53 protein-coding genes, 4 tRNA genes and 1 pseudogene (1 of these 58 cut by a window edge) are annotated in these 55,505 nt (G+C 72.4%); 14 read left to right on the top strand and 44 right to left on the bottom strand.

Annotation, left to right across the window (positions count from 1 at the left end):
• From KV557_RS04540 to KV557_RS04505, 8 genes are all read right to left on the bottom strand, one after another.
• Positions 1–803, bottom strand: the 5' portion of a protein-coding gene (locus tag KV557_RS04540; protein WP_218198323.1) for a hypothetical protein. The gene continues 136 nt to the left of window position 1, outside the view; only the first 803 of its 939 coding nucleotides appear in the window; its start codon is at positions 801–803; the stop codon falls past the left edge of the window.
• A 101-nt stretch (positions 804–904) separates the two neighbouring features.
• A complete protein-coding gene (locus tag KV557_RS04535) occupies positions 905–1,744 on the bottom strand; it encodes a hypothetical protein (RefSeq protein ID WP_218198321.1) in 840 nt (279 codons plus the stop codon).
• Positions 1,745–1,858: 114 nt separating this feature from the next.
• On the bottom strand, positions 1,859–2,641 hold the full coding sequence (locus KV557_RS04530; protein WP_218198319.1) for a hypothetical protein: 783 nt from the start codon (positions 2,639–2,641) through the stop codon (positions 1,859–1,861).
• A 227-nt stretch (positions 2,642–2,868) separates the two neighbouring features.
• Positions 2,869–3,591 carry a 50S ribosomal protein L1 gene (rplA, locus tag KV557_RS04525; protein WP_218198318.1) on the bottom strand — a complete coding sequence of 241 codons (723 nt, stop codon included), beginning with the start codon at positions 3,589–3,591 and terminating at the stop codon, positions 2,869–2,871.
• 77 nt (positions 3,592–3,668) lie between these two features.
• Positions 3,669–4,103 (bottom strand): 50S ribosomal protein L11, encoded by a 435-nt coding sequence (gene rplK, locus KV557_RS04520; protein ID WP_218198317.1) that lies wholly within the window; start codon positions 4,101–4,103, stop codon positions 3,669–3,671.
• Positions 4,104–4,268: 165 nt separating this feature from the next.
• Positions 4,269–5,177, bottom strand: coding sequence for a transcription termination/antitermination protein NusG (gene nusG / locus KV557_RS04515; protein ID WP_218198316.1), 909 nt, complete (start codon positions 5,175–5,177; stop codon positions 4,269–4,271).
• A 207-nt stretch (positions 5,178–5,384) separates the two neighbouring features.
• Positions 5,385–5,738, bottom strand: a complete 354-nt coding sequence (gene secE / locus KV557_RS44375; RefSeq protein ID WP_308129766.1) for a preprotein translocase subunit SecE — start codon at positions 5,736–5,738, stop codon at positions 5,385–5,387.
• Positions 5,739–5,888: 150 nt separating this feature from the next.
• Positions 5,889–5,961: transfer RNA gene (locus tag KV557_RS04505), tRNA-Trp, on the bottom strand.
• Between the two features lie 285 nt (positions 5,962–6,246).
• On the opposite strand from KV557_RS04505, the gene KV557_RS04500 reads away from it, so the two are divergent.
• Positions 6,247–7,494 (top strand): pyridoxal phosphate-dependent aminotransferase, encoded by a 1,248-nt coding sequence (locus KV557_RS04500; RefSeq protein WP_218198315.1) that lies wholly within the window; start codon positions 6,247–6,249, stop codon positions 7,492–7,494.
• Positions 7,495–7,603: 109 nt separating this feature from the next.
• Positions 7,604–8,659, top strand: coding sequence for an adenosine deaminase (locus tag KV557_RS04495; protein ID WP_218198314.1), 1,056 nt, complete (start codon positions 7,604–7,606; stop codon positions 8,657–8,659).
• Positions 8,660–8,688: 29 nt separating this feature from the next.
• Here the strand turns inward: KV557_RS04495 and KV557_RS04490 are convergent, their stop codons facing one another.
• From KV557_RS04490 to KV557_RS04455, 8 genes are all read right to left on the bottom strand, one after another.
• Positions 8,689–9,771 (bottom strand): UDP-N-acetylmuramate dehydrogenase, encoded by a 1,083-nt coding sequence (locus KV557_RS04490; protein ID WP_218198313.1) that lies wholly within the window; start codon positions 9,769–9,771, stop codon positions 8,689–8,691.
• Positions 9,772–9,802: 31 nt separating this feature from the next.
• Positions 9,803–11,266: an MFS transporter gene (locus KV557_RS04485; RefSeq protein ID WP_218198311.1), complete on the bottom strand. Its 1,464-nt coding sequence runs from the start codon at positions 11,264–11,266 to the stop codon at positions 9,803–9,805.
• 85 nt (positions 11,267–11,351) lie between these two features.
• The gene (locus tag KV557_RS04480; RefSeq protein ID WP_256176934.1) at positions 11,352–11,915 is read right to left on the bottom strand and encodes a TetR/AcrR family transcriptional regulator; all 564 of its coding nucleotides are present in this window, start codon (positions 11,913–11,915) and stop codon (positions 11,352–11,354) included.
• 94 nt (positions 11,916–12,009) lie between these two features.
• On the bottom strand, positions 12,010–12,432 hold the full coding sequence (locus KV557_RS04475; protein WP_218198310.1) for a MaoC family dehydratase: 423 nt from the start codon (positions 12,430–12,432) through the stop codon (positions 12,010–12,012).
• A 5-nt stretch (positions 12,433–12,437) separates the two neighbouring features.
• Positions 12,438–12,896, bottom strand: coding sequence for a MaoC family dehydratase N-terminal domain-containing protein (locus tag KV557_RS04470; protein ID WP_218198308.1), 459 nt, complete (start codon positions 12,894–12,896; stop codon positions 12,438–12,440).
• Positions 12,897–13,035: 139 nt separating this feature from the next.
• Positions 13,036–13,200 carry a 50S ribosomal protein L33 gene (gene rpmG / locus KV557_RS04465; RefSeq protein ID WP_006604855.1) on the bottom strand — a complete coding sequence of 55 codons (165 nt, stop codon included), beginning with the start codon at positions 13,198–13,200 and terminating at the stop codon, positions 13,036–13,038.
• An 83-nt stretch (positions 13,201–13,283) separates the two neighbouring features.
• Positions 13,284–13,356: transfer RNA gene (locus KV557_RS04460), tRNA-Met, on the bottom strand.
• Between the two features lie 43 nt (positions 13,357–13,399).
• A tRNA-Thr gene (locus KV557_RS04455) sits at positions 13,400–13,472 on the bottom strand.
• A 250-nt stretch (positions 13,473–13,722) separates the two neighbouring features.
• Here KV557_RS04455 and KV557_RS04450 point away from each other — a divergent pair.
• On the top strand, positions 13,723–14,994 hold the full coding sequence (locus KV557_RS04450) for a hydrolase (RefSeq protein ID WP_218198306.1): 1,272 nt from the start codon (positions 13,723–13,725) through the stop codon (positions 14,992–14,994).
• A gap of 248 nt (positions 14,995–15,242) precedes the next feature.
• On the opposite strand, the gene KV557_RS04445 is transcribed toward KV557_RS04450, so the two are convergent.
• The 8 genes from KV557_RS04445 to KV557_RS04410 form a co-directional block, all read right to left on the bottom strand.
• A complete protein-coding gene (locus KV557_RS04445) occupies positions 15,243–15,917 on the bottom strand; it encodes a response regulator (RefSeq protein WP_218198304.1) in 675 nt (224 codons plus the stop codon).
• A gap of 96 nt (positions 15,918–16,013) precedes the next feature.
• The gene (locus tag KV557_RS04440) at positions 16,014–18,554 is read right to left on the bottom strand and encodes an ATP-binding protein (protein WP_218198303.1); all 2,541 of its coding nucleotides are present in this window, start codon (positions 18,552–18,554) and stop codon (positions 16,014–16,016) included.
• Positions 18,555–18,708: 154 nt separating this feature from the next.
• Complete coding sequence (kdpC, locus tag KV557_RS04435) at positions 18,709–19,362, bottom strand: K(+)-transporting ATPase subunit C (RefSeq protein ID WP_218198299.1); 654 nt, start codon at positions 19,360–19,362, stop codon at positions 18,709–18,711.
• Positions 19,363–19,385: 23 nt separating this feature from the next.
• A complete protein-coding gene (gene kdpB, locus KV557_RS04430) occupies positions 19,386–21,500 on the bottom strand; it encodes a potassium-transporting ATPase subunit KdpB (protein WP_218198298.1) in 2,115 nt (704 codons plus the stop codon).
• Positions 21,500–23,161 (bottom strand): potassium-transporting ATPase subunit KdpA, encoded by a 1,662-nt coding sequence (kdpA, locus tag KV557_RS04425; RefSeq protein WP_218198297.1) that lies wholly within the window; start codon positions 23,159–23,161, stop codon positions 21,500–21,502. The genes kdpB and kdpA overlap by 1 nt, the downstream gene beginning before the upstream one ends.
• A 1-nt stretch (position 23,162) precedes the next feature.
• Positions 23,163–23,252, bottom strand: a complete 90-nt coding sequence (kdpF, locus tag KV557_RS04420; RefSeq protein ID WP_037830997.1) for a K(+)-transporting ATPase subunit F — start codon at positions 23,250–23,252, stop codon at positions 23,163–23,165.
• Positions 23,253–23,873: 621 nt separating this feature from the next.
• Positions 23,874–25,706: an APC family permease gene (locus KV557_RS04415; RefSeq protein ID WP_218198296.1), complete on the bottom strand. Its 1,833-nt coding sequence runs from the start codon at positions 25,704–25,706 to the stop codon at positions 23,874–23,876.
• Positions 25,707–26,140: 434 nt separating this feature from the next.
• Positions 26,141–26,221: transfer RNA gene (locus KV557_RS04410), tRNA-Tyr, on the bottom strand.
• Between the two features lie 215 nt (positions 26,222–26,436).
• Here KV557_RS04410 and KV557_RS04405 point away from each other — a divergent pair.
• Positions 26,437–26,925, top strand: a complete 489-nt coding sequence (locus KV557_RS04405; protein ID WP_218198295.1) for a YajQ family cyclic di-GMP-binding protein — start codon at positions 26,437–26,439, stop codon at positions 26,923–26,925.
• 89 nt (positions 26,926–27,014) lie between these two features.
• Here the strand turns inward: KV557_RS04405 and KV557_RS04400 are convergent, their stop codons facing one another.
• The 3 genes from KV557_RS04400 to KV557_RS04390 form a co-directional block, all read right to left on the bottom strand.
• The gene (locus KV557_RS04400) at positions 27,015–27,542 is read right to left on the bottom strand and encodes a hypothetical protein (RefSeq protein ID WP_218198294.1); all 528 of its coding nucleotides are present in this window, start codon (positions 27,540–27,542) and stop codon (positions 27,015–27,017) included.
• 159 nt (positions 27,543–27,701) lie between these two features.
• The gene (locus KV557_RS04395) at positions 27,702–28,190 is read right to left on the bottom strand and encodes a hypothetical protein (protein ID WP_218198293.1); all 489 of its coding nucleotides are present in this window, start codon (positions 28,188–28,190) and stop codon (positions 27,702–27,704) included.
• 42 nt (positions 28,191–28,232) lie between these two features.
• Positions 28,233–28,547 carry a hypothetical protein gene (locus KV557_RS04390; RefSeq protein ID WP_218198292.1) on the bottom strand — a complete coding sequence of 105 codons (315 nt, stop codon included), beginning with the start codon at positions 28,545–28,547 and terminating at the stop codon, positions 28,233–28,235.
• A gap of 69 nt (positions 28,548–28,616) precedes the next feature.
• Between KV557_RS04390 and KV557_RS04385 the strand changes: the two genes are divergently transcribed.
• The 6 genes from KV557_RS04385 (at position 28,617) to mug (ending at position 34,524) form a co-directional block, all read left to right on the top strand.
• Entirely contained in the window at positions 28,617–29,768 is a 1,152-nt protein-coding gene (locus tag KV557_RS04385; protein WP_218198291.1) for an MFS transporter, read from the top strand.
• A 191-nt stretch (positions 29,769–29,959) separates the two neighbouring features.
• Entirely contained in the window at positions 29,960–30,130 is a 171-nt protein-coding gene (locus KV557_RS04380) for a hypothetical protein (protein WP_218198290.1), read from the top strand.
• A 140-nt stretch (positions 30,131–30,270) separates the two neighbouring features.
• Positions 30,271–31,623, top strand: a complete 1,353-nt coding sequence (locus tag KV557_RS04375) for a dipeptidase (RefSeq protein WP_218198289.1) — start codon at positions 30,271–30,273, stop codon at positions 31,621–31,623.
• A gap of 131 nt (positions 31,624–31,754) precedes the next feature.
• Entirely contained in the window at positions 31,755–32,873 is a 1,119-nt protein-coding gene (locus KV557_RS04370) for an aminopeptidase P family protein (RefSeq protein WP_308129765.1), read from the top strand.
• A gap of 107 nt (positions 32,874–32,980) precedes the next feature.
• Complete coding sequence (locus KV557_RS04365; RefSeq protein ID WP_218198287.1) at positions 32,981–33,985, top strand: phosphatase PAP2 family protein; 1,005 nt, start codon at positions 32,981–32,983, stop codon at positions 33,983–33,985.
• On the top strand, positions 33,982–34,524 hold the full coding sequence (gene mug, locus KV557_RS04360; protein WP_218198596.1) for a G/U mismatch-specific DNA glycosylase: 543 nt from the start codon (positions 33,982–33,984) through the stop codon (positions 34,522–34,524). Before KV557_RS04365 ends, mug begins: the two co-directional genes overlap by 4 nt.
• A gap of 7 nt (positions 34,525–34,531) precedes the next feature.
• Here mug and KV557_RS04355 read toward each other — a convergent pair whose 3' ends face one another.
• On the bottom strand, positions 34,532–35,431 hold the full coding sequence (locus KV557_RS04355) for a LysR family transcriptional regulator (RefSeq protein WP_218198286.1): 900 nt from the start codon (positions 35,429–35,431) through the stop codon (positions 34,532–34,534).
• Positions 35,432–35,564: 133 nt separating this feature from the next.
• Here KV557_RS04355 and KV557_RS04350 point away from each other — a divergent pair, with 133 nt between their 5' ends.
• Entirely contained in the window at positions 35,565–36,581 is a 1,017-nt protein-coding gene (locus KV557_RS04350; protein ID WP_218198285.1) for an NADP-dependent oxidoreductase, read from the top strand.
• Here the strand turns inward: KV557_RS04350 and KV557_RS04345 are convergent.
• From KV557_RS04345 to KV557_RS04335, 3 genes and pseudogenes are all read right to left on the bottom strand, one after another.
• Positions 36,568–37,524, bottom strand: coding sequence for a M56 family metallopeptidase (locus KV557_RS04345; RefSeq protein WP_218198284.1), 957 nt, complete (start codon positions 37,522–37,524; stop codon positions 36,568–36,570). The two genes, KV557_RS04350 and KV557_RS04345, sit on opposite strands and share 14 nt — an antisense overlap.
• A 3-nt stretch (positions 37,525–37,527) precedes the next feature.
• Complete coding sequence (locus tag KV557_RS04340; RefSeq protein WP_218198283.1) at positions 37,528–37,953, bottom strand: BlaI/MecI/CopY family transcriptional regulator; 426 nt, start codon at positions 37,951–37,953, stop codon at positions 37,528–37,530.
• Positions 37,954–38,081: 128 nt separating this feature from the next.
• Positions 38,082–38,357, bottom strand: a pseudogene (locus tag KV557_RS04335) (cbb3-type cytochrome c oxidase subunit I); the annotation flags it as partial.
• Between the two features lie 314 nt (positions 38,358–38,671).
• Between KV557_RS04335 and KV557_RS04330 the strand changes: the two are divergent.
• Positions 38,672–39,073 (top strand): DUF7144 family membrane protein, encoded by a 402-nt coding sequence (locus tag KV557_RS04330; protein ID WP_218198282.1) that lies wholly within the window; start codon positions 38,672–38,674, stop codon positions 39,071–39,073.
• Positions 39,074–39,095: 22 nt separating this feature from the next.
• Here the strand turns inward: KV557_RS04330 and KV557_RS04325 are convergent, their stop codons facing one another.
• Positions 39,096–40,004: a DMT family transporter gene (locus tag KV557_RS04325; protein WP_218198281.1), complete on the bottom strand. Its 909-nt coding sequence runs from the start codon at positions 40,002–40,004 to the stop codon at positions 39,096–39,098.
• On the opposite strand from KV557_RS04325, the gene KV557_RS04320 reads away from it, so the two are divergent.
• A complete protein-coding gene (locus KV557_RS04320; RefSeq protein ID WP_218198280.1) occupies positions 40,003–41,457 on the top strand; it encodes an aminotransferase-like domain-containing protein in 1,455 nt (484 codons plus the stop codon). The genes KV557_RS04325 and KV557_RS04320 overlap by 2 nt on opposite strands.
• 55 nt (positions 41,458–41,512) lie before the next feature.
• Here the strand turns inward: KV557_RS04320 and htpX are convergent, their stop codons facing one another.
• The 11 genes from htpX to KV557_RS04265 form a co-directional block, all read right to left on the bottom strand.
• Positions 41,513–42,376 carry a zinc metalloprotease HtpX gene (htpX, locus tag KV557_RS04315; RefSeq protein ID WP_218198279.1) on the bottom strand — a complete coding sequence of 288 codons (864 nt, stop codon included), beginning with the start codon at positions 42,374–42,376 and terminating at the stop codon, positions 41,513–41,515.
• 129 nt (positions 42,377–42,505) lie between these two features.
• Positions 42,506–44,152 carry an NADH-quinone oxidoreductase subunit N gene (locus KV557_RS04310; RefSeq protein ID WP_218198278.1) on the bottom strand — a complete coding sequence of 549 codons (1,647 nt, stop codon included), beginning with the start codon at positions 44,150–44,152 and terminating at the stop codon, positions 42,506–42,508.
• Position 44,153: 1 nt separating this feature from the next.
• On the bottom strand, positions 44,154–45,734 hold the full coding sequence (locus KV557_RS04305) for a complex I subunit 4 family protein (RefSeq protein WP_218198277.1): 1,581 nt from the start codon (positions 45,732–45,734) through the stop codon (positions 44,154–44,156).
• Between the two features lie 56 nt (positions 45,735–45,790).
• Complete coding sequence (locus KV557_RS04300; protein WP_218198276.1) at positions 45,791–47,818, bottom strand: NADH-quinone oxidoreductase subunit 5 family protein; 2,028 nt, start codon at positions 47,816–47,818, stop codon at positions 45,791–45,793.
• A complete protein-coding gene (nuoK, locus tag KV557_RS04295) occupies positions 47,815–48,186 on the bottom strand; it encodes an NADH-quinone oxidoreductase subunit NuoK (RefSeq protein ID WP_218198275.1) in 372 nt (123 codons plus the stop codon). The genes KV557_RS04300 and nuoK overlap by 4 nt, the downstream gene beginning before the upstream one ends.
• Positions 48,186–48,902, bottom strand: coding sequence for an NADH-quinone oxidoreductase subunit J family protein (locus tag KV557_RS04290; protein WP_218198274.1), 717 nt, complete (start codon positions 48,900–48,902; stop codon positions 48,186–48,188). The genes nuoK and KV557_RS04290 overlap by 1 nt, the downstream gene beginning before the upstream one ends.
• Complete coding sequence (locus tag KV557_RS04285) at positions 48,899–49,474, bottom strand: NuoI/complex I 23 kDa subunit family protein (protein ID WP_218198273.1); 576 nt, start codon at positions 49,472–49,474, stop codon at positions 48,899–48,901. Before KV557_RS04285 ends, KV557_RS04290 begins: the two co-directional genes overlap by 4 nt.
• 73 nt (positions 49,475–49,547) lie before the next feature.
• Positions 49,548–50,507, bottom strand: coding sequence for an NADH-quinone oxidoreductase subunit NuoH (gene nuoH / locus KV557_RS04280; RefSeq protein WP_374106589.1), 960 nt, complete (start codon positions 50,505–50,507; stop codon positions 49,548–49,550).
• A complete protein-coding gene (locus tag KV557_RS04275; RefSeq protein ID WP_218198272.1) occupies positions 50,504–51,628 on the bottom strand; it encodes an NADH-quinone oxidoreductase subunit C in 1,125 nt (374 codons plus the stop codon). The genes nuoH and KV557_RS04275 overlap by 4 nt, the downstream gene beginning before the upstream one ends.
• Positions 51,625–52,263 (bottom strand): NADH-quinone oxidoreductase subunit B, encoded by a 639-nt coding sequence (locus KV557_RS04270; protein WP_218198271.1) that lies wholly within the window; start codon positions 52,261–52,263, stop codon positions 51,625–51,627. Before KV557_RS04270 ends, KV557_RS04275 begins: the two co-directional genes overlap by 4 nt.
• Positions 52,254–52,670, bottom strand: a complete 417-nt coding sequence (locus KV557_RS04265) for an NADH-quinone oxidoreductase subunit A (RefSeq protein WP_218198270.1) — start codon at positions 52,668–52,670, stop codon at positions 52,254–52,256. Before KV557_RS04265 ends, KV557_RS04270 begins: the two co-directional genes overlap by 10 nt.
• A gap of 353 nt (positions 52,671–53,023) precedes the next feature.
• Here KV557_RS04265 and KV557_RS04260 point away from each other — a divergent pair, with 353 nt between their 5' ends.
• Positions 53,024–54,193 (top strand): sensor histidine kinase, encoded by a 1,170-nt coding sequence (locus KV557_RS04260; protein ID WP_218198594.1) that lies wholly within the window; start codon positions 53,024–53,026, stop codon positions 54,191–54,193.
• A gap of 138 nt (positions 54,194–54,331) precedes the next feature.
• Here KV557_RS04260 and KV557_RS04255 read toward each other — a convergent pair whose 3' ends face one another.
• Positions 54,332–55,426: a S1C family serine protease gene (locus tag KV557_RS04255; RefSeq protein WP_218198593.1), complete on the bottom strand. Its 1,095-nt coding sequence runs from the start codon at positions 55,424–55,426 to the stop codon at positions 54,332–54,334.
• Positions 55,427–55,505: the final 79 nt, after the last annotated feature.

The following is a 55,505-nucleotide window of genomic DNA, read 5'->3' as shown; positions in this document are numbered from 1 at the left end:
GTGTCGCCCTGCTCCGCGCGCTTGACGACGAGCTGGTCGGCGTCCACCCAGACGTCGATCTGCTCGCTGGCGATGCCGGCCGCGGCCAGGTTCTTCCGGGTCTGCTCCAGCTGGTCGTCGGTCAGGCCCTTGCCCGCGGCGTTCGCGATGTCCGCCTGGGTGAGCTGGCCGGTGTAGTGGGTGGCGGGCTTGCCGTTCACCGCCTCCTGGCCGACCTCGGTGACCTTGCCGGAGGCGATCAGGTTCCGCACGCCCTGGACCGGGTCGGCGTTCTTGAGCTGATCGGCCCCGCCGCCGGAGGCCTTGGCCATGGTCGCCTTGTCGTAGTGCAGCCAGTGCCGCCCGCCGACGGCCTGGACCGCGTTGCCACCGAGGCGCAGGTACATCGCGTCCTTGGTGTAGCGGTACGGGGCGGACTCGCCGCCGGTGAGGGCCGACAGGACCTTGCCGAGCGGGGAGCCGGACATGTCCATCGTGACGTCGCCCTGGAGGCCGTCGGCCCAGGAGACCGCGCCCTGGCCGGTCATGGTCGTCCCGGCGACCGAGATGTCCTCGCTGATCTTCGCGGACTTCGCCGCGCCGGTCTTCCGGGTGACCTGCTCCAGGAAGGCCGCCGGGGTCAGCTTGGCGGGCGCGGCGGCCGACGTGGTCGGCGCGGCGCCGGTCGGTGCCGTGGTGCCCGCCGCGGCGGAGGACGGCGGCGCGGCGGCGGTCTTGTCGTCGTTGTTGTCGTTGCACGCGGTCGCGGTCAGCGCCAGCGCGGCGAGCACGACGGCTATGGCGGTGTTACGGGTTCCGGCCATGGTTCCCCCCTTTGAGAACCCCCGGGCGCACAGCGCGCCCGGGGCGACAGCCAGTGGTGTCCCGGACCCTCGTGGGCTCCGGGTTCGTGGATCGGGCGGGCTCAGCCGAGCAGCTTCAGGATGTCGGTCTCGGCGCCGAGGTCGCCCGCGGCGGGTACCTCGATCTTCGCCGCGGTGCCGAGGCCCGTGTACTTCACGGTGACGGCGTCGTGCTCACCGTTCTTGTCGCCGTACTCCTGGAACTGGACGAGCTCCTGCTTGGCGTTGAGCCAGAGGTCGACGGTGATCTTCTTGCCCTCCGCCTCCAGGGACTTCTGGACGGCCTGGCGCTGCTCCGGGGTGAGCCCCGACAGCCCCGCCACCATGGCGGAGGCGTCCTCCGTCGCCCGGACGTGCGTGGTCTGCACGCCGTCGAGGGTCTCCTGGCCGACCTTGGCGGGCTTGCTCCCCGCGGCCAGGGTCAGCTGGACGACCGGGTTCACCATCTGGCTCATCAGCAGGATGCTGGCGCCCATCTCGTTCGGGCTGGACAGCTTGATCCAGTGCTTCCCGCCCAGCGCCGCGGCCTCGGCGTCGCCGCCGCCGAGGTAGACGTCGGTCCCGACCACCCGGATGCGCATCTTCTTGGTGTCCATGTCGCCGGTCATGTCGACGGACGTCTTGCCCGGGTCCTTCCAGTCCGCGACGCCGTTGCCCGCGGTGTGGGTGGAGCCGTCCGGGGCGGTCATGGTGACCTTGCCGTTGCCGGCCTTCTGCATCACCAGCGCGGAGGCGGCCAGCGCGGCCTGCGGGTCCCCGCCCAGGGCCGCCGCCACCGCGTCCCCGGCCTTGGCGTCACCGCTCTTGGCGTCACTGCTCTTGGAGTCGTTGCCGCAGGCGGTCGCACCGCCGAGCAGTACAGCGGCCGTGACAGCGACCGAGGCGAGGCGCACAGCACGCATGGGAGTCCCCCCGTAAGATCCGAATGATCCATGGAAGAGCCGATTTTCAGCTTCTTCTCACGCGGACTCTAACGGATCGCCAGAACCGGCACGCAGGGGATATCCCCGCTCCCGTCAGCCGGTCGGGGTGGGCGTTCCGTCCGCCTCCCCGGGGGTGGAGACGTCGGTCGTGGTCACCACGGTTCCGCCGCTCCCCTGGGCCGTCTCGCGCAGCCGCAGCAGCCGGCCCCCGGGCCCGACCCAGACGTCGAAGCCGATCGCCGCGACCCCGCGCTGACGGTAGTAGGCGAGCACCACGGCACGGCGCTCTGGCGTCAACTCCTGGTAGGCGCCGAAGTAGTCGGCCACCGGCGCCGATCCCCGGTAGTGCGCGACCGTCGTTCCGGCGAGCTGCTCGCCGCCGAGCGAACCGAGCGTCCCGGACTGGGCCATGGCGTACGCCGTGCTGCCGGGGCTGGTGACCAGCCCGGTCATCCAGCCGCCCGCGTAGCCGCCCGGCTCGGCGCCCGCCCGGGGGTCCAGCGACTCGGCGGTGGCCCGGTCCGCGTGCTTGGTCGCGCCGCCCTGGTAGGCGAGGTCGAGCGCGCCGTCCCGGACGGTCAGCCGCCCGGTGCCCAGTTCGTCGGTGACGGTCAGGTCGCCCTCGTCCCGGGAGCCCCAGGCCAGCGTGCCGCTCGCGGTGCGGCGGCCGGCCGGGCCCTCCTCGGCCACGTCGATCCGGGCGCCGCCGGCGTCGTCCAGCGCCTGTCCGGCCGTGAGCACCACCTGCTTGGGCGGTATCGGCGCGTCGCTCCCGGGCGTGCGGTCGCCCGGGGCGGCCAGCAGGCTGCAGCCGGTGGTGGTGCCGAGCAGCAGCAGGACCGCCGCCAGGGTGGTGGAGCGAAGGGCGGGAGGCACGGCACACTCCGGCGGATTCGGTCACATGATCTGACCGGCCGAGCGTACGACGCGCCGCACAACGGTTCCCATCCGGCCCCGTCCCAATCCGGAAACGACGGCGGGCCCGCACTCCACAAGGGAGTGCGGGCCCGCCGTAACGGACTGCTTCAGAGCCGGATGGCTCAGACCGCGGCTGCGACCATTGGCCGGGATCCGCCGCTTCGCTCGCTTGCGCTCGCTCAGCGTCAGACCGCGGCCGGGTCCTCCTCGACGAGGAGGTTGCGGGTGCGGTTCGGGTCCACCAGGATGCCGGGGCCCATGGTGGTCGAGAACGCGGTCTTCTTGATGTAACGGCCCTTGGCGGCGGACGGCTTGGCGCGGAGCACCTCGTCCAGCGCGGCGGCGTAGTTCTCGACCAGCTGCTCGTCGGTGAAGGAAGCCTTACCGATGATGAAGTGCAGGTTCGAGTGCTTGTCGACGCGGAACTCGATCTTGCCGCCCTTGATGTCGTTGACAGCCTTGGCGACGTCCGGGGTCACGGTGCCGGTCTTCGGGTTCGGCATCAGACCACGGGGACCGAGCACGCGGCCGAGGCGGCCGACCTTGCCCATGAGGTCCGGGGTGGCGACGACGGCGTCGAAGTCCAGCTTGCCCTTCGCGACCTCGTCGATGAGCTCGTCGGCACCGACGATGTCGGCGCCCGCAGCACGCGCGGCCTCGGCACGCTCGCCGGTCGCGAAGACCAGGACCCGAGCGGTCTTACCGGTGCCGTGCGGGAGGATCACGGTGCTGCGGACCATCTGGTCGGCCTTGCGCGGGTCGACACCCAGACGCATGGCGACCTCAACGGTGCCGTCGAACTTGGTGGTGCTGGTCGCCTTCGCGAGGCGGACGGCCTCGAGCGGGGCGTAAAGGCGCTCGCGGTCGACCTGAGCGTCCGCGGCCTTCAGAGCCTTGCTGCGCTTCACTGCTGCTCCTGAATGGTGATGGGAGTTGTGGTGTCACGGGCCTGCGCAGGCCCTACCACAGGGACGAGAAGGGCTGATCAGCCCTCGACGGTGATGCCCATCGACCGGGCGGTGCCGGCGATGATCTTCTCCGCGGCGTCCAGGTCGTTGGCGTTCAGGTCGGGCATCTTGGTGGTGGCGATCTCGCGGACCTGGGCGCTGGTGAGCTTCGCGACCTTGGTCTTGTGCGGCTCGCTGGAGCCCTTGTCGATACCGGCGGCCTTCAGGATGAGGCGCGCGGCCGGCGGCGTCTTCGTGATGAAGGTGAAGGAACGGTCGTCGTAGACCGTGATCTCCACCGGCACGATCATGCCGCGCTGCGACTCGGTCGCAGCGTTGTAGGCCTTGCAGAACTCCATGATGTTGACGCCGTGCTGACCCAGCGCGGGGCCGACCGGCGGCGCCGGGTTGGCCGCACCGGCGTTGATCTGGAGCTTGATAAGCCCCGTGATCTTCTTCTTCTTGGGAGGCATGTCTCTCCGGGTCCTTCCGAGAGGTGATTGCTGGTGCGTGCGGAACCGGGGCGACACCCGGCCGCCAGCACACACATCGGACCAGGCTAACGCGTCCGCGCCGCTGGACCAAAACGAATCCGGGGCAGGGCCCTCGGCCCCGCCCCGGATCCAAAGACCGTATGACTAGTTCTTCTGGATCTGGTCGAAGGAGAGCTCGACCGGGGTCTCCCGGCCGAAGATCTCGACCAGGCCCTTGACCTTCTTCGAGTCGGGGTTGATCTCGTTGATGGTCGCCTGCAGGGTCGCGAACGGGCCGTCGGTGACAGTGACCGAGTCGCCGACCTCGAAGTCGAGCACCTGGATCTCGCTCGGCTTGATCGGCGAGGGCTTGCCGGCCTCCTTGGCCGCCTGGCGCTCCACGTCGGGGGCGAGCATCTTGACGACCTCGTCCAGGGTCAGCGGGTACGGGTCGTAGGCGTTGCCGACGAAGCCGGTGACACCGGGGGTGTTGCGCACGACGCCCCAGGACTCGGGGGTGAGGTCCATGCGCACCAGGACGTAGCCGGGGAGCTTGTTCTGGCGGATGGTCTTGCGGTCGCCGTTCTTGATCTGGACGACCTCCTCCTGCGGCACCTCGGCCTGGAAGATGTACTCCTCGACGTTCAGCGAGACGGCGCGCTGCTCCAGGTTCTGCTTCACCCGGTTCTCGTAGCCGGCGTAGGTGTGGATCACGTACCACTCGCCCGGCATGAAGCGCAGGTCCTCGCGGAACTTGGCGACCGGGTCGACCTCGACGGCCTCCTCGACCACGGTCTCCTCGGCGACGGTCTCCTCGGCGACGGTCTCGTCGGCGGCGGGCTCCTCGTCGGCCTCCACGTGCAGCGCGGCCTCCTCGGCCGGCTCGCCGGCCTCGGCCTCGTCGTACGCCTCGACCTCGTCGTACGCCTCGACCTCGTCCTCGTCGCCGTCCGCGGCGTCCACGATCTGCTCGGCGGACTCGGCGTCGTCAGCCAGCTCGGCCGCGTCCAGCTCGGCGGCGACATCCGCCTCGCGGACGGTCTCGTCGGCGTCGTACAGGGGGGACTCAGACACGGTGGCTGCTTCTTTCCTGGAGATGGTGAAGGTGGCGCGCTCCGGAACGGGCCCCGCGCGCCCCGCTCGCGCGGGCGCCAGGAGACGTCTCGGAGACTTCAACAGTACCGAGTCAACGGTAGCGGCCGTGTACGTCCGGCGCAGACAGCTCGACCCGGACCGAGAATCGGCCCGGGTCGGGAAGCGTTTCGAAGGTGGACGGCTCGGTCAGCCGAAGATAAACAGGCTGAGCTTGGAGAAGCCGTAGTCCAGACCGGCCACGAAGGCCATCACAACCACGACGAAGGAGACCACGACCGCGGTGTAGTTCGTCAGCTCGCTGCGGGTGGGCCAGACGACCTTGCGGAGCTCGGCGATGATCTGGCGGTAGAACAGGCCGATCCGGGCGAACAGACCCATCTTGGCCCGCTTGCCGGACTTCTTGTCGCCAGAGCGGTTGGCACGCTTGCGGTCGCGGCGCGAGAGCGCCTCGCCCTCGGCAGGCGTGGTCTCGGCAGCGCCGTCGGCCCCCTCGGGGTTGCCGCTCTCAGGCGTTGCGGTGGAGCCCGTGGTCTCCGTCACTCGTCCTCACCTGAATCCGGGTCCTGCCGAGCATCACCTGCGTACCCGATGGGGCACGAGCTAGCCGGCGAAAGCGGTGCTGTTCGGTGCCCTCTCCGCATCAAGCCCGCTCGCTCCGTGGAGCGAACGGGCTGAAAACGGATCAAGCAGCAGGGCAAGAGGGACTTGAACCCCCAACCGCCGGTTTTGGAGACCGGTGCTCTACCAATTGAGCTATTGCCCTACGGTGCCTCGCGGCTCCGGTAGCGACCAACCTACCGCATCTCCCGCCGCTGTCTGCACATGCGGTGAAAGCTCCGGTCTTTTTCGGTGGGCCGTCGAGCAGTGAGTGTACGTGGTCGAGGGGTGTTTGGTCGAACCTCTTCTTCTTCACGCGCTGGTTGCCCGGCATATGTCCGGCATGCCCGCATGATCACCGCCGGATCACCGGAGGCCGCGATCCGGACGGCCCGGTACGGATGGTGAAACCGCGCTGCCCGGTCCGTCCCGGTTCTGCGACGATGCAGGCATGAGCGCTTCCACCCCGCAGCCCGACCCCTCCCTCCGCCCCGCCGACCGCCGGGTCTCCGCCCGGATCGGCGCGATCGCCGAGTCCGCGACCCTCGCCGTGGACGCCAAGGCCAAGGCCCTCAAGGCGGCCGGCCGGCCGGTGATCGGCTTCGGTGCCGGCGAGCCCGACTTCCCCACCCCGGACTACATCGTCGAGGCGGCCGTCGAGGCCTGCCGCGACCCCAGGAACCACCGCTACACCCCGGCCGGCGGCCTGCCCGAGCTGAAGGCCGCGATCGCCGCCAAGACGCTGCGCGACTCCGGCTACCGGGTGGACCCCGCCCAGGTGCTCGTGACCAACGGTGGCAAGCAGGCGATCTACGAGGCGTTCGCGGCGATCCTGGACCCGGGCGACGAGGTCATCGTCCCGGCCCCGTACTGGACCACCTACCCGGAGTCGATCCGGCTGGCCGGCGGTGTCCCGGTGGAGGTCGTGTCCGACGAGACCACCGGCTACAAGGTTTCGGTCGAGCAGCTGGAGGCCGCCCGCACCGAGAACACCAAGGTGGTGCTCTTCGTCTCGCCGTCCAACCCGACCGGCGCGGTGTACACCGAGGCCGAGGCCGAGGCGATCGGCCGCTGGGCGCTGGAGCACGGCCTGTGGGTGCTCACCGACGAGATCTACGAGCACCTCGTCTACGGCGACGCCGCCTTCACCTCGCTGCCGGCCCTGCTGCCCGAGCTGGCCGACAAGTGCATCGTGGTCAACGGTGTCGCCAAGACCTACGCGATGACCGGCTGGCGGGTGGGCTGGGTGATCGGCCCCAAGGACGTCATCAAGGCCGCGACCAACCTGCAGTCGCACGCCACCTCGAACGTCTCCAACGTCGCCCAGCGCGCCGCGATCGCCGCCGTCAGCGGCGACCTCTCCGCGGTGCACGAGATGCGCACCGCCTTCGACCGCCGCCGGAAGACGATCGTGCGGATGCTGAACGAGATCGAGGGCGTCATCTGCCCCGAGCCCGAGGGCGCGTTCTACGTCTACCCGTCCGTCAAGGGCCTGCTGGGCAAGGAGATCCGCGGCAAGCGCCCGCAGGACTCCAGCGAGCTGGCGTCGCTGATCCTGGACGAGGCCGAGGTCGCGGCCGTCCCGGGTGAGGCCTTCGGCACCCCCGGCTACCTGCGGTTCTCCTACGCGCTCGGCGACGCCGACCTGGTCGAGGGCATCGGCCGGATCCAGAAGCTGCTCGGCGAGGCCCGCGACTGACGTCAATCCGACGTGCCGGTTTCACCGGCGTACCGCCCTCTTTTCACCCCATCGGGGGACGAGAAGAGGGCGGTTCCCGTTTGGGGGCCCGATACGGCAGTATCGGCGAATGGAACGCCTGTTGAATCCGCGAGACGTCAGGGACCTTCCGAAGGCCCATCTGCACCTGCACTTCACCGGCTCGATGCGCCCCGCCACCCTGCTGGAGCTGGCCGACAAGCACGGCGTCCGGCTGCCGGAGGCACTCAGTTCCGGCGAGCCGCCCAAACTGCGGGCGACCGACGAACGCGGCTGGTTCCGCTTCCAGCGCCTCTACGACACCGCCCGCTCGGTGCTCCGGGACGAGGACGACATCCGCCGGCTGGTCCTGGAGACCGCGCAGGACGAACGGCGGGACGGCTCCCGCTGGCTGGAGATCCAGGTCGACCCGACCTCGTACGCGCCCCGGCTGGGCGGGCTGATCCCCGCGCTGGAGCTGATCCTGGACGCCGTCGAGCAGGCCGCCGAGGCCACCGGGGTGGGCATCCGGGTGCTGGTCGCGGCGAACCGGATGAAGTCCCCGATGGACGCCCGGACGCTGGCCCGGCTCGCCGTCCGCTACACCGACCGCGGTGTGGTCGGCTTCGGCCTCTCCAACGACGAGCGCCGCGGCCTCGCCCGGGACTTCGACCGGGCCTTCGAGATCGCCCGCAAGGGCGGGCTCATGGCCGCCCCGCACGGCGGCGAGCTGGCCGGGCCGGAGTCGGTCCGGGACTGCCTGGACGACCTGGGCGCCGGCCGGATCGGCCACGGCGTCCGGGCCGCCGAGGACCCGCGGCTGATGCAGCGGCTGGCCGACCGCCAGGTCACCTGCGAGGTCTGCCCGTCGTCCAACGTCTCCCTGGGCGTCTACGAGCGCCCCGAGGACGTCCCGCTGCGGAAGCTGTTCGACGCGGGCGTGCCGCTGGCGCTCGGCGCGGACGACCCGCTGCTGTTCGGCAGCCGGCTGGCCGCCCAGTACGACCTCGCCCGCGACGTCCTGGGCTTCGGCGACACCGAACTCGCCGAGCTGGCACGGCAGTCGGTGCGCGGCTCGTGCGCGCCGGAGACCGTCCGCAAGGAACTGCTGGCGGACATCGACGCCTGGCTGGCCGACGGCAGCGCCGACCGGAGCGTCACCCCGTAGCGAGCCTCAGGCCTCGGAGGACGTCCTGCTCAGAGCGCGACCCCGACCATGACCGGCTCGTTGACCAGCTCCACCCCGAAGGCCTCCCGCACCCCGTCCCGGATCTCCCGGGCGAGTGCGAGCAGGTCCTCGGCGGTGGCGGAGCCGCGGTTGGTGAGCGCCAGCGTGTGCTTGGTGGAGAGCGTCGCCGGGCCGCTGCCGTAGCCCTTGCCGAAGCCGGCCCGGTCGATCAGCCAGGCGGCCGAGGTCTTGGTGCAGCCCTCCGGCGCCGGGTAGGCGGGGGCGTTCTCGGTGCCGGGACGGGTGCGGAAGGACTCGTACTGCGCGGCCGTGAGCACCGGGTTGGTGAAGAACGAGCCCGCCGACCAGGTGTCGTGGTCCGCCGGGTCCAGCACCATGCCCTTGCCGGAGCGCAGGCCGAGCACCGCGTCGTGAGCCTTCTCCAGCGGCACCCGCTCGCCCTGCTCGACGCCGAAGTGCTTCGCCACCTCGACGTACTTGACCGGGCTGGAGAGCCCGTCGTTGTGGGCGAGGGCGAACCGCACCCGCAGCACCACGTAGCGGTCCGGCTCGGCCTTGAAGCGGCTGTGCCGGTAGGAGAACGCGCACTCGGCGTTGCCCAGCGTGACCACCTCGCCCGCCGTGCGGTCGTACGCGACCACCTCGGTGATCGTCTGCGCGACCTCCTGGCCGTACGCCCCGACGTTCTGCACCGGGGTGGCACCGGCCGAGCCGGGAATCCCCGCCAGGAACTCGACACCGGCCAGCCCGTGCTCGCGGACCGCCCGGGTCACCGCCTCCGACCACACCTCCCCGGCCGCCAGCTCCAGCACGGTCCCGTCCAGCGCGAACCCGGAGGTGGCGATCCGCAGCACCGTCCCGGGGAACCCGGCGTCCCCGATCACCAGATTCGAGCCGCCACCGAGAACCAGCAGCGGCTCACCCGCCGCATCGGCCTCCCGGACGGCGGCGATCACCTCGTCATCGGTGTACGCGGTCACCAGCCGCCGGGCCGGCCCACCGAGCCGGAGCGTGGTCAGCGGAGCAAGCGGAGCGTCGTTTTCTACCAGCACGCCCACCAGCGTACGGGTGAAGAGGAAAGGGCTTCCCATCGGCAACCCTTTCCTCCCGGCCACGTCGTCCTCAGGTCCGCGCGGCTGCAACCGGCTTCCCCGCCGGCTCCACCGCCGGCTCCACCGCCGGGGCCGCCGCCGGGGCCGCCTTCCGCCGACGCGGGATGAGCGCCGCACAGACCGCCCCGACCCCGACGGCCGCCGCACCGACGTACAGCGCGGGCACCAGACCGTCCGTGAAGGCCTGCGCCGACTGGTAGCCGCCCTGCGCCGAGAACACCGCCGAGAGGACGGCGATCCCGAGTGCCCCGCCGACCTCGCGCACCGCGTTGTTGGCGCCGGAGGCGATCCCCTGCTCCTGCGGCCGGACGCTCGCCATCACCAGGTTGGCGGTCGGCGCGAAGTACAGCGACATGCCGATCCCGCAGATCACGATCGCGGGGATCTGGGCCGGGTAGTCGAACCCGGTCGCGCCGTCGGTGACCGCCGCGTAGAGCGCCAGTCCGGCGGCCTGGAGCACCAGCCCGGTGACCACGATCGGCCGGCCGCCGATCCGGTCCGAGAGGATGCCCGCGACCGGGGCGACGAACAGCGGCATCGCCGTCCACGGGAGCATCCGCAGCCCCGCCTCCTGCGGGCTGTAGCCGCCGACGCCCTGAAGGTGCTGGCTGATCAGGAAGATCGAGCCGAACATCCCGAGGAACATCAGCAGGCTCGCCGCGTTGACGGCGGAGAAGGCCCGGCTGCGGAACAGCCGCATCGGCAGCATCGGGTGGGCGGCCACCCACAGCTCGTACCCGACGAAGGCGGCCAGCAGCACGCCGCCGCCGATCAGCGCGGTGAGCACCAGCGGGCTGGTCCAGCCGTCCGGGTTGCCGCGGATCAGACCGAGCACGATCCCGAACATCCCGAGGCTGACCAGCACGGTGCCGGGCCCGTCCAGGGCCGGGCTGGTCCCGCGGCTCTCGCTGAGCCGGCGGGCGGCGAGCGGCAGCAGGGCGAGGCCGATCGGGACGTTCAGCCAGAAGATCCACTGCCAGGAGAAGTGCTCGGTCAGGGAGCCGCCGATCAGCGGTCCGGTGGCGACGGCGAGGCCGGTGACGCCGGACCAGATGCCGAAGACCAGCCCCCGTTTGGCCTCGGGCACGGCGGTGGTGAGCAGGGTGAGGGTGAGCGGCATCATCACCGCTGCCCCGGTGCCCTGGACGGCCCGGGCCGCGATCAGCGCGCCGATGCCCGGGGAGAGCGCGGCCGCGGCGGAGCCGGCGGTGAAGACCGTGAGACTGGCGAGGAAGAGCCGGCGGCGACCGAACCGGTCACCGAGGGCGGCTCCGAACATCAGGAGGACGGCGAAGCTCAGGGTGTAGGCGCTGACCGTCCATTCGAGGTCGGACAGCCCGCCGCCGAGCTCCTCGCGGATCGACGGCAGTGCGGTGGTGACGACCAGGTTGTCCAGGCTGGCCATGAAGCCGGCCGTGCTGACGATCACCAAAGTCCAGGTCGCGGCTCTGCCGAGGGCCGGTTTCTCCGGCATGACTCCCCCAACTCCTCAAGGTAGTTATTGATCAATAACTTTCATGGGCCGAAAAAGGGCCGCGCGGACACCACCGTGCGGCCCGCTACTCGCACCCGTCGTGCTGGTCGAAGCCGTCCCACATCCGGTCCTCCCGGGGATAGCCCAGGGCGACCAGCGTGTTGACCAGCATTCCGTACGCCATGAACTGCGTGGCGTCCTTCACGTCGCCGCCGACGCGGATCCGCACCCGCTCGAACAGCTCTCGCCAGAGCTTCCGGGCAGCCTCCCCGATGTCCCCCTCGCCGGCCATCTCGGCGGCGAACACCGAGACATAGAGCTGCATCTGCATCATCAGCCGCTCGCGGTCCTCGACCAGGCCCGCGTAGGCACGGGACATCGCCACCCTGGCCTCCTCGCCGGTGAGCCCGGCCGAGGCCTCGTCGAAGACCTTCCAGGTCTCCTCGATGCAGCGCTCGGCGGCGGCGGCGAAGATGGCCTGCTTGCTCGGGAAGAGCCGGAACAGGTACGGCTGCGAGACGCCCACCCGGCGGGCGATCGTCTCGGTGGAGGTGCCGCGGTACCCGCTCCTGGCGAACTCGATCATCGCGGCACGGATGACGCTCTCGCGCCGTTCCTCCGCGCTCATCCGCATGCTCGTCCTCGCCATGAGATCAAAGTTAGTGGCCAATCACTACCTACGCAAGGCCCGAGCCGCCCACGGCGGGGAGGCCCCGCCGCGGGCGGACGGAGGGTAGGGCAGGCTAAGCCAGGCGGACGACGGCCCTGGACAGGCCGAGGACCTTCTGGCCGCCGGTGGTGGCGAGGAGGTCGATCTGGACCTTGCGGTCGTCGAGGAGCTTGGCGACCTTGCCGCTGACCTCGATCACCGCACCCACGCCGTCGTTGGGGACCGGGACCGGGCGGGTGAAGCGGACTCCGTACTCGACGACGGCGGCCGGGTCGCCGACCCAGTCGGTGACCACGCGGATCGCCTCGGCCATGGTGAACATGCCATGGGCGATGACGTCGGGGAGGCCGACCTCCAGGGCGAACTTCTCGTTCCAGTGGATCGGGTTGAAGTCGCCGGAGGCGCCCGCGTAGCGCACCAGGGTGTCGCGGGTCACGGGGAAGGACTGCGCCGGCAGCTCGGTGCCGACCTCGACCTCGTCGTAGCTGATCGCCATCGTGCTCACTCCCCCGCCTCGTCGGCGGCCCGGGCCACCAGGGTCATGACCGACGTCACCACGTGCTCGCCGGTCGCGTCCGTCACCTCGCCGCGGACGGTGAGCACGTCGTTGCCCGCCAGCGACTTGATGTTGTCGATGGTCACCACGACCGACAGCCGGTCGCCGGCCCGCACCGGGCGGGTGTACGCGAACTTCTGGTCGCCGTGCACGACCCGGCTGAAGTCCAGGCCCAGCTCCGGGTCCTCGACCACCTGGGCCGCCGCCCGGTAGGTGAGCACGAACGGGAAGGTCGGCGGGGCGATCACGTCCGGGTGGCCGAGCGCCTTGGCCGCCTCCGGGTCGGTGTAGGCGGGGTTCCCGTCACCGACGGCGACGGCGAACTCGCGGATCTTCTCCCGGCCGACCTCGTACGGCTCGGTCGGCGGATAGGTCCGCCCGATGAAGGAGGGATCGAGCGCCATGGCAGCTCCTCGAAGACGCGGTGGATACGCGGGTGGATACGCGGGTGGATACGAAAAAGACTCCGGACCGCACCCAGTGAGGGATGCGGCCCGGAGTCGAAGACCTGAGTTCACACAGGCCCGATGCCCTGCGACAGGGTCAGCGGGTCTCGCGGTGCGCGGTGTGCGAGTTGCAGCGGGGGCAGTGCTTCTTCATCTCAAGACGGTCCGGGTCGTTGCGCCGGTTCTTCTTGGTGATGTAGTTCCGCTCCTTGCACTCCACGCAGGCCAGCGTGATCTTCGGGCGGACGTCGGTGGCAGCCACGGGAGTGCCTTCCTTGGACAACGAATAAGAACACAACAAGAGTAGCCGACCGGGAGTGCGATCTCCCGACCGACTACGCGGGGTAGCGGTGACCGGACTTGAACCGGTGACACAGCGATTATGAGCCGCTTGCTCTACCAACTGAGCTACACCGCCACAGTGATCCGCAGCACAGCCGAAGCTGACTGCTTTTCACCAGAGCCCCCATGCGGAATCGAACCGCAGACCTTCTCCTTACCATGGAGACGCTCTACCGACTGAGCTATAGGGGCGAACGAGGAAGAGATTACACGTTCCGCGCCCAGAGGTGAAATCCGTATCCCGGCGCGAAGACCGCAGGTCGGCGAGGTGGACGTCCGAGCGATCCAAGGCCCCGCGTTCGATCGGCCCACGCGCCTCGCGGCCCGACCCGATACGACTATTGCCCGCCTCCCTGCGCCCCGCCCCCGCGCGCCATAGGCTCGACGCTCATTGATCGGGACGGCCTGGCACCCGACGGGCCAGCGCGAGAAGGAGCCGGCGATGGACAGCGCAGCCGCCGACGGGCCGCGCCCGGGGCCCGACCCGGCGGCCAACCCGCTAGGGCACGGTCCGGTCCTCCTGCTCACCGGCGCCCGGCTGGCCGACGGGCGGGTGGTGGACGTCCGGATCAGCGGCGACCGGATCCAGGCCGTCGGCACCGTCGGCAGCCTCGGCCCGCTGCCCGCGATGCCCGGCACGCCCACCGTCACCACCGGCGCCCGGATCGACCTCAAGGGCTACCTGCTGCTGCCGGCCCCGGCCGAGGCGCACGCCCACTACGACGTCGCCTTCTCCGCCGCGCTGCCCACCCCGCCGCCGGAGACGTCCACCGACCTCACCCGCCGGGTCACCGAGGCCGCGCTCACCTCGCTCGGCTACGGCGCCACCGCCCAGCGCACCCACGTCCGGATCGGCGACGTGCACGGGCTGCGCCGGCTGGAGGCGGTGCTCACCGCCCGGCAGGCGCTGCGCGGGCTGGCCGAGCTCCAGGCGGTGGCGATGCCCCGGCTGCTCACCGGCCGGGCCGGGGCGGACGGCCGGGCGCAGCTGCGCGACGCGCTCAAGCTGGGCGCCACCGCGGCCGGCGGCTGCCCGGAGCTGGACCCGGATCCGTCCGGGTACGTGCAGGTGCTGCTGGAGGCCGCCCGGGAGGCGGACTGCCCGGTGGACCTGCACACCACCGCCGGCGACCCGGCCCAACTCGCGCGGCTGGTCGGCGCGTTGGCGCCGCTGCGGCCGCGGGTGACGCTGGGCCCGTGCGGGTCGCTGGCCCGGGGTGCGGCGACGGTGCTGGCCACCGCCGGGGTGCGGGTGGTGTGCCTGCCGCAGAACGGCGGCTGCTCCGGGCTGGAGGGGCGCTCGACGGGCCTGCGGCCGGGCCTGCTGCGGGAGTTGACGGAGGCGCGGGTGCCGCTGTCGGCGGGCAGCGGCGCGCTGCGGGACCAGGCCAACCCGGTCGGCCGGGCGGATCCGCTGGAGGCCGCGTACCTGCTGGCGGCGAGCGGGGCGCTGGACCCGGAGGCGGCGTACGACGCGGTGGCGAACCAGGCGCGGCTGGCGCTCGGGCTGCCGCCGGTGCGGGTGGACGCCGGGTTCCCGGCGGAGCTGCTGGCGGTGCGCGGGGACAGCCTGGCCGGGGCGCTCGCGGGCGGGCACAGCCGGCTGGTGGTGCACAGCGGGCGGGTGGTCAGCCGGACCAGCGCGGTACGGGAGTTCGCGGACACCGTGGTCCTGGCGCTGCCGCGGCAGTCGGGGAGTACGGGCGGGGGCTGAGCCGGCCCGACAAAGACGCAGCGGAACGGCCGGAAAGGCGTAGGGGCGCGCGAGTGAATCGCGCGCCCCTCCCCCACCTGCTGGCCGCCTTGCGGCGGCGGGAGCGGTCCCCGGCCTCCCCCACATTGGAGCCGGGCCCGCTCGGACAACACTGACGCTACGCCCGCGAATGACCGTCCCTGACCGGCCTTGACGCTCTCCTGTCGGCGAACGACCGGCTCTTGACGGGTCGTTAACGGATCGGCCGATCAGGGCTCGTAGCGGTACCCGATGCCCGGCTCGGTGATCAGGTGGCGCGGCCGGGCCGGGTCGCGCTCCAGCTTGCGGCGCAGCCCCGCCAGGTAGACCCGCAGGTAGTTGCCGCGCCCCTCCTGGGCCGGCCCCCACACCTCGCGCAGGATCTGCTTGCCCGGCACCAGCCGGCCCGGGTTGGCGAGCAGCAGGGCGAGGATGCGCCACTCCGTCGGGGTGAGCCGGACCGGGCCTGCCGGGCCGGTGACGGTGGTGGCGGCGAGGTCCACGGTGTGGTCGCCGATCACCGGCTGGAGCAGCGGGACCCCGCCTAACGGCCGGCGCAGAACGGCACGCAGCCGGGCCAGCAGCTCCTCCATCTGGAAGGGCTTGGTGAGGTAGTCGTCCGCGCCCGCGTCGAGGGCGTCCACCTTGTCGGCGGCGCCGGAGCGGCCGGAGAGCACGATGATCGGCATCGCGCTGTGGCTGCGCAGGCCGCGCAGGACGTCCATGCCGTCCAGGTCCGGCAGGCCGAGGTCGAGCAGGACGGCGTCCGGGGAGGTGTGGGCGGCACGGTCCAGCGCCTCGCCGCCGCTGGCGGCCGTCCGGACGGCGTAGTGGCGGGCGCTGAGGTTGATCCGCAGGGTGCGCAGTAGTGCCGGCTCGTCGTCGACGATCAAAATCTCACTCATGCGTCCTCCTCGCTTCGCTCGGCGGTCGCTTCGCGAGACACGCACCTTCCGACGATTCGTTCTCCCCCAGCCTTCGGCCGGGGGTACCCCCATCGCTCACTCATGCACAGGCTCCTCCCGAGCGGCGGCGGGCAGGGTGAGCAGCATCGTGGTGCCGCCGCCCGGGGTGTCCTCGACCTCCAGGCTGCCGCCCATGGCCTCGGCGAGGCCGCGCGAGAGGGCGAGGCCCAGGCCGACGCCGGTGGTGTTGTCGGTGTCGCCGAGGCGCTGGAACGGCAGGAAGACCCGGTCGCGGTCCTCGGGGGCGATGCCGGGGCCGCGGTCGATCACCCGGATCTCGACCAGGTCGGCGTGGTGGCTGGCGGTGACCAGGACGGGCGCGCCGGGCGCGTTGTGGCGCAGCGCGTTGGTGATCACGTTGGCGAGGACCCGCTCCAGCAGCGGCGGGTCGGCGAGCACCGGCGGGGCAGTGTCCAGGTCGAGCGGCTGGACCGGCGCGTACGGGTCGGGGAGGCTGTCGAGCGCCCGGGGCAGGATCTCGTCGAGGTGGGTCTCGGTGAGGTGCAGGGTGAGCGCGCCGGCCTGGAGGCGGCTCATGTCGAGCAGGTTGTCGACCAGGCGGGTGAGCTTGACCAGCGACTCGTCGGCGGTGGCGAGGAGTTCGGCCTGGTCCTCGGACGAGAACTCGACGTCGGGGCTGCGCAGCGAGCCGACCGAGGCGAGCGCAGCGGCGAGCGGGGTGCGCAGGTCGTGGCTGACGGCGGCGAGCAGGGCGGTGCGCATCCGGTCGGCGGCCTTGATCGGCTCGACCTCGGCGGCGACCACGGCGAGCCGATCGCGCTCCAGCGCGGCGGCGACGTGGGCGGCGAAGGCGGTGAGGACGCGCTGGTCGGCGGCGGGCAGGCGACGGCCGGTGAGCACCAGGACGGCGTCGGGGCCGACCGGCACCTCGGTGGTCTCGCTGTTCTGCCCGGCGCCGGGATGCTCCGCCTCGCAGTGGGCCAGCACCTCGCCGCCGGTGCGGGAGAGCAGGGCGACGGAGTCCATGCCGAAGGCCGTCCGGGACTTCTCCAGCAGCGCGGGCAGCGCGTCGGCGCCGCGCAGCACGCTGCCGGCCAGGGTGGAGAGCGTCTCGGCCTCGGCGGTGGCGCGGGCGGCCCGGCTGGTGAGCCGGCTGGCGTGGTCGACGACGGTGGAGACGGCGAGCGCGACGGCGGCGAAGACCACCAGGGCGACGATGTTGTTGGTCTCGGTGATGGTCAGGGTGTAGACGGGCGGGATGAAGAAGTAGTTGAGCAGCAGCGAGGCGATGACCGCGGCCAGCAGCGCGGAGGTGGCGCCGCCGAGCAGGGCGACGATGACCACGCCGAGCTGGAAAATCAGGGCGTCGGTGGTGAGGTTCACCGAGTGGTGCGCCTGGGAGAGGATCCCGGTCAGCACCCAGGGCAGCACGAAGCCGGCGACGTAGCCGGCGATGGTGCGGCGCTTGGAGTGGCGGCGGCCGAGCGAGGGCAGCCGGCCTCGGCCGGTGAACTCGTGGGTGACCATGTGGACGTCGATGTCCTCGGAGGCGTCCACGGTGGTCTCGCCGATGCCGGGGCCGGTGAGGAAGCGGTTGATCCGGCCGCGGCGGCTGGTGCCGAGCACCAGCTGGGTGGCGTCGTGGGCGCGGGCGAAGGCCAGCAGCGCGGTGGGGATGTCGTCGCCGACCACCACGTGGTAGCTGCCGCCGAGGGTCTCGACCAGCTGCCGCTGCTGGGCGAGCGCGCCGGAGGAGGCGCCGGCCAGGCCGTCGCTCCTGGTCACGTGGACGGCCAGGAGCTCGCCGCCGGCGGTGCGGTCGGCGATCCGGGCGGCGCGGCGGATGATCGTCTCGCCCTCGGGGCCGCCGGTGAGGGCGACCACGACGCGTTCGCGGGTCTCCCAGACCCGGTCGATGTTGTGGTTGGCCCGGTAGTCGCGCAGGCCCTCGTCGACCCGCCCGGCGACCCAGAGCAGGGCGAGTTCGCGCAGGGCGGTGAGGTTGCCGACCCGGAAGTAGTTGGAGAGTGCCGCGTCCACCTTCTCCGCCTTGTAGACGTTGCCGTGGGCCATGCGGCGGCGCAGCGCCTGCGGGGCCATGTCGACGAGTTCGATCTGGTCGGCCCGGCGGACCACCTCGTCCGGGACGGTCTCGCGCTGCGGGATCCCGGTGATCTTCTGGACGACGTCGTTCAGCGACTCCAGGTGCTGGATGTTGACGGTGCTGATGACGTCGATGCCGGCGGCGAGCAGGTCCTCGACGTCCTGCCAGCGCTTGGCGTTGCGGCCGCCGGGGATGTTGGTGTGCGCGAGTTCGTCGACCAGGACGACGGCGGGGCGGCGGGCGAGCACGGTGTCGAGGTCCATCTCCTCGAACTCGGCGTCCCGGTAGGAGCGCCGGACCCGCGGCAGGACCTCCAGGCCGGTCAGCATGCCCTCGGTGTAGCGGCGACCGTGGCACTCGATGTACCCGACGACGACGTCGGCCCCGCGCTCCTGTCTGCGCCGGGCCTCGTCGAGCATCCGGTAGGTCTTGCCGACCCCGGGGGCGGAACCGAGGTACACCCGCAGCCGGCCGCTGCGGGTGCCGGTGCCTGGGGTGAGGTCGCGGGCCATGGGCGCTGCTCTTTCGTGTCCTGCGAGGCGGCCTGCCAGGGCGCCCTCGCACCGGGGTCGGGATGTACGGCGGCCGACCCGGGCGCGGGGTGGTGCCCCGGCCCGGGTCGGCCCTTTCACTGCTTCAGCCGTTCGGCCGTCACTTCTCCTGCGCTCACTTTTCCTGGGCAAGTGCCTTGTTGAGGAGGACGACGTTGACGCCCTCCTGGCCGAGGAAGCCGAGCGAGCGGCCTTCGGTGTACTTGTCGACCAGCTTGGCGACGGTGTCCACCGGCAGGTTGCGCTCCTTGGCGACCCGGTTGATCTGCTCCTTGGCGTAGGCGACCGAGATGTGCGGGTCGAGGCCGGAGCCGGAGGCGGTCAGCGCGTCCGCCGGGACGCTCGCCGGGTCGACCCCGTCGAGCTGGGCGGCGGCGGCGCGACGGTCGTTGACGAGCTTCAGCAGGTCGTCGCTGTTCGGGCCGAGGTTGGAGGCACCCGAGGAGGATCCGTCGTAGCCGGTCCCGGCGGCGGACGGCCGGGGCTGGAACCACTTCGGGTCCGGCACCGGGTCCTCCTTCGGGTCGGCCCCCGTAGTTGAATCGGAAGGGGCCTTCTTCGGCAGGTTGTAGTTCTGGCCGAGCAGGCTGGAACCGATCGCCTTGCCGTCGGACTTCACGATCGAGCCGTTGGCCTTGTCGCTGAAGGCGACCTGGCTGACGCCGGTGACCAGCAGCGGGTAGGCGATCCCGAGGATCACCGTGAGGACGAGCAGCATCCGCAGCGCGGTGAAGTGGGTGCGGACGGTCGTCGGCAGGGGCTTGGACATGATGCTTTTCTCCTTTCCCTGCGTCAGCTGAGGCCGGGGATGAACTGGACGACGAGGTCGATCAGCTTGATCCCGACGAACGGCACGATCAGGCCGCCGATGCCGTAGATCCCGATGTTGCGGGTCAGCAGGCTGCTGGCGTCGGCCGGGCGGTAGCGGACCCCGCGCAGGGCGAGCGGGATCAGGCCGACGATGACCAGGGCGTTGAAGATGATCGCCGAGGTGATCGCGGACTGCGGGCTGTGCAGGCCCATGATGTTGAGGTGCTTCAGGCCCGGGTAGACCCCGGCGAACATCGCGGGGATGATCGCGAAGTACTTGGCCACGTCGTTGGAGATCGAGAAGGTGGTCAGCGCGCCGCGGGTGATGAGCAGCTGCTTGCCGATCTCGACGATCTCGATCAGCTTGGTCGGGTTGGAGTCCAGGTCGACCATGTTGCCGGCCTCCTTGGCCGCCATGGTCCCGGTGTTCATCGCGACGCCGACGTCGGCCTGGGCGAGCGCGGGGGCGTCGTTGGTGCCGTCGCCGGTCATCGCGACCAGCTTGCCGCCCTCCTGCTCCTTCTTGATCAGGGCCATCTTGTCCTCGGGCGTGGCCTCGGCGAGGAAGTCGTCCACGCCGGCCTCCTCCGCGATCGCCTTGGCGGTCAGCGGGTTGTCGCCCGTGATCATGATGGTCTTGATGCCCATCCGGCGGAGCTCGTCGAAGCGCTCCCGCATGCCCTCCTTGACGACGTCCTTGAGGTGGATGACCCCGAGGACGCGGGCGGGCTCGGCGCCGACCTTGGCCGCCACGACCAGCGGGGTGCCGCCGGCCGCGGAGATGCCGTCGACCAGGGCGGCGACCTCGCCGCCGACCGAACCGCCGTTCTCGCTCACCCAGTTGGAGACGGCACCGGCCGCGCCCTTGCGGACCTGGTGGACTCCCTCGGCCTCGTCCAGGTCCACACCCGACATGCGGGTCTGGGCGGTGAACGGGACCCACGTGGCATGCGTCAGCTCGCCCTGGGCGCGGGCCCGCAGGCCGTACTCGGTCTTGGCGAGGACCACGATCGAGCGGCCCTCGGGGGTCTCGTCGGCGAGCGAGGACAGCTGCGCGGCGCTGGCCAGTTCGTCGGTGCTCACGCCCGGGGCGGGCAGGAACTCGGCGGCCTGACGGTTGCCCAGGGTGATGGTGCCGGTCTTGTCGAGCAGCAGGGTGTTGACGTCGCCGGCGGCCTCGACGGCGCGGCCGGACATCGCCAGCACGTTGCGCTGCACCAGCCGGTCCATGCCGGCGATGCCGATCGCGGAGAGCAGCGCGCCGATGGTGGTCGGGATGAGCGCCACGATCAGGGCGACCAGGACGATCATCGACTGCGGGGCGCCCGCGAAGGTGGCCATCGGCTGGAGCGTGACGACCGCGACCAGAAAGACGATGGTCAGCGAGGCGAGCAGGATGTTGAGCGCGATCTCGTTCGGCGTCTTCTGCCGGGCGGCGCCCTCGACCAGGGCGATCATCCGGTCGATGAACGACTTGCCGGGCTCCGAGGCGATCTTCACCACGATCCGGTCGGACAGCACCTTGGTGCCGCCGGTGACGGCGCTGCGGTCACCGCCGGACTCGCGGATGACCGGCGCGGACTCGCCGGTGATCGCCGACTCGTCGACGCTCGCGACGCCCTCGACGACGTCGCCGTCACCGGGGATGACCTGGCCGGCCTCGACCACGACGTGGTCGCCCAGCTTGAGGGCGGTGCCCGGGACCTCCTCCTCGTCCTGCGTGGCCGGCCAGTTGGTGAGGCGGCGGGCGACGCTCTCGGTCTTGGTCTTGCGCAGGGTGTCGGCCTGGGCCTTGCCGCGGCCCTCGGCCACGGCCTCGGCCAGGTTGGCGAAGATCGTGGTCAGCCAGAGCCAGACGGTGATCGACCACGCGAACACGGACGGGTTGGCCATCGCGGAGACGGTGGTGACCACCGAGCCGACCTCGACCACGAACATGACCGGGTTCTTGACCATGACCCGGGGGTCGAGCTTCTTCACCGCGTCCGGCAGCGAGGTGAGCAGCAGCTTCGGGTCGAGCAGACCGCTGGAGACTCTGTGCGGGGCGGCGGACTCAGCCTTGTCGGCCGGTACGGGGGTGAGCGTAGGGGTGGACATCAGGAGAGACCTTCCGCGATCGGCCCGAGAGCCAGGGCCGGGAAGTAGGTGAGGCCGACGACGATCAGGATGACGCCCGACAGCAGGCCCACGAACAGCGGCTTGTGGGTGGGCAGGGTGCCCGGGGTGGCGGGGACCGGCTGCTGCTGGGCGAGCGAGCCGGCCAGCGCCATGACGAAGACGATCGGCAGGAAGCGGCCGAAGACCATCGCCAGGCCGAGCGCGGTGTCGTACCAGTCGGTGTTGACGGTGATACCGCCGAAGGCCGAGCCGTTGTTGTTGGCGGCGGAGGTGAACGCGTAGAGCACCTCGGAGAAGCCGTGGGCGCCCGAGTTGAGCATCCCGGCCCGCTCGCCCGGCAGGGCCATCGCCACACCGGTGCCGACCAGCACGATGGTCGGGGTGGTGAGGATGTACAGCGAGGCGAACTTCATCTCGCGGCCACCGAGCTTCTTGCCCAGGTACTCGGGGGTGCGGCCGACCATCAGGCCGGCGACGAACACCGCGACGATGGCCAGCACGAGCATGCCGTAGAGGCCGGAGCCGGTGCCGCCGGGCGCGATCTCGCCGAGCATCATGTTGAAGATCGTCAGCCCGCCGCCGAACGGCGTGAACGAATCGTGGAAGGAGTTCACCGCACCGGTCGAGGTCAGCGTGGTCGAGGCGGCGAACAGGCCGGAGGCGGCGATACCGAACCGCTGCTCCTTGCCCTCCATCGCGGCGCCCGCGGCCTGCAGGGCGGTGCCGTGGTGCTGCGACTCGGCGAAGGTGAGCAGGGCGGCCGAGGCGATCCAGAACAGGCCCATCACGGCGACGATCGCGTAGCCCTGGCGGTTGTCGCCGACCATGCGGCCGAAGGTGCGCGGCAGGGCGAAGGCGATCACCAGCAGCAGGAAGATCTCGATCAGGTTCGAGAAGCCGGTCGGGTTCTCGAACGGGTGCGCCGAGTTGGCGTTGTAGAAGCCACCGCCGTTGGTGCCGAGGAGCTTGATGACCTCCTGGGAGGCCACCGGGCCGCCGGGGATCTTCTGGACCTCGTTGGTCAGCGAGGTGACCTCGGTGAAGCCGTGGAAGTTCTGGACCACACCGGTGGCGGCCAGGACCAGGGCAAAGATGATCGACAGCGGCAGCAGCAGCCGCAGCGAGATCCGGGTGAGGTCCACCCAGAAGTTGCCGACCCGGTCCGTCCGGTTCCGGGTGAAGCCCCGGATCAGCGCGGCGACGACGGCGATGCCGACGGCCGCGGAGACGAAGTTCTGGACCGCGAGGCCCATCATCTGCACCAGGTGGCCCATCGCGGACTCACCGCTGTAGGACTGCCAGTTGGTGTTGGTGACGAACGAGATCGCGGTGTTCCAGGCCTGGTGGCCCTCCATCTGCGGAACGCCGAGGTTCAGCAGCAGGAAGGTCTGCAGCCGGATCAGGGCGTACAGGAAGAGGACGGAGACGGCCGAGAAGGCCAGCACCGAGCGGAGGTAGACCGGCCAGCGCTGGTCGGCGTCGCCGTCGACCCCGATCACCTTGTAGATGCCGCGCTCGACTCTGAGGTGCTTGGCCGAGGTGAGGAGCTTGGCGATGTAGTCGCCAAGGGGGCGGTAGCACAGGGCCAGCGCACCGACGAGGGCGATGGCCTGCAGCCAGCCTGCGAGAGTGGATCCCATGTCAGAACTTCTCCGGGAAGATCAGCGCCACGACGAGATAGCCGACGAGTGCGACGGCCACGATCAGACCTGCGAGGTTCTCGGCACTCACAGCTTCTCCACCCCCCGCGCGATCAGGGCGATGACGGCGAACACGGCGACCGTGACACCGACGTAGATGAGGTCGGACATGGGCTCCACCAGAGTGGTTCGGGAGACTGCCGCGACCGGCCGGGGGGCCGTTCGCGACACCGGCGGACGACCGGCTGAAGCAGCAAACCAGCCGTCATGGGCGCGTTATGGGTTCCTGACGCCCTCCATACGGGTGAACGGAGGACGTTGACGCGACCTTGACGGCCGCTTCACCGGGCCGAGACCGTCGTGATCGGACCGAGACCGAACGCACCCGGGTCCCGGCACGGCGCGCAGCCGTACCGGGACCCGTTTGTATGCGGACCAGACGTTTTCGGGTGCCGGCAGCTTCTCTCACGAGGCGCTTGAGCGCTGGGGCACGGTGAACACAGCGGCGAGCATAGGTCGATCGGACCGGACGGAATCCGTCGGCAAAGCGGCCCGGCACGTGCCTCCCGCTGGGGTTTCCCGCAGCTCAGGGCTGGTGCGGGGGCACGTGCCGGGCATATCGAGGGCGTTAAGGGCCCGCGTTAAGACCTCGTCAAGATATGAGGTTGTCATCAGACATTTGGTGGCGAACCGGGGCGAATGCTGCCCCTGATCACATCCTCATCCGGAGGCGGCAGACCACTGCGTCGGTGCTCCGGCGCAGGGCGCGGTCGATCACGGCGCCGCGCCGGTTCTGCAGGGCTCGCTGCCACCAGTGGGCCGGCTCCACCTCGGGGATCAGCACGGTCAGCCGGTCGTACGCGTGCTCCTCGCCGAGCTTGTTGACGAAGGCCGCGATCGGCCGGCCCAGCCGGCGGTGGTCCTCCGGGATCTCCACCAGCGGCACGCCCGGCTGCCACAGCTCCCAGTCCCGGCGCAGCGCCTCCGCCTCGGCCTGCTCGTGCACCACGGTCACCGCCATGACCTCGTCGCCGAGCGACAGCGCCGCCGACAGGCCGTCCCGGGTGAGCCGGGTGATCGCGGTGACCGGGACGACGACCAGGCTGCGCCGGCGGGTCACCGCGCCGGGCACCCGGCCCAGCTCCAGGCGCTCGCCGATCCGCTCGTAGCTGCGGTGGATCGCCTCGAAGAGCACCACCATCAGCGGCAGCGCCACGACGATGCCCCAGGCGCCCTCGGTGAACTTGGTGCCGGTCACGACGAGGGTCGCGACGCCGGTGAGCAGGGCGCCGAAACCGTTCAGCGCGGCCTTCCGCCGCCAGCCGTCCGGCCGGCGCAGGTACCAGTGCCGGACCATGCCGACCTGGCAGATGGTGAAGCCGACGAACACGCCGATCGAGAACAGCGGCACCAGGCTGTTGACGTCGCCGCCGGAGCCGACCAGCAGCGCCGCCGAGACCACCGCCAGGAACAGCACGCCGTGCCGGTGCACCTGCCGGTCGGCGCGCAGGGCGAACACGTGCGGGAGGTGGTTGTCCCGGGCGAGCAGGTGGAGCAGGACCGGCAGGCCGCCGAAGGAGGTGTTGGCGGCCAGGCCGAGCAGGACCACGGTGGAGAACTGGACGACGTAGAACGCGGCGCCGTGGCCGAGCGAGGCGTCGGCCAGCTGGGCGAGCACGGTGACGCCCTCGACCGGCTGGAGGTGGAAGCGGCCGATCAGCACGGCCAGTCCGATCAGCATCACGCCGAGCAGCACGCCCAGTGCGACCTCGGTGTTCTGCGCCCGCTTCACGCGCGGAGTCCGGAAGGACGGGACGGCGTTCGCCACCGCCTCCACACCGGTCAGCGCCGAGCATCCGGCGGCGAAGGCCTTGAGCAGCAGCAGCGCGCCGACTGCCGTCGCGTTCTCGGCCAGCACGGAGGCGTGGCCCGCGGCGGCCTCGGTGCTCGCGGGGGCGTCCCGGAACAGGCCGACCACGATGATGGCCAGGATGGAGAGGACGAAGACGGCGGTCGGCGCCATGAACCAGCGGGCCGACTCGGCTATCCCGCGCATGTTCACGGCCGTCACCAGGGCCAGCACGCCCAAGCAGAGCCAGACCCGGTCGTCGTACAGGCCCGGCACGGCCGAGGTCAGGGCGGCCACCCCGGCGGTCACCGAGACCGCCACGTTCAGGATGTAGTCGATCACCAGCGAGGCGGCCGCCGTCAGCGCCGTCCGACGGCCCAGGTGCTCCTTGGCCACCGCGTAGGAGCCGCCGCCGTCCGGGAAGGCCGCGATCACCTGCCGGTAGGAGGCCACCAGCACGGCCAGCAGGATCGCGATCGCCACCGTGACGGGCAGCGTGAAGCCCAGGCCGTACGCTCCGGCCGCGGCGAGCACCAGGACGATCGACTCCGGCCCGTACGCCACCGAGGCCATGGCGTCCAGCGAGAGGGCGGCGAGGCCGCCGAGCGCCGTGAGGCGGTGCCGTTCGTCGCCCGCGCCGGTATCCGGGGGCTCGGGCTCGGCCGTGACGGCCGCGGTGGAGATGGCGCTGGACATCGACGGGACCTCCGCAGTCGGTTGTTGCTCCGATCCTGCGGGCCCGGGCCCGGGCGCTTCGCCGGCCTCTACGCGTTCCTGACGCCGCCACGAGTGGCCTTGACGCGTTGTTGACGCGGCGCACGGGAGCATGGCGGGGGCGCGACAGGCGCACGGAGGGGGCTTGGCCGAAGGCACGGCCGGAGGTTCGTCCGGGGGCTGGCCAGGGGCTTGGCCGGGGGTTTGGCCGGGGGTGGGCGAGCCGCTGTCCCGGCGGGCGCCGGTTGGGAAGACGATCAGCTCGGTCGAAGGACTCCCACCCCCGGAACTCCCACTCTGCTGCCTTCAACTCCCAATTGCAAGGAATGCGCAATAAGTGTGCCCGCGATGGGCGGCGCAAACGAAAACAGCCCCTGATCCGCGTTTCCGCAGATCAGGGGCTGTTTTCCATCCGGTGGCTGGTGCAGGGTTCGAACCTGCGTAGCTTGCGCGACAGATTTACAGTCTGCTCCCTTTGGCCGCTCGGGCAACCAGCCAGGATTTTGTCCCCCGGGGCTCTGCCCCGTTCGACTTCGTAAACGATACCCGATGCCGGGGGGTGCTTCGCCACTCGATTGGTCACGTGATGATCAAGGGCCGCGCCGCCGTCGTCGGGGGCCGTGGCGGGGCGCCGCTGGATAGGCTGGGGCGGCGGGCGCCCTGTGGGGCGGGCCGTGCCAGTGAAGCCAGAGCATCAAGGAGACCAACACCCATGGCCGACTCCAGTTTCGACATCGTCTCGAAGGTCGAGTGGCAGGAGGTCGACAACGCGATCAACCAGACCTCCCGTGAGATCGCCACCCGCTTCGACTTCAAGAACGTCGGCGCCGAGATCAGCCGCTCCGGCGAGAAGATCGAGATGAAGGCCAGCGGCGAGGAGCGCGTGAAGGCCATCCTGGACGTGCTGCAGAGCAAGTTCGTCAAGCGCGGACTGTCGCTGAAGGCTCTGGACGCCGGCGACCCGCAGCTGTCCGGCAAGGAGTACAAGATCTTCGCGAACGTGAAGGAGGGCATCACCACGGACGATGCCAAGAAGGTCGCGAAGATCATCCGCGACGAGGGCCCCAAGGGCGTCAAGGCCCAGGTCCAGGGCGACGAGCTGCGCGTCACCTCCAAGAGCCGCGACGACCTCCAGGCCGTCCAGGCCCTCCTCAAGGGCAAGGACCTGGACTTCGCGATCCAGTTCGTGAACTACCGCTGACCCCCGGCCCCCTCGGCGGGGACGTGACAAGGCCCCGGTCCCTGGTTCTTGAGTTCTAGGGATCGGGGCCTTTCGGGTCGGCGGGTGGGTCAGCCGACGGTGGGGTGGGGGCGAAGGGCGGGGTGGGCGGCGGTGGTGTCGACCAGGGCCTGGGCCTTCGCCTTGACGGAGGCGAGTTGCTCCTCCAGGGCGGGGGCGGTGGTGCCCGGGAGCTTCGACGGGGCGGGGGCCGTCGCCGGGGGCGCGGGTACCGGGAGCGTGGGCAGTTGGCCGATCAGGCCTTGCAGGGTGCTCTCCAGGGTGGCGACGAGCTGTTGGACGGCGCCGAGGTCGGGGACCGCGGAGGTCACGCTCGACAGCAGGCCGGTGATCAGCTTGATGATGTCGCCGAGAGCCCCGAGCGCGGCGCCCGGGTCCGGAACCGCCGGGGCGGCCGGGAGGGCAGGGATCGCCGGGGCCGGCACGGCGGCCGGGGCCGCGACCGGGACGAAGGCAGCGGAGACGGGGGACGTACGAGGGGCCGCGGCGCCGTTGCCCGCGGAGCTCGCGGACGCCGTGGCGACCGGGGACAGCGCGAGGGCTGTGGTCAGCGCGGCGGCCATCCAGGTGGCACGCATGGGTACTGCTTCCTCTCGGTGTGAGTCAGGCGAGATCGCCTGACTCACACCGTGGGGCCGCCCTCCGGGCGCAGCCACCGCAGGTACGCCGAACGGTGGCGCGTCGGCCGGTGCTCTGCGTCGGCCCGGCGCCCTACATCGGCCCGCCCCTCGCATGGCTCAACCCGCCGCCGCCCAGGCGTCGGTGCTGCGGTGGGCGTGCAGGCCGACCGTCTCGAACTCGTCCGGGCAGCCCGCCTCCGTCCGGACACCGATCCGGCGCAGGGCGCGGGAGATCGGGCTGCCCTCGGGCGGGAAGGGCTCGAACGCGCTGGTGAGCGGGCCGAGATCGAGCCGGCCGTCGGACCAGACGGCCGCGCACTGGGCGCCGGTACCGCCGAAGAATTCGGCCTCGACGCAGGCGATCGGGCCGGCCTTGGACCAGGCGGCGAGCCTGAGTTCGAAGCCCGCCGGGTGCCAGGCGAAGGCGGCCTCGCCGTCGGACTTCCGTTCGGCACCGTCGAGTCGGAGGGCGGACAGGAACGCGGGGGTGGCCGGGATCAGGGCCAGCCCCTGGGCGAGCGGCACCACGCGGGCGGCCGGCACCTCGGCCGCCGCCACCGTCAGCAGCTCCACCGTGCCTATCAGCGCCTGGAGTTCATACGACATGCCGGACATCGTGTCCCACCGCACCGACAACCGGCCCGGAATTTATGATTCCGTGCCCGGCGATCCTGCGGCCGACGATCCCGTGCCCGGCGAGTCCGCGCCCGGCCGGAGTCCGTACAGCAGGGCGAACACCGTCACGTCCATCGCGTCGTCCGCCTCGCTGGGCGCCTCGGCGCCCGCCTCGTCGAAGATCTCGGCGAGTTGGGTCCGCAGCCGGAGCAGCCGCTCGGGCGTGAGCCGCAGCGTGAAGTGCCCGAAAAGGCCGGGCGGGCCCACCGAGCCGTCCTGCGGGGAGCTGAAGTCCAGCCGCCCGTCGAGGGAGCTGCGAAGCCGCGAATACGACCAGGGGGCGGACATGACAGGGCAAGCACAGAGCACGACGGCCGAGGCGGAGCAGGGACCGGACAGCCCGCCGCCACCCTGGGCATGCGGGTCGGCGACACCGCCTACCCGCTGCTGGTCCTCGCGCTCACCGGCTCCTCCACCGCCGCCGGCGCGTTCGGTGCCCTGCAGATGACCGCGACGCTGCTGCTGGGCGTCCACGGCGGCGCCGTCGCCGACCGCCTCGACCGCCGCAAGGTGCTGATCGCCGCCGACGCCGCCCGGCTGCTCGCCTCCGCGAGCGTCCCGGCGGCCATGGCGCTGCACCGGCTGACCCTGGCCCACCTCCTGGTGGTCGCCGTCGTGGTCGGCGCCACCATCGCGTACAGCGGTCCGCTCCGGATGCTGGCCCTGCGCTCGGTGGTCGCGCCCGAGCAGCTGCCGCAGGCACTCGCCCAGGACGAGGCCCGGATGAGCGGGGCCGCGCTGGCCGGCCCGCCGCTGGCCGGGTTCCTGTTCGGGCTCGGCCGGTCGGTGCCGTTCCTGGGCGCCGCGCTCGCCTCGCTGCTCGCGCTGACAGCCGCCGTCGCGGTGCGCTTCCCGGGCCGGCCCGAGCGGGCCGCCGAGCAGCAGCCGGGCGGCGCCCTGGCCGGCTTCCGTCTGATCGCCGCCTCCCCGCTGCTGCGGCCCGCCCTCGGTGTCCTGCTGATGATCAACCTCGCGGGGGCCGCACTGGTGCTGCCGGTGATGGTGCTGCTCAAGGACCACGGCACCACCAGCGGCGGGATCGGTCTCGCCCTGGCCGGCGAGGCCCTCGGGGCACTGGCCGGGACGCTCCTGGTCTCCCGGCTGCACCGGCTGGCCGGGCCCGGCGTGCTGCTGCTGGTGACGGCCTGGGCCGCCGTACCGGTGACGCTGGCGCCGCTGCTCCCCGGTGGGGCGGCCACCGTCTTCGCGGCCCTGTTCGTGGCCGGGGTCGGCATCCCGGCTCTGCGGGTGATGCTCGACCTGCTGGTCTTCCAGCAGGTGCCGGACGAGCTCCGCGGCCGGGTGATCGCCGCGACCATGACGCTGCTCACCGCCGGCATGCCCGCCGGGACGCTCGGCAGCGGGCTGCTGCTGGACCACCTCTCCCCCGCCGCCGTACTGACCGCGATCGCCGCCCTGCTCGCCGCCGCCCTGCTGCCCTCGACCGTGGGCCGGACGCTGCGCCGCGCCGCCTGGCCGACTGCTCAAACCTCCGCCGACCGGCTCTAACGGACGATCACCCGTGCGGGTGCACGCCGCATGCGACAAGCCCGGCAACCGGGTGAACTGACCGGGTACGGCCCGCCCCCGGGGCGCTTCCTCCCGGGCGGCCACCCGCGCCCGCGACACCCGTCGTGCCCTGAGCCTCGGCGTGCCCGGAGCCCCGCGCGGCCGACCGGGGCCGTACCGGAGGAGGACAGATGAGTTCCACCGACGCGCCCCCACCCCAGCCCGACGGTCCCCAGGCGGGCCCCGCCACCCGGGAGCGCGGCGGAGCGGTGGCCGCCCGGATCGCCGCCGCCCCACGAATGTCCTCGCCGACCCTCGCCCTGATGACCACCAGCTCGGTGGCCGGCCTCCGCTCCGCATGAGCGAGCTCATCGTCGAGCGGTGCGCATGAGGCTCGCCGACATCCAGGACCGGATCGACGACCTCGACCTCCGCGACACCGTCCGCAAGTGACGCCTGCCCGCAAGTGACACCGTCCGTAAACAGCCCAAGGGGAGCGCGCATGACCGACGAACTCGCCCGCCGCATAACCGAACTGATGCCCCGCGCCAAGGCCGACCTCGCCGAGCTGGTCGCCATCCCGTCCGTCGCCGACCCCCGCCAGTACCCGCCCGAGCGCTGCCGGGAGGCCGCCGAGTGGGTCGCCGCCGCCTTCACCGAGGCCGGCCTGCGCGACGTCCACCTGGAGGAGACCCCGGACGGCAGCCACGCCGTGATCGGCCACCGCCCGCCCCCGCCCGGCGCCCCGACCGTGCTGCTCTACAGCCACTACGACATCCAGCCCCCGCTCGACGACGCCGCCTGGACCTCCAAGCCCTTCGAGCTCACCGAGCGCGACGGCCGCTGGTACGGGCGCGGCGCCGCCGACTGCAAGGGCAACATCGTCATGCACCTCACCGCGCTGCGGGCGCTTGGCGACGACATCCCGGTCGGCCTCAAGCTCGTCGTCGAAGGCTCCGAGGAGCAGGGCACCGGCGGCCTGGAGGCGTACGTGCCCCCGCACGCCGGGGAGTTGCATGCGGCCGCGCTGCTGATCTGCGACACCGGAAACGCCGCCGTCGGCGTACCAACCGCCACGACCTCGCTGCGCGGCGTCACCACCGTGGTCGTCACCGTCAGGGCGCTGCACGGCAACATGCACTCCGGCATGTTCGGCGGCCCCGCCCCGGACGCGCTCGCCGCGCTGATCCGGATGCTCGACTCGCTGCGCGACGCCGACGGCGGCACCCGGATCGACGGCCTGGACTGTGCCGGCACCTGGAGCGGCGTCGGCTACGACGAGACACGGTTCCGCGCCGACGCCGGCGTGCTGGACGGCGTCCGGCTGACCGGTTCCGGGACAGTCGCCGACCGGCTCTGGGCCCGCCCCGCCGTCACCGTCCTCGGCATCGACTGCCCGCCCGTGGTCGGCTCGGCCGCCGCCGTCCCGGCCACCGCCCGGGCCCGGGTGAGCCTGCGGGTGCCGCCCGGCACCGAGGCGCGGACCGCCCAGGACGCGCTGATCGCGCACCTGGAGGCCGCCGCGCCCTGGGGCGTCGTGGTGGACGTCGAACGGGAGAGCGCCGGCTCGCCGTTCCGCGCGAACACCGGCGGGCCCGCGTACGCCGCGCTCGACAAGGCGATGCAGGAGGTCTACGGCACCCCGATGTCCTTCCTCGGCCAGGGCGGCTCGATCCCGCTCTGCAACGTCCTCGCCACCACCTACCCCGACGCGGAGATCATCCTGATGGGCGTCGAGGAGCCGCGCTGCCTGATCCACGCGCCGAACGAGAGCGTCGACCCGGGCGAGATCGAGCACATGGCCCACGTCGAGGCCCTGTTCCTGCGGCACTTCGCCAACGCCGGACGGACGTGATGGAGTTTCAGGGATGGAGTTTCAGGCAGGCCGAGGTTCCAGGCAGTGCCGAAGTTCCAGGCAGTGATGGAGCTTCAGGCAGTGATGGAACTTCGGGCAGCAGCCCGTCCGGACCCCGAGGAGGAAGACCCGTGCCCCGACCCTTCACCACCGAGGACTACCGCGCCCGGATAGCCCGCGCCGCCGCCGACGCGGCCGCCGCCGGGCTGGCCGGCCTGGTCGTCGCCCCCGGCCCCGACCTGGTCTACCTGTGCGGCTACCAGCCCACCGCGATCACCGAGCGGCTCACCGCCCTCGTCCTCGGCGCCGGCCGCGAACCCGCGCTGATCGTCCCCAAGCTGGAGCGCCCGGACGCCGAGAGGGCGGCCGGCGCCCCGGCCGTCCGGCTGCTCGACTGGACCGACGGCGAGGACCCGTACGCCACCGCCGTCCCGCTGCTCGACCCGGCCGGGCGGTACGGCATCTCCGACAACACCTGGGCGATGCACCTGCTCGGCCTCCAGGGCGCGCTGCCCGGCACCGGCTTCACCTCGCTCACCGCGAGCCTGCCGATGCTGCGCGCGGTCAAGGACACCGACGAGCTGGAGCGCCTCGCCGCGGCCGGCGGCGCCGCGGACGCCGCCTACCGGGGCATCCTGGAGGTCTCCTTCGCCGGGCGCCGGGAGACCGACGTCGCCGCCGACCTCGGCGCCCTGCTCATCCAGTACGGGCACAGCCAGGTCGACTTCACCGTGGTCGGCTCCGGCCCGAACGGCGCCAACCCGCACCACGAGGCCGGCGACCGGGTGATCCGGCCGGGCGACACCGTGGTGCTCGACTTCGGCGGCCTCAAGGACGGCTACGGCTCGGACACCACCCGGACCGTGCACGTCGGCGCGGACGTCCCGGACGAGGTGCGGAAGGTGCACGACGTCGTCCGGACCGCCCAGCAGACCGCCTTCGAGGCCGTCCGCCCCGGGGTCACCTGCCAGGAGATCGACCGGATCGCCCGCCGGGTGATCACCGAGGCCGGCTACGACGAGTACTTCATCCACCGCACCGGCCACGGCATCGGCATCACCACGCACGAGCCGCCGTACCTGGTCGAGGGCGAGGAACAGCCGCTGGTGCCCGGCATGTGCTTCTCGATCGAGCCCGGGATCTACCTGCCCGGCCGGTTCGGGGTGCGGATCGAGGACATCGTCACCGTCACGGCGAACGGCGGCCGGCGGTTCAACAACACCCCGCACGACCTGGGCATCGTGTCCTGAAACCCCCAGCCCCGCCCGCTCGGGGACGTCCTCGGATAGGACTTTCTTAAGATCCGGTCATCGTTCGTCAAGGGTCCTCCCAGCTTGCGCTGCTAGTTTCAGCGGGCATGACCAACCTGCTGCGCCCGGCCCCGCCACCACGCCTCGTGCGGGCCGGGCGGCCGCGCCCGGCCGGCCCGACCAGGCTGCGGCTGCTGGCGTGGCCGCTCTACCTGGCGGCCTTCGCCTGGTACCTCAGCGCCAACGGACTGCCGTCCGCCAACGACGTCGTGTTCTGCTGGCTGATCGGCGCGCTGCTGACCGCCGCCGTGCACAGCGGGCACGGCCCCCGCGGCTTCCTGCTGGTCCTGCGCGACTGGGTGCCGGTGATGGCCGCGGTCTGGACGTACTCGCTGCTGCGCGGCTACGGCGCGCACACCCCGTGGGCGCCGTACTGGCAGCCGCAGCTGAGCGCCGACCGGGTGCTCGGCTTCGGCGAGACCTGGACCGTCCGGATCCAGCACGCGCTGTACACGCCCGGTTCGCCGCACTGGTACGACTACGCGGCGGTCACCGTCTACCTCTCGCACTTCTTCCTGGTCTTCGTGGTGCTCGCGGTGCTCTGGCGCCGCAACAACGCGCGGTACCGGCACCTGCTCACCTGCTACCTGGCGCTGACCTTCGCCGGCTTCGCGACCTACCTGCTCTACCCGGCCGACCCGCCCTGGCTCGTCGCCCAGGAGGGCCACCTGCCTGCGCTCACCCGGGTGGTGTCCTCGGTGCTCACCGAGAGCGGGCTGCCGCAGGCCCAGTCCGTCTTCGAGAACGGCAGCCAGTTCGCCAACGACGTCGCCGCGATGCCCTCGCTGCACTCCGCCTACCCGGCGATGCTGCTGTTCTTCTTCTGGCCGACCGCCCGGCCCTGGCTGCGGGCGCTGCTCGTTGCCTATCCGCTCGCCATGGCGTTCACGCTGGTCTACGGCGCCGAGCACTTCATCGTCGACATCCTGGCCGGCTGGACGTACGCGTCCGTCGTGGTGTTCGGCCTCCGGTGGCTGCGGGCCCGCCGGGCACAACGCGCGCACGGGCGGGCAGACTTGGCCGCGTGCCGATACAGCCCCGCCCACCGATGAAGCCCACCGCCGAACAGCTGCTGGCCGCCAAGGACACCACCATCCCGGACGTCACCGGGCCCGGGCTGCGGGTCCTCTTCTGCGGGATCAACCCCGGCCTCTGGTCCGGCGCCACCGGCCACCACTTCGCCCGCCCCGGCAACCGCTTCTGGCCCGCCCTGCACCGCTCCGGCTTCACCGATCGCCAGTACCGCCCGGACGAGCAGGGCGAACTGCCCGCCCTCGGCCTGGGCATCACCAACGTCGCCCCGCGCACCACCGCCAAGGCCGACGAACTGACCGCCGAGGAACTGCGCGAGGGCGGCGCCGCGCTCACCGAACGCGTGCTGCGGCTGCGGCCCCGGGTCCTGGCCGTCCTCGGCATCGGCGCCTACCGGACGGCCTTCGGGGCGCGCAGGGCCGTGATCGGACCGCAGCCGGAGGGCATCGGCGCGACGGAGGTGTGGGTGCTGCCGAACCCGAGCGGGCTCAACGCGCACTACACGCTGGACGCACTGGCGGCAGAGTTCCGCAAGCTCCGCGAGGCCGTCGAGGACTAGGCCTGGGCTAGGCCTTGGCTAGGCCATCGGGCAGCGGGGCCGCCCGCAGTTCGCGGATCAGCGCCCGGACGGCGGCCGTCCCGGCCAGTTCGGGCGTGGTCACGTACCCGACGAAGCGGCTGGGCGGGCGCGGTCCGAGGTCGGTGACGGCGAGGCCGGCCGGGGCGCCGAGCAGGGTGGTGCGGGGCATGATCGCCATGCCGAGGCCCTGCGAGACCAGCGAGACGGCCACCGAGTCGTCCTCCACGTCGATGGTCGCGGCCGGGATCCAGTCCTGCCGCTGCCACCAATCCCGGGTGTACGAGCCGCAGTTCTCGTCCCAGTCGACCAGCGGCAGCCCGCGCGGCGCCGGGTGACCCTGCGGGTGCGCGAGCGCGTACGTCTCCTCGAACAGGCGCACCGAGACCAGGCCCGGGACGGGTGGCGGGCCGCCCGCGTCCAGGGTGGCCAGCCCGAGGTCGGCCCGGCCGTCGGCGACCTCCCCGGCGGTGCCGCGGCCGAGCTCCCTGACGATCCGGACCCGCGGCGTCAGCCCGGGGTACCGGGCGGTGAGCCGGGCCAGCACGGGCGGCAGCACATGTGCGGCGACGCTGCGGAACGCGGCGATCCGCAGCGGCCCGGCCACCTCCTCGGCCGCCGCGCCCGCGCCGCGCACCTCGGGGCCCATCACCGCCAGCAGCCGCAGGATCCGACGGGCGTACGCCACCGCCCGCGCGCCCGCGTCCGTTGGGCGTGCGCCGTGACGCCCGCGGTCGAAGAGCACCGCGCCGAGCTTCCGCTCGCAGGCGCGCACGGCGTGCGAGACGGCGGACTGGGTCGTCCCCAGGCGTGCGGCGGCCGCGGTGAAGCTCTGCTCCTCCTCGACGGCGACCAGGATCCGCAGCTCGTGCGGGGCAAGATCGGTCATGCCGCCGAATCTACCGCCATCCATCGAAGCCGCTCATGGAAGCCGGCCTTCCATCGACGCGGCCCTCTGCCCGGCCGCTCCCACGCTTCGTACGGTGCTCACACTCGACCGTCCAGCGATCCCGGAGCCACCGATGTCCCGCCCCACCGTTCGCGCCGTCCACCAGGTCTCCCGCCCCAACGGCGCCCCGACCGCCGACGACTTCGCCTTCGTCGAGGAGACCGCCCCCGCGCTCGCCGACGGCCAGGCGCTGGTCGAGAACATCTACCAGTCCGTCGACCCGTACATGCGCGAGGAGATGGATGAGGGCGGCTGGGAGCTGCACGCCCCGCTGGAGGGACGCACCCTCGGCCGGGTCGTGGAGTCCCGCGCCGGCGCGCTGCCGACCGGCACGCTGGTCTTCCACCGCAAGGCCTGGCGCACCCACTCGGTGGTCACCGCCGAGGAGGCCACCCCGCTGCCCGACTTCCCGGGCGTCCCGCTCAGCGCCCACCTCGGCGTGCTCGGCGGCACCGGCCTGTCCGCCTGGGTCGGCCTGACCCGGATCGCCAGGCTCCAGCCCGGCGAGACGGTCTTCATCTCGGCGGCGGCCGGCGGCGTCGGCACCGCCGCCGGCCAGTTCGCTCGCCTCCTCGGCGCCGGACGGGTCGTCGGCAGCACCGGCTCCGCCGCCAAGGCCGCCCACCTCACCGACCGCCTCGGCTTCGACGCCGCCTTCGACTACCACGACGGCCCGATCGCCGACCGCCTGCGCGAGGCCGCCCCCGACGGCCTGCACGTCTACCTCGACAACGTCGGCGGCGACCACCTGGAGGCCGCCATCGCCACGCTGCGCGACCGCGGCCGGATCGCCTGGTGCGGCGCCGTCGCCCAGTACAACCTCCAGAGCCCGCCCGCCGCGCCCCGCAACCTCTACGACGTGGTCGGCAAGAGCCTCCGCCTGGAAGGCTTCCTGGTCCGCAACCACCTCGACGCCCGCCCCGAGCTGTACGACTTCCTCGTCCCCCACCTCCGCTCCGGCGCGGTGATCCCCGACGAGACGGTCGTCCAGGGCTTCGACCACGTGGTGGACGCCTTCCTCGCCATGCTGCGGGGCGCCAACACCGGCAAGATGATCGTCCAGCTCGCGGCGGGCGCTACAGCGGTGTGACGGCCTTCAGTACGACCAGCAGCGCCACGGCGGCGTTGAGCGCGCAGAGCGCCGACGCCGCCGTACCGACCGCGGCGACCAGCGCGGCCAGCCCCGCCGGGGTCTTCGCCGGCGGCCAGTTGCGCGAGGAGGGCACCGGGCCGAGCAGCGCGGCGACCCGGCGCGGGACCGGGCCAGGGGCCGGTGCCGGGGCGGCGAAGGCCGCGAAGCCGGGAGCCGGGACCGCCCGCGAGACCAGCGCCGCCCGGGCCACCGCCCGCGCGGTGATCCGCCGGTCCCCCACGGCCTGCGCCGACTCCTCGTCCGCCCACCGCTCGGCGCTGAAGGCCACCGCCTCCTGGAGCGGGCGCAGGAACGGGTTGACGTTCGCGGCGAGCTGGGTGGTCAGCAGGTACCGGTGGTGCCGGTGCACCAGGTGCGCCCGCTCGTGCGCGAGAAGCGCCTCGCGCTCGTCCTCGGCCAGGCCGTCCAGCATCCCGGTGGAGACCACCACCCGCCCGGGCGAGCCGGGCAACGCATAGGCGTACGGGCTGTGGTCGGGCAGGACGGCGAGGTCGCCGCCCGGGCCGGAGACCTTCGGCAGGCCGTTGAGCGCCCGCCGGGCCCGGGACCGGACCCGCACGTGCCGGACGGCGGTCCGCAGGCAGGCCACGAGGACCAGAGCGAGCAGCCACATCGCGGCCGTCCCGACCGTCTCGTGGTACGGCAACGCGGCCCGCACCTCCGGGTCGGACCAACTGTCCGGCAGCGGGTTGCCGGGGATCTGCGCGGTGCCGACCACGCCGATCAGCCCGAGGCAGAGCACGCTGCACACCGCCATCACCGCGCTGATCACGGTCATCAGCCGGGCCGCGCCGCGCGGGTGCAGGTGCTGCCCGGTGAGACGCGCGATGGGTACCGCGGTCAGCGGCAGGATCAGCGGGAGGAAGACGAAGAAGCCCACGGGTCAGCTCTCACGGTCGGCCGCTGCCGGATCGGCGGACGCGGAGTCGAGCAGCGCGCGCAGCAGCTCCTCGTCGTGCGGGAGCAGGGCGCTCACGAAGCTCGCCAGGACGGCGTTCCGGTCGGCCTCGCCGTCGAGCATCCGGCGCATCCGCAGCGCGGCCAGCCCGGCCGCGTCGGAGGCCGCCTGCCACCGGTAGGAGCGGCCGGAACGGGTCCGGGAGACGGCGTTCTTGGCGTGCAGCCGGGACAGGATGGTCATCACGGTGGTGTACGCCAGGTCGCCTTCGAGACGTTCCTGCACCCACCCCGCGGTGGCCGGGCCGGGCGCGCACTGGAGCACGGCCAGCACCTGGGCCTCCAGCTCGCCCTGGCCGCGTCGCCGGGCGGGGGCGTCCCCGGCCGCCGGGGCGTGCCTCTCGTCTGCCATGACGGCCTACTCCCTCCGGATGCCGCGCCCCGGAGCCGGCGGGGCACGCCGCTCATCCTAACGAGCGGGCAGGCCGTGGGGACCGGCTCAGCGCAACCGTTCGCGGGCGTTCTGCCGGCGGTCGAGCTCGGCGAGGCGACGTCCGGGGCGCCGATCTGCAACGGCATGATCCAGTTGGCGAAGCCGGCGAACAGCGGGGTCGCGAACATCAGCAGCATGATCGTGCCGTGCATGGTGAACAGCTGGTTGAACCGCTCGTTGTCGATCAACTGGAGCCCCGGCCGGGCCAGTTCGGCCCGCATCAGCAGCGCCATCACGCCGCCGGCGAGGGAGAACAGGAACGACGTCGTGATGTAGAGAGTGCCGATCTGCTTGTGGTCGGTGGTGGTCAGCCAGCCGATCAGCGCCCGGCCGCGGTGCCGCCGCCGGGTGTGGCGCCGGCGGTCCGGCCGGGGGGTGTGCGGCGCGCGCCGGGCGTGGTCCACGACGTCCTTCGGCGGAAGAGTCACGCGGCTCGCCTTCCGTGCTCGGGGCCGGACCGGGCCCGGGCAGTGGTCGGACCACCAGTACCAGCGGCCACCAGCCGGCGCCCGGGGCGCGCGCGGCACGTCACCCGAACAGGCCTGGCCCGCTTGCCCGGCGCGACGTCCCGGCGGACGGTCGAATTCCGCACGCCTGTTCGGACGTGCCCGCATGGCGCAGGACTCAGGAGGAGCCCATGAGTAGCCCGACCAGCCCGGCGAACTCCGGATGGGTGACCGGCGGCGTGGTGTTCGCGGGCGTGGTGATGATGCTCAACGGCGTCCTCGACGTCTTCCGCGGCATCATGGCCGTCGCCAAGGACGACGTCTTCGTCAACACCCCGAACTACGTCTTCCGGTTCAGCCTCACCAGCTGGGGCTGGATCCACCTGATCGTCGGTCTGCTGCTCGCCGCCACGGGCTACTTCGTGGTGACGGGCTCCGCCTGGGCCCGGTACGTCGGCATCCTGCTCGCCTCGCTGAGCGCCGCCGAGTGCTTCCTGTCGCTGCCGTACTACCCGCTCTGGGGGCTGATCGTGATCACCCTGGACGTGTTCGTGATCTGGGCGCTCTGCGTCTACCGGCCCGAGACGGAGTGACCGTCCCCACGCCCGCACCTCCTCAGGTGCGGGCGCGCTGGGTGACCGCGATGCAGACCAGCACCACGACCGCCGTCACCGGGGCCGCGGCCGGCAGATCCTCGCCCAGCAGCAGCACCGCCCACACCAGCGTCAACAGCGGCTGCGCAAGCTGGAGTTGACTCGCCTGCGGCACCCCGATCGCCGCCATCCCCCGGTACCAGAGCACGAACCCCCCGAACTGCGAGACCGCCGCCGTGTACGCCAGCCCGGTCAGCGCCTTCGCCCCCAGGTGGACGGGCTCGGCGGGCAGCGCGAGCGCGGAGGTCAGCACGGTCGCCGGCAGTGCCGCCACCACCGCCCACGCGATCACCTGCGCCCCCGGCAGGTCCCGGGACAGCCGCCCGCCCTCCGCGTACCCGGCCGCGCAGATCAGCAGCGCCACGAACAGATAGAGATCGGCGACGGTCGGCCGGCCGTGGCTCTGCAGCAGGGTGAACGCGATCACCGCCGCCGCCCCGGCCAGCGCGGCACCCCAGAACGCCCGGGACGGCCGGCGGCCGGTGCGCCAGGCCGCGAACACCGCCGTGGCCAGCGGCAGCATGCCGATCACCACCGCCGAGTGCGCCGTCGAGGACATCCGCAGGGCGAGCGTGGTGAGCAGCGGGAAGCCCAGCACGCAGCCCGCCGAGACCACCAGCAGTCCGGGCCACTGCCGCCGCGTCGGCAGCGGGGCCCGGACGGCCACCAGGTAGAGCACGGCGAGCACGCCCGCGAGGGCCCCGCGCAGCCCCGTCGCGGTCCACGGGCCAAAGCCGGTCAGGGCCCACGCGGTGGCCGGGAAGCTGAACGAGAAGGAGAGCACCCCGAGCGCGGCCAGCGCGGTGCCGGGAGTGGAGGAGGTCCGCGGTGCTACCGCGACCGGAAGAGTAGCGCTATCTTGTGCTGTCATGAACGAGCGTAGCAGTGTGGCCGAACTCGCCGAAAGACTGCGGCGGGAGGTCGAGCGCTACCCGGAAGGAAGAAAGCTGCCGTCCAGCCGGGCGCTCGTCGAACGCCACCAGGTCAGCCCGGTGACGGTCTCTCGGGCGATCGCGGTGCTCGCGGCGGAGGGGCTGGTGGTCTCCCGGCCCGGCGCCGGCGTGTTCCGGTCCGCCGCCTTCGCCGCGGCCCCCGCCGTCCCGGCCGCACCGGCCGCCCGCCCCGGCGACCTCTCCTGGCAGGAGATCGCCCTCAGCGCCGACTCCGGCCCGCGCGACCTCCTGGCCGCCCCGGTGTTCGCCACCCTCAACGTGCCCCCGCCCGACGTCATCGACCTCAACAGCGGCTACCCGCACGCCTCCCTGCTCCCCGAACGCCTGCTCGCCGCCGCCCTCGCCCGGGCCGGACGGCGCCCCGGCGCCTGGGACCGCCCGCCCACCGACGGCCTCACCGAACTGCGCGGCTGGTTCGCCCGCGACATCGGCGGCACCGGCGGGCCGATCGGCGCCGGCGATGTCCTGATCACCGCCGGCGGGCAGAGCGGGCTCACCGTCGCCCTGCGCTCGCTCGCCGCGCCCGGCGCGCCCGTCCTCGTGGAGTCACCGACGTACCCGGGCATCCTCGCGGTCGCCCGGGCGGCCGGGCTGCGGCCCGTCCCCGTCCCGATCGACGCCGACGGCGTCCGCACCGACCTGCTGGCCGCCGCCTTCGAGGCCACCCGGGCGCGGGTCTTCATCTGCCAGCCGCTGTTCCAGAACCCGACCGGCGCGGTGCTCTCCCCCGCGCGGCGCGACGAGGTGCTGCGGATCGCCCGGGCGGCGGGCGCGTTCGTCGTCGAGGACGACTTCGCCCGGCTGCTCGCCCACGCCGACGCCCCCGCGCTGCCGCGCCCGCTCGCCGCCGACGACCAGGACGGGGTCGTGGTGCACCTGCGCTCGCTCACCAAGGCCACCTCCCCGAACCTGCGGGTCGGCGCCCTCACCGCCCGCGGGCCCGCCCTGCAGCGGCTGCGGGCCACCCAGGTGGTGGACAGCTTCTTCGTGCCCCGGCCGCTCCAGGAGGCGACGCTGGAACTGGTCGCCGACCCCGGCTGGGCCCGCCACCTGCGCGCCCTCGGCGCCGAACTCCGGGACCGCCGCACCGCCATGGTCGCTGCCCTGCACCGTGAGCTTCCCGGCCTGCTCGGCGCTTACCGCCCCGGCGGCTACCACCTGTGGGTCCGCCTCCCGGACGGCACCGACGACGGCGCCCTCACCGGCGCCGCCCTGCGCGCCGGGGTCCTGGTCACCCCCGGCCGCCCGTACCACTCCGCCGAACCCCCGGCCCCCCACCTCCGCCTCAGCTACGCCGCCGCAGAAAGCCCCGCCCACACCGCCGAGGGCATCCACCGCCTCCGGCTGGCGTACGAACAGACGGTGAGCTGACGGGCCCGCCCAAAGGAAGCCGTTACCCCCGCCTCTGCCCCGCGCAGCGGAACCCTCAGCGCCGGTACCCCGCCATCCGCTCCAACCGGGCGATGCGTTCCGCCATCGGCGGGTGGGTCGAGAACAGCCTCGCGCCGGCCTCGCCCGGGCGGAAGGGGCTGGCGATCATCATGTGGCTCGCCGTCTGCAGCTGTGGCTCCGGCGGAAGGGGCAGCTGACGCGTGCCCACCTCCAGCTTCCGCAGTGCGCTGGCCAGCGCCAGCGGGTCGCCCGTGATCCGGGCGCCGTCGGCGTCGGCCTGGTACTCGCGGGAGCGGCTGACCGCCAGCTGGATCAGCCCCGCGGCCAGCGGCCCGAGGATCATGATCGCGAGCATCCCGAACAGGCCGGGCCCGTCGTCGTCCTCGCTGCGCCCGAACGGGATCAGCCAGGCGAAGTTCACCAGGAACATCACCACCGAGGCGAGCGCCCCGGCGACCGAGGAGATCAGGATGTCCCGGTTGTAGACGTGGCTCAGCTCGTGCCCGAGCACGCCCCGCAGCTCGCGTTCGTCGAGCAGCTGCAGAATTCCGTCGGTGCAGCACACGGCCGCGTTGCGCGGGTTGCGGCCGGTGGCGAAGGCGTTGGGGGCAGGGGTCGGTGAGATGTAGAGGCGGGGCATCGGCTGGCGGGCCGAGGTCGAGAGCTCGCGGACGATCCGGTAGAGCTGCGGCGCCTCGATCTCGCTGACCGGCCGGGCCCGCATCGCCCGCAGTGCGAGCTTGTCGCTGTTCCAGTAGGCGTAGGCGTTGGTCCCGACGGCGACCAGCAGGGCGACCACGAGGCCCGTTCGGCCGAAGAAGCTGCCGATCACCAGGATCAGCGCCGAGAGGCCGCCGAGCAGGACGGCGGTCCTCAGTCCGTTGTGCCGGCGGTGCACGTCAGGCCCTCCAATGGTGCGGTGGGGAAGCCCTTTCTGCCTCGTCCCTCTTGCCCGGTCAACGGGTGGGGGCCTGGGCCTTGTTCCCTTGTGACCGGCGTGACACCGCCGCACCCGCCCGCCGGCGGTTCAGAAGAGGCTGCCGCCGGCCACCTGGAGGACGAGCTGCGGGGCGACCGAGAGGACCACGGCGGCGGAGGCGGTGAGCCCCAGCGTGGCGGTCAGGCTCACCGGCAGCCGGCGCTCGACGGCGGCCTCGCCGGCCGGTTCGTCCGCCGCCGGGGCGAACAGCCGGGCCGTCCACAGCAGGTAGTAGTACAGCGCGACGACCACGTTGACGGCCATCACGACCGCCAGCCACCCGAGCCCGGCGTCGACGGCCGCGCGGAACACGACCACCTTGCCGAACAGGCCGATCACGCCCGGCGGCAGCCCGGCCAGGCTGAGCAGGAAGAAGGCGAGCGCCAGCGCCGTCCAGCGGCGGCGGGCGAACAGGCCACGGAAGTCGTCCACGCTGGTCCCGGCCCGGCGGCCGACGGCGGCGACCACACCGAACGCGCCGAGGTTCACCACGCCGTAGATCAGCGCGTACGCGGCGGTGGCGCCGAGCGGGTCGCTGCCGGTGGGCGCGTAGCCGGCGGCGGCGAGCGGCACCAGCAGGTACCCGGCCTGGCCGACCGAGGACCAGGCGAGCAGCCGCACCGCGCTGTACCGGGTGTCGAAGCGCTGGCGCAGCGCGCCGACGTTGCCGACGGTCATGGTGACGGCTGCCAGGACCGCGAGCACCAGGCCCCAGGTGTGCGCGTACGGGCGGAACGCGACGGTGGTGGCGAGCGCCAGGCCGGAGAGGCCGGCGCCCTTGCCGACCACCGAGAGGTAGCCGGCCACCGGGAGCGGCGCGCCGGTGTAGGTGTCGGGCACCCAGAAGTGGAACGGGACGGCGGCCACCTTGAAGGCGAAGCCGACCAAGGTCAGGACGGCGCCCGCCTCGGCCAGCGGCTTGAGCTGCCCGGGGGCGTGCTCCAGGCCCTGGGCGATGGCGCCGAGGTGCAGGCTGCCGCTCGCCGCGTAGACGAAGCCGATGCCGAGCAGCATCACGGCGGTCGCGGTGACGGAGGAGACGAAGAACTTCAGCGCGGCCTCGGCGCCCCGGCCGTCCCGGCGCAGCGCGACCAGCGCGAAGGCGGGCAGCGAGGCCACCTCCAGGGCGATCACCATGGTGGCGAGGTCGCGGGAGGCGGGCAGCAGGGCGGCGCCGGTGGCGCTGGAGAGCAGCAGGAACCAGTACTCGCCGCCCGGCAACCCCGCGGCGGAGCCGTTAGTCGATGCTGCGTCGTCGACCGTGTGCGCGGAGAGCAGCGCGGCGATCAGCGCGCCGCCGAGCGCGAGCAGCTGGAACACCAGGGCGAAGTGGTCCGCGACGTAGGAGCAGCCGCCCGCGGCGGAGCCGCTGATGCCTGGAGTGTCAGTGACGCCTGCTACGTTCTGCGCACAGAACGTCGCCCGGGGTGATCCCCCGGTGAGGGGGAGGAGCGAGATGAGCGCGAGGGCGAGTCCGGCCGCGGTGAGGCGGCCGAGCCACTTCTTGTGGCGCCCGGGCAGGAACAGGTCGGTGACCAGCACCGCGAGGGCGGCCACGGCGGCGATCAGCGGGGGCGCGATCGCCACCCAGTCCACGGACTGGATCAGGCTGCCCGGATTGGCTACGGCGAGGGAGGTCACAGTGTGCTGCCCCGTGAAGTGAGGTCCGAGTGCGGCGAGCCGGTCTCCGAGCATGTCAGCCACCTCCGAGGAGGTGCTTGACGGCGGGATCGGAGAGGCCGAGCAGGAGCGCGGGCCAGAGGCCGGCGAGCAGGGTGAGGGCGGCCAGTGGCGTCCAGCTGACGGCCTCGTAGGGGCGCAGGTCGGCCAGTTCGGCCACCGGCGCGGGCTGCTTGGGATCGCCCATGCAGACGCGCTTGACGACGATCAGCAGGTACGCGGCGGTGAGGAGGGTGCCGAGACCGGCCAGGACCATGTAGGTGACGAACGCGGGGCGCGACAGACCGCCGGCCGGGTCGAACGCGCCGAACATGGCGAGCAGCTCGCCCCAGAAGCCGGCCAGCCCGGGCAGGCCGAGGCTGGCGACGGCGGCGAAGGCGAGCAGTGCGCCGATCCGCGGTGCCCGCCCGTAGAGGGCGGCACCGGTACTGCCGGACAGGGTGTCGAGGTCCGCGGTGCCGTAGCGGTCCTTGAGGGCGCCGACGAGGAAGAACAGCAGGCCGGTGATCAGACCGTGCGCGATGTTGGCGAACAGCGCGCCGTTGACGCCCACCGGGGTCAGGGAGGCGATGCCCAGCAGGACGAAGCCCATGTGGCCGACGGAGGAGTACGCGATCAGGCGCTTGAGGTCGCCCTTGGATCCGGGGCGGGCGAGCGCGAGGCAGGCCAGCGAGCCGTAGACGATGCCGACGGCGGCGAACGCGCCCAGGTAGGGGGCGAGCGTCGTGGTGCCGCCGGGCACGATCGGAAGGAGGACGCGGACCAGACCGTACGTACCCATCTTCAGCAGCACGCCGGCGAGCAGCACCGAGCCGACCGTCGGGGCGGCGGTGTGCGCGTCGGGGAGCCAGCTGTGCAGCGGCCAGGCCGGGGCCTTGACCGCGAGGCCGATCATGATCGCCAGCGCGGCGATCACCTGGGTGGTGTGGCTCAGGCCGCTGCCGTGCGCGGTTGCCAGGGCCTGCATGTCGAAGGTGCCCGCCTTGCTGCCGATCAGCAGGAAGCCGAGCAGCATCACGGCCGAACCGAGCAGCGTGTACAGGATGAACCGGTTGGCGGAGGGCACCTTCGCACCGCTCCCCCAGCGGGCGATCAGGAAGTACATCGGGATCAGCACGATCTCGAAGGCCAGGAAGAAGAGCACGAGGTCCAGCACCGCGAAGGTGGCGAGCATGCCGACTTCGAGGAGGAGGAACAGCCCGACGAAGGCCTTCGCCGACGGGCGGTGCACATCAGGGGCTCCGCCCCGGGCTTCCCCGTCCGGCAGGCGCTTCTCCGAGTACAGCGCGCAGAGGAAGGTGAGGAGCGCGGTGAGCACGATCAGCGGCAGCGAGACGCCGTCCACACCGAGGTGGAAGCGCACGTGGATGGCCGGGATCCAGGACACGTCGGTGGTGGCCTGCATCCAGTCCGGACGGCTGCGGTCGAAGCCGGCGGCCAGCGCGATGCTGAGCAGGAACACCGCGCCGGTGACGACGGAGTTCAGCCGCAGCGCGCGCCGGTCGGCAATGCCCGTGTCCGGGCCGAAGACCGGCGCCAGGGTGAGGGCGGCGCCGAGCAGCGGCAGCACCAGGAGGGCGATGAGGACCGCGTTCATCGGGGGCTCCTACGTGCGGCGGTCGGGGGGAGGGACAGGACGGGGAACGGCATCCGCTACACCGCCACCAGGACGGCCAGCAGGACGACGCAGGCGAGCAGCGCGCTGAGGTACGTCTGCGCGTTGCCGGTCTGCGCGAGCCGGACGGCCCGGCCGAGCAGGTTGGCACCGGCCCCGCTGCCGCGGACGTACGTCTCGACGACCTCGCGGTCGAGGAAGCGGACCAGCCGGGCGGCGCCGACCACCGGGCGGACGAAGAGCGCGCTGTAGAGCCGGTCCACGCCGAAGCCGTGCCGGGCCGGGCCGAACAGCGGGCCGAGCAGGGTGCGCCCGGGGTCGGCGGCGATCACCTCGGCGGCCGGGGCTCCGGCCTGCTCGGGCACCCGGCCCACCCCGGCGGGGGAGGGCCGGCCAGCACCGAGCCGTGCGGTGGCGGAGCGCCAGGCGCCGTACGCCAGCAGCACGCCGACCACCGCGAGCCCGGTGCCGGTGACGGCGGTGACGCCGGACGGGCGCAACGAGCCGCCGTCCAGCAGCGCGGGCAGCCAGTCGGAGCGCAGCCCGGCGACGCCGAAGCCCATGGTCGGGATCGCCAGCACCCAGAGCGGCCAGCGCATCGCGGGCGGCTCGGCGGTGGCCGGGTCGGCCTCGTCGAGCTCGGGCGAGTACGGCGCGTCGGCCTCGTGGTCGGCCGCCGGCGCTTCCACGGCGGCCACGGCCGGGCTGTGGAAGGCGAGCAGGAAGAGCCGGGTGGCGTACGCGGCGGTGAGCAGGGCCGTCAACGCGGCCGAGATCAGCACGATCCACCCGGCCGCCTCGGGGACGGCCGAGGCCGGGCCGAGGCCGTTGGTCATCGCCTCGCCGTTGGCGGCGTGCTCGGCGGCGGTGAGCACCGCCTCCTTGCTGAAGAAGCCGGCGAACGGCGGCAGCCCGACCAGGGCGACCAGCGCGATGCCCATCGTCCAGTAGGCGTCCGGCACGCGCTTGCGCAGCCCGGGGATCCGGGACATCGCGGAGATCGAGTTGGTGTGCGCGGCGTGGATCACCACACCGGCGGCCAGGAACAGCAGCGCCTTGAACGCGCCGTGGCTGACCAGGTGGAAGACGGAGGCCTCACGGTCGCCGCTGGCCAGCGCGCCGGCCATGTAGCCGAGCTGGCCGACGGTCGAGTAGGCCAGCACCCGCTTGAGATCGTCCTGGGCGAGCGCGCAGAGCGCCGAGCCGATCATCGTCACGGCGGCCATCACGGCGAGCACCACCAGCGCCGCGCCGGACAGCAGGAACACCGGCAGCAGCCGGGCGACCAGGTAGATACCGGCCGCGACCATGGTGGCCGCGTGGATCAGCGCGGAGACCGGCGTCGGACCGGCCATCGCGTCCGGGAGCCAGGTGTGCAGCGGGAACTGCGCGCTCTTGCCCGCCACCCCGGCGAGCAGAAGCAGCGCGATCAGCGTCGGGTGGCCGAGCTTCCCGTCGGTGGCGGCGGCCAGCACGTCCGGGATCCGGAAGCTGCGGGCGTCGGCGCCGAGCAGGAAGATCCCGAACAGGAAGGGCACGTCGCCGAGCTTGGTGACCAGGAAGGCCTTCAGCGAGGCCGAGCGGGCGTCCGCGGTCTCCCAATGGTGGCCGATCAGGAAGTACGAGCAGATGCCCATGACCTCCCAGCCGACCAGCAGCACGATCAGGTCGCCCGAGTAGACGACCAGGAACATCGCCGCGGTGAACAGCGAGACCAGCGCCGCGTACGAGGGGTAGCGCGGGTCCTCCTTCAGGTACGCGGTCGAGTAGACCTGGACACAGGTGGCGACCAGGCCGACCAGCACGGAGATCAGCGAGCTGAAGCCGTCCAGGTGGATGGCCAGCGCGATGTCCGGGCCGCCGGTCGGGGTGAGCCGGGTGGCGGCGTCGAGCGCCTGGCCGGTGCCGAGCTGGAGCGCGACCACCAGGGCGAGCACGGCCGAGACGGCGACCGGCACGATCGCCAGCGGCCGGGCCAGGCCGGGCGCCTTCTTGCCGGCGGCCAGGGTGGCGGCGGCGCCGAGCGCGAGCAGCGCGGGGACGAGGGCGGGCAGGGCGAGGTTCATGCGGCGGCCTGGCCCTTCAGCGCCTCGGCTCCGGCCGGGGGCTCCTCGGCCAGCAGCTCGGCCGGGTCGCCGAGCGCGGTGGCCCGGTCGATGTCCGCGGTGCCCCGGGCCCGGAACAGCAGCAGGACGATGGCGAGCCCGAGGCCGATCTCGGCGGCGGCGATGGTGATGGTGAACAGGGTGAGCGCCTGGCCGGCGTGCAGCGAGTCCCGCAGCCAGGCGTCGAAGGCGACGAGATTCAGGTTGACGGCGTTGAGCATCAGCTCGACGGACATCAGCACGAGGATGGCGTTGCGCCGGGCGAGCACGCCGTACACGCCGACGCTGAACAGCAGCGCGGCGAGGACGACGGGGTAGGCGAGGTGCATCAGCCCTCCTGCTCAGAGGTCGACGAGGCCGGAGCGTCCGAAGCTGCCGGCGCAACAGGAGCGGCTGGCTTGGGCGCGGTCGCGGCGACGGTCCCGTTCGAGCCGACCGGCCGTCCGGCCCGCAGCTTGCCGGCCCGCGGCGCCGGCACCCGCAGCTTCGACCCGCGCGACAGCACGATCGCGCCGACCAGCGCGGCCAGCAGCAGCACGGACAGCGCCTCGAAGGGCAGCACCCAGGTCCGGAACAGGCTCGCCCCGGTGACGGCGGCCGAACCGCCGCCCGCGCCGAGGTCGATCCAGGAGGTCCGGAAGGCGTCGACGACCAGCGTCACGAGCGTCCCGGCGGAGGCCAGCGCCACCGCCAGGGCGACCCAGCGGTTCTTCGAGTCGGCGTCCGGCGAGCGCCCGATCGGCGCCTTGGTGAGCATGAGCCCGAACAGCACCAGGACGATCACCGAGCCGAGGTAGATCAGCACCTGCACCCAGGCGATGAACTCGGCGGTGAGCAGCAGGAACTCGATCGCCAGCCCGCCGAGCGCGACCACCAGCCAGAGCGCGGCGTGCACCAGCTGCTTGGTGCTGACGGCGACGACGGCCGAGCCGAGCACGGCGATGCCGACCAGGAGGAAGACGATCTCCACCCCGGTGGGGGACAGGAACGAACGGGCGGCCGGCTCCAGCGAGCCGGTCGCCGCGAGCAGGGCGGCGCTACTCATGCGTCGTCACCCTTCTCCTCGACAGCGACAGCGGCAGCAGCAGCGGCAGCGGCAGCGGCAGCCAGCTTGTCCGCCGCCTTGCGTGCGGTGGCGATCTCCTTGGGCTCCTCGGCCGCCGGGTCCAGCGCCGGCGGCGCCGGGACGGTCCACATCCACTCGCGGAGCTTCTCCCGCTCGTGGGTCAGCTCCAGGATGTCCGTCTCCGCGTACTCGAACTCCGGCGACCAGAACAGCGCGTCGAACGGGCACACCTCGATGCAGATCCCGCAGTACATGCAGAGCGAGAAGTCGATCGCGAAGCGGTCCAGCACGTTGCGGGTGCGGGCGCGCGCGTTCGGATCGGCGGCCGGCAGCGTCTCCTTGTGGGAGTCGATGTAGATGCACCAGTCCGGGCACTCGCGCGCGCAGAGCATGCACACCGTGCAGTTCTCCTCCAGCAGCGCGATCACGCCGCGCGAACGCGGCGGCAGCACCGGCTGCACGTCGGGGTACTGCGCGGTGACGCTCTTCTTCGTCATCGTCCGCAGAGTCACGGCCAGGCCCTTGGCAAGGCCGGCGCCGGGAAAGCTCATGCGCCCACCTCGCTGCGCTCGGCAGGGGCATTCGCCCACACGCACCTAACGATGATTCGCTCGCTTCGCTCGCTCATGAGATCGCCACCTTGATGATGCCGGTGAGGGCCAGCTGGACCAGGGCCAGCGGGATCAGCACGGTCCACGCGAAGCGCATCAGCTGGTCCTCGCGCAGCCGCGGGTAGGTCACCCGCAGCCAGATCACGACGAAGGACAGCGCGAAGGTCTTCAGGATCGTCCAGAGCCAGCCGAGCTGGTCCGGCAGCGGGCCGTGCCAGCCGCCCAGGAAGAGCACGGTGGTAAGCCCGGCCACCACCAGGATGCCCACGTACTCGGAGAGCAGGAAGAGCGCGAAGCGCAGGCCGGTGTACTCGGTGTACGCGCCGAAGATGATCTCCGAGTCGGCCACCGGCATGTCGAACGGCGGGCGCTGGAGCTCGGCCAGACCGGCCGTGAAGAACACGAACGCGCCGATGAGCTGCCACGGGAGCCAGTACCACTGCCAGGCGTCGACGATCCCCGGCAGCGACAGGGTGCCGGCGGCCATCGCCACCGAGGCCGCGGCCAGCACCATCGGCAGCTCGTACGACATCAGCTGGGCGGCCGTGCGCAGACCGCCGAGCAGCGAGAACTTGTTCGCCGAGGCCCAGCCGGCCATCAGCTTGCCGATCACGCCGACGCCCATCACGGCCAGCACGAAGAACAGGCCTGCGTCGATCGCCTGGCCGACGAAGCCGTCCGGTCCGATCGGGATCGCCAGCAGCACGAAGAGGTACGGCAGCAGCGAGACGGCGGGCGCCAGCTGGAAGATCCGGCGGTCCGCCCCGGCGGGGACGATGTCCTCCTTCTGCGCGAACTTCACGCCGTCGGCGACGAGCTGCGCCCAGCCGTGGAAGCCGCCCGCGTACATCGGGCCGAGCCGGCCCTGCATGTGCGCCATGACCTTGTGCTCGGTCTGGCCGATGACCAGCGGGAAGGTGAGGAAGACAACGAGCGTCGCGACGCAGCGCAGCACCGTGTCGAGCAGGTTCACGCGCCGTCTCCGTCCTGGTCGGTCGGGCCGGCCGGGCCGGCCGACGTCTCGTCCTTCTTCTCGGCCGGAGCCTCAGCCGGAGCCTCGGACGAGGCCTCGGACGACGCCTCGGCGGGCTTCTCGTCGTGCGCCGGCACCGGGTTGTGCCAGGGCGCGTCCGACGACCGGGTCCGCGCGGGAGCCGGGCGCTCGGCCTTGGGCTCCTCGGCCGCAGGAGCCGCAGAAGTCTCCTCAGCCGCCTGGCTGACCGACCCGTCGGACACCGACCGGGTCCGCCGCGGACGGTCCGCCCGCACAGCGGGAGTCTCCCCGGCCGCAGGAGTCCCCTCAGCCGCAGGAGCTGCAGGAGCCTCGCCAGCCGCCTGGCTCGCCGACCCCTCCGCCACCGACCGCGTCCGCCGCGGACGGTCCGCCCGCACGGGCGCACCCTCGCCGGCGGCAGCCGCCCCAGCCGCCCCAGTGGCAGCAGCGGCACCGGCAGCTGCCGCCCGCGGCGTCCGCGCCGCCGCGCCCGCCGCCCGCGCACCGCGCGCAGGCCGTTCGGCGACCGGCGGCAGGGTGCCCTTGAGCGGCCCCCACTCGTTCGGGTCCGGCACACCGGCCGGCTGGATCTTGCGCCGGGTCGGCCCGTCGCCGTGATCCGACTCGCCCGGCTCCTTGGCGCCCGGCCAGGCCTTGGCGACGCGGGCCGCGAGCACGAACTCCTTGCGCAGCGGGTGCCCCTCGAAGCCGTCCGGCAGCAGCAGGATGGCCAGGTGGGGGTGCCCGGGGAAGTCGATGCCGAACATCTCGTGGGTCTCGCGCTCGTGCCACGCGGCACCGGCGTACACCGCCACGGCGGTCGGCAGCGCGGCCTTGTCGCGCGGCACCCGGGTGCGCACCGCCAGGTGGCGTACCGCGTGCCCGTCGGCGGAGGCCAGGTGCGCGACCACGGAGAAGCCGTCGGCCAGCTCGTCGACGGCGCTCAGCCAGTCGAAGAAGCCCAGGCCCAGCACGTCGCGCGCGCTGGTGAGCGCCTCGATCCAGTGCTCGGCCGGCACGTCGACGGTGATCAGCCCGTATGCCTCGGCGCCGGTCGCCCACTCCCCGACCGACGCCGCGTACTGCTCGGCGGAAGTCACGAGGCTCCCCCTTCCGAAGAGCCCGGCCCCGCCACCAGCGGGCGGCGCAGCGCCGCGGCGGGGGCGGTGTAGCGGTCGGGCAGCGACTCGGCGGCGATCTTCTCCTGCAGCTTGAGGATGCCCTGGAGCAGCGCCTCGGGCCGGGGCGGGCAGCCGGGCACGTAGACGTCGACCGGGATGATCTGGTCCACGCCCTTGGTCACCGAGTACGAGTCCCAGTAGGGGCCGCCGGAGTTGGAGCAGGCGCCGAAGGAGATGACGTACTTCGGCTCGGGCATCTGCTCGTAGAGGCGCTTGATGGCAGGCGCCATCTTGTCGGTCACCGTCCCCGAGACGATCATCAGATCGGCCTGTCGGGGGCCGGGGGCGAACGGAATGACACCCATCCGGATGAAGTCGTGCTTGGCCATGGACGCCGCGATGAACTCGATCGCGCAGCAGGCCAGCCCGAAGTTGAAGCACCAGAGGCTGTACCGGCGGCCCCAGTTGAGCACGACCTTGACCGGGTCCGGCGCGAGCCGGGCCAGCGGGCCGATGCCGCGCCGCTCGACGGCGCCGGGGCGCGACGGGTCCGGGAGGCCGAGCGGAACCGGTCCGCCCGGGACGGCGTGCGAGTGGTTGTGCGTCACGTCCATTCCAGAACGCCCTTCTTCCAGGCGTAGAGCAGCCCGACCGCGAGGAAGCCGATGAAGAGGAACATCTCGATCAGCGTCCCTGCGCCGTACCCGGCGGTGGCGAAGACGGTCGCCCACGGGAACAGGTAGATCGCGTCGACTGCGAAGATCACGTACAGGAAGGCGTACACGTAGTAGCGGATCTGGGTGTGCGCCCAGTCCTCCCCCACCGGGTCCACGCCGCACTCGTAGGTCAGGAGTTTCTCGGGCGAGTACACCACCGGGCGCAGGAGCCGGTTGGTGGTGAACGCCACGGCGACGAAGAGCACGCCGACGACGGCGAGCAGACCCATCGCGGCGTACGCGTCGAAGTAGCCGCCGCCGACCGCCGGGTCGGCCGCGACGGCAGCCGCCTGCTGCCCCTCCATGCCTTCGCCCTCCACATCGGCCGTGAACCACCCCTCAAGGCAGTTCTACGACGTTTCTTTGCACGGTCATAACCATGGCCAATGCGTGAGTCTAAGGGGACGGCTCGGCTCCCCCCGAACCCTGCCCGCTCCGCAAGACACCACGTGGACACCCGGTGGCCGTCCGGGTGCCGCCCGGCACTCCGCGGCAGGGTGGGGATAACCCCCGCCCGAGGAGATGTATCACCCCCATGGCACCGACCGCCCCGGGTTCGGGAAGCTTGGATCACCAGCTCGACCACGAGGGACGGTAGATCCAGATGAAGCCTGTGCACCGGCGCGCCGTCGCCGCCGTCAAGGAGCAGGACGCGCGGATGGAGCGCGCCCCGCTGTACGGCGCCCGGATGTGGCGGCAGGCCGGGCAGCTGATGCTCAACCTGCCGCTCGGCATCGCCGGGTTCGTCTTCGCCGTCGCCATGCTCGCGATCGGCCTGGGCCTGTCCGTGACGGTGATCGGCCTGCCGCTGCTGGCCGCCGGGCTGGCCGGCTGCCGCGGCCTCGGTGGGCTGGCCCGCCGCCGGGCCCGGGCGGCGTACGGGTCGGAGATCGGCGACCCGGAGCCGGTGCCCCGGCGCCGTCCCGGCCTCGCCGGCTTCTCGATCGCCAACCTGACCGACCTGCTGAACTGGCGCTCGGCGCTCTACAACGTGCTGCTGCTGCCGTGGGGTCTGCTGAGCTTCACCGTGACGCTGGTCAGCACCATCGTGCTCTGGCCGGTGCTGCCGTGGGTCACCCGCTTCCTGGCCGCCGTGGACCGGATCCTGGTCGAGGCGCTGCTCTCCCCGGGCGCCCTGTCCGAGCGCGTCCGCGAGCTGGAGGAGGACCGCGGCACCGTGGTCGACGCCGCCGCCGCCGACCTGCGCCGGATCGAACGCGACCTGCACGACGGCGCCCAGGCCCGGCTGGTCGCCCTGGCGATGGACCTCGGCATGGCCAAGGAGCGCCTGCGCGAGGTGGAGACCCCGGAGGACATGGCCGCCGCCGCGACGATGGTCGACAACGCGCACGGCGAGGTGAAGCTGGCCCTGCGGGAGCTGCGCGACCTGGCCCGCGGCATCCACCCGGCGGTGCTCACCGACCGCGGCCTGGACGCGGCCCTCTCCGCGGTGGCCGCCCGCTGCACCGTCCCCGACGGGGTCAGGGTGAACGTCGGGCTGCGCGGCCCGGACGGGGTGGCCGAGCGCCCGGACTCGGCGGTCGAGGGCATCGCCTACTTCACGGTCAGCGAGCTGCTGACCAACGTGTCCAAGCACGCCGGCGCCCGAACCGCCTCCGTGGAGGTGTGGCGCTCCGACGACCAGCTGATGCTCCTGGTCCAGGACGACGGCAAGGGCGGCGCGGCGGCCTACCCGGGCGGCGGCCTGGCCGGGCTGGCCGAGCGGGTGCAGGCGGTGGACGGGGTGTTCCTGGTGGAGAGCCCGGCGGGCGGCCCGACCACCGTCACCGTCGAGCTGCCCTGGCACACCCGCCACACCCGCCGCTGAGCCCACCGAGGGAACAGAAAGGCGCCGGGACCTCGTCGAGGCAGCGACGAGGTCCCGGCGCCGCACCAGTACGGCGGCCGGCCCGCGGAACCCTTGCGCGGCGTGCGGCCCGGCCGCCGTACCGGGATCTGACGGGATCTAGGAGGTCGTCTCCAGCGTGCCGAGGGTGACGTCGGCCGTCTGGGTGTTGCCGTCCCGGGTGTAGGTCACGGTGACCTTGCTGCCCGGGGTCAGCGAGGCGAGCGCGGTGGTGAGGGCGTTCAGCGAGTCGACCGGGGTGTCGCCGATCTTGGTGATGACGTCCCCGGCCTGGAGCCTCGCCGAGGCGGCCGGGCCGCCGGGGGTGACCGCCACGATGACCGCGCCGGCCGGCTGGAACTGCTGGTTGAAGCTGGTCCGGGCGGTGATGCCGAGCGCGGCCCGGCCGGAGTTGGTGACCTTGCCCTGCTTGATCAGCTGGTCGGCGATGTTGGTGATGGTGGACGCCGGGATGGCGAAGCCGATGCCGGGCGCGGCGGCGCCGTTGGCCTGCGGCTCGGCCGCGGCGAGGGTGTTGATGCCGATCACCTGGCTGTCCAGGTTGACCAGGGCACCACCGCTGTTGCCGGGGTTGATCGCGGCCGAGGTCTGCACCATGTTGCCGATGGTGGCGCCCGGCGAGCCGGCGCCCCTGGGCTCGGAGACGGTCCGCCCGGTGGCCGACACGATGCCCTGGGTGACGCTGCTGGAGAGCCCGAGCGGGCTGCCCATGGCCAGCGTGATCTGGCCGAGCTGGACCTTGCCCGAGTCGCCGAAGGCGGCCGGCTTGAGGCCGCTCGGCGGGCTGCTGAGCTTGATCACCGCAAGGTCGGAGTCCGGGTAGCTGCCGACCAGGGAGGCGTCCAGCGACTTGGTGCTGTTGGCCAGGGTGACGGCGAAGGTGGTCGCGGTGCCGACCACGTGGGCGTTGGTGACGATGTCGCCCTTGTCGTCGTAGACGATCCCGGAGCCGAGGCTCTCGCCGGTGGTGATCTGCACCACGGAGGGCAGCACGTCGGCGATCACCTTCTGGTACGCATCCTGCAACTGGTTGCCGCTCGCGGGCGGGGCCGAGGCCGGCGAGGCGGGCTTGGGCGCGCCGGAGGAGGCGGCCGGGGAGCCGGAGGAGGACAGGGAGGAGGACGAGCCGCTGCTGCACCCTGCCAGGGCGGTCAGCGCGACGACCGCGACCGGGGTGAGCAGCCGTCCCTGGATCGCCTTCGGCCCGGTGGGCCGCGGCCCGGCCGGGAGGGGGCGGTTGTGTTCCTTCTTTCGGCTCACCTTGGCTGCCTCC

This window comes from Kitasatospora aureofaciens (assembly GCF_019192735.1).
Taxonomy (GTDB): domain Bacteria; phylum Actinomycetota; class Actinomycetes; order Streptomycetales; family Streptomycetaceae; genus Kitasatospora; species Kitasatospora aureofaciens_A.
The sequence above is the reverse complement of the archived record's forward strand: the minus strand, read 5'-3'. Positions and strand labels throughout refer to the sequence as shown.

What these genes read in the sequence shown, in the direction of transcription:
- KV557_RS04535 (WP_218198321.1), bottom strand. Translation starts at nt 1,744, where the DNA reads ATGCGTGCTGTGCGCCTCGCCTCGGTCGCTGTCACGGCCGCTGTACTG.
- rplK (WP_218198317.1), bottom strand. Translation starts at nt 4,103, where the DNA reads ATGCCTCCCAAGAAGAAGAAGATCACGGGGCTTATCAAGCTCCAGATC.
- KV557_RS04500 (WP_218198315.1), top strand. Translation starts at nt 6,247, where the DNA reads ATGAGCGCTTCCACCCCGCAGCCCGACCCCTCCCTCCGCCCCGCCGAC.
- KV557_RS04495 (WP_218198314.1), top strand. Translation starts at nt 7,604, where the DNA reads ATGGAACGCCTGTTGAATCCGCGAGACGTCAGGGACCTTCCGAAGGCC.
- KV557_RS04490 (WP_218198313.1), bottom strand. Translation starts at nt 9,771, where the DNA reads ATGGGAAGCCCTTTCCTCTTCACCCGTACGCTGGTGGGCGTGCTGGTA.
- KV557_RS04485 (WP_218198311.1), bottom strand. Translation starts at nt 11,266, where the DNA reads ATGCCGGAGAAACCGGCCCTCGGCAGAGCCGCGACCTGGACTTTGGTG.
- KV557_RS04480 (WP_256176934.1), bottom strand. Translation starts at nt 11,915, where the DNA reads ATGGCGAGGACGAGCATGCGGATGAGCGCGGAGGAACGGCGCGAGAGC.
- KV557_RS04475 (WP_218198310.1), bottom strand. Translation starts at nt 12,432, where the DNA reads ATGGCGATCAGCTACGACGAGGTCGAGGTCGGCACCGAGCTGCCGGCG.
- KV557_RS04470 (WP_218198308.1), bottom strand. Translation starts at nt 12,896, where the DNA reads ATGGCGCTCGATCCCTCCTTCATCGGGCGGACCTATCCGCCGACCGAG.
- KV557_RS04450 (WP_218198306.1), top strand. Translation starts at nt 13,723, where the DNA reads ATGGACAGCGCAGCCGCCGACGGGCCGCGCCCGGGGCCCGACCCGGCG.
- KV557_RS04445 (WP_218198304.1), bottom strand. Translation starts at nt 15,917, where the DNA reads ATGAGTGAGATTTTGATCGTCGACGACGAGCCGGCACTACTGCGCACC.
- KV557_RS04440 (WP_218198303.1), bottom strand. Translation starts at nt 18,554, where the DNA reads ATGGCCCGCGACCTCACCCCAGGCACCGGCACCCGCAGCGGCCGGCTG.
- kdpC (WP_218198299.1), bottom strand. Translation starts at nt 19,362, where the DNA reads ATGTCCAAGCCCCTGCCGACGACCGTCCGCACCCACTTCACCGCGCTG.
- kdpB (WP_218198298.1), bottom strand. Translation starts at nt 21,500, where the DNA reads ATGTCCACCCCTACGCTCACCCCCGTACCGGCCGACAAGGCTGAGTCC.
- kdpA (WP_218198297.1), bottom strand. Translation starts at nt 23,161, where the DNA reads ATGGGATCCACTCTCGCAGGCTGGCTGCAGGCCATCGCCCTCGTCGGT.
- KV557_RS04415 (WP_218198296.1), bottom strand. Translation starts at nt 25,706, where the DNA reads ATGTCCAGCGCCATCTCCACCGCGGCCGTCACGGCCGAGCCCGAGCCC.
- KV557_RS04405 (WP_218198295.1), top strand. Translation starts at nt 26,437, where the DNA reads ATGGCCGACTCCAGTTTCGACATCGTCTCGAAGGTCGAGTGGCAGGAG.
- KV557_RS04400 (WP_218198294.1), bottom strand. Translation starts at nt 27,542, where the DNA reads ATGCGTGCCACCTGGATGGCCGCCGCGCTGACCACAGCCCTCGCGCTG.
- KV557_RS04395 (WP_218198293.1), bottom strand. Translation starts at nt 28,190, where the DNA reads ATGTCGTATGAACTCCAGGCGCTGATAGGCACGGTGGAGCTGCTGACG.
- KV557_RS04390 (WP_218198292.1), bottom strand. Translation starts at nt 28,547, where the DNA reads ATGTCCGCCCCCTGGTCGTATTCGCGGCTTCGCAGCTCCCTCGACGGG.
- KV557_RS04385 (WP_218198291.1), top strand. Translation starts at nt 28,617, where the DNA reads ATGCGGGTCGGCGACACCGCCTACCCGCTGCTGGTCCTCGCGCTCACC.
- KV557_RS04380 (WP_218198290.1), top strand. Translation starts at nt 29,960, where the DNA reads ATGAGTTCCACCGACGCGCCCCCACCCCAGCCCGACGGTCCCCAGGCG.
- KV557_RS04375 (WP_218198289.1), top strand. Translation starts at nt 30,271, where the DNA reads ATGACCGACGAACTCGCCCGCCGCATAACCGAACTGATGCCCCGCGCC.
- KV557_RS04365 (WP_218198287.1), top strand. Translation starts at nt 32,981, where the DNA reads ATGACCAACCTGCTGCGCCCGGCCCCGCCACCACGCCTCGTGCGGGCC.
- mug (WP_218198596.1), top strand. Translation starts at nt 33,982, where the DNA reads ATGAAGCCCACCGCCGAACAGCTGCTGGCCGCCAAGGACACCACCATC.
- KV557_RS04355 (WP_218198286.1), bottom strand. Translation starts at nt 35,431, where the DNA reads ATGACCGATCTTGCCCCGCACGAGCTGCGGATCCTGGTCGCCGTCGAG.
- KV557_RS04350 (WP_218198285.1), top strand. Translation starts at nt 35,565, where the DNA reads ATGTCCCGCCCCACCGTTCGCGCCGTCCACCAGGTCTCCCGCCCCAAC.
- KV557_RS04340 (WP_218198283.1), bottom strand. Translation starts at nt 37,953, where the DNA reads ATGGCAGACGAGAGGCACGCCCCGGCGGCCGGGGACGCCCCCGCCCGG.
- KV557_RS04330 (WP_218198282.1), top strand. Translation starts at nt 38,672, where the DNA reads ATGAGTAGCCCGACCAGCCCGGCGAACTCCGGATGGGTGACCGGCGGC.
- KV557_RS04320 (WP_218198280.1), top strand. Translation starts at nt 40,003, where the DNA reads ATGAACGAGCGTAGCAGTGTGGCCGAACTCGCCGAAAGACTGCGGCGG.
- KV557_RS04325 (WP_218198281.1), bottom strand. Translation starts at nt 40,004, where the DNA reads ATGACAGCACAAGATAGCGCTACTCTTCCGGTCGCGGTAGCACCGCGG.
- KV557_RS04310 (WP_218198278.1), bottom strand. Translation starts at nt 44,152, where the DNA reads ATGCTCGGAGACCGGCTCGCCGCACTCGGACCTCACTTCACGGGGCAG.
- KV557_RS04305 (WP_218198277.1), bottom strand. Translation starts at nt 45,734, where the DNA reads ATGAACGCGGTCCTCATCGCCCTCCTGGTGCTGCCGCTGCTCGGCGCC.
- KV557_RS04300 (WP_218198276.1), bottom strand. Translation starts at nt 47,818, where the DNA reads ATGAACCTCGCCCTGCCCGCCCTCGTCCCCGCGCTGCTCGCGCTCGGC.
- nuoK (WP_218198275.1), bottom strand. Translation starts at nt 48,186, where the DNA reads ATGCACCTCGCCTACCCCGTCGTCCTCGCCGCGCTGCTGTTCAGCGTC.
- KV557_RS04290 (WP_218198274.1), bottom strand. Translation starts at nt 48,902, where the DNA reads ATGAGTAGCGCCGCCCTGCTCGCGGCGACCGGCTCGCTGGAGCCGGCC.
- KV557_RS04285 (WP_218198273.1), bottom strand. Translation starts at nt 49,474, where the DNA reads ATGAGCTTTCCCGGCGCCGGCCTTGCCAAGGGCCTGGCCGTGACTCTG.
- KV557_RS04270 (WP_218198271.1), bottom strand. Translation starts at nt 52,263, where the DNA reads ATGGACGTGACGCACAACCACTCGCACGCCGTCCCGGGCGGACCGGTT.
- KV557_RS04265 (WP_218198270.1), bottom strand. Translation starts at nt 52,670, where the DNA reads ATGGAGGGGCAGCAGGCGGCTGCCGTCGCGGCCGACCCGGCGGTCGGC.
- KV557_RS04260 (WP_218198594.1), top strand. Translation starts at nt 53,024, where the DNA reads ATGGAGCGCGCCCCGCTGTACGGCGCCCGGATGTGGCGGCAGGCCGGG.